This is a genomic window from Pantoea sp. USMM079, from assembly GCF_037153115.1.
GTDB classification, from domain to species: Bacteria; Pseudomonadota; Gammaproteobacteria; order Enterobacterales; family Enterobacteriaceae; genus Pantoea; species Pantoea communis.
In genome coordinates this window covers 1-57,315 of the sequence record NZ_JBBCKX010000012.1, presented here as the reverse complement: position 1 = coordinate 57,315, position 57,315 = coordinate 1, and the positions used below count along the sequence as shown (strand labels likewise).

General features: G+C 52.6%; 56 protein-coding genes and 2 rRNA genes (1 of these 58 only partly in view). 35 read left to right on the top strand and 23 right to left on the bottom strand.

Features of this window, described 5'->3' with window-relative positions; translation table 11 throughout:
* The 9 genes from WFP70_RS16385 to coaD form a co-directional block, all read left to right on the top strand.
* On the top strand, nt 1-13 hold the final stretch of the coding sequence (locus WFP70_RS16385; protein WP_337023856.1) for a glycosyltransferase family 9 protein. 1,076 nt of this gene lie to the left of the window's left edge; only the last 13 of its 1,089 coding nucleotides appear in the window; its start codon lies off the left edge, out of view; it ends in the stop codon at nt 11-13.
* Nucleotides 10-1,002 (top strand): glycosyltransferase family 8 protein, encoded by a 993-nt coding sequence (locus WFP70_RS16380; RefSeq protein WP_337023855.1) that lies wholly within the window; start codon nt 10-12, stop codon nt 1,000-1,002. The genes WFP70_RS16385 and WFP70_RS16380 overlap by 4 nt, the downstream gene beginning before the upstream one ends.
* A 7-nt stretch (nt 1,003-1,009) precedes the next feature.
* A complete protein-coding gene (locus tag WFP70_RS16375; RefSeq protein WP_337023854.1) occupies nt 1,010-2,299 on the top strand; it encodes an O-antigen ligase family protein in 1,290 nt (429 codons plus the stop codon).
* A gap of 3 nt (nt 2,300-2,302) precedes the next feature.
* Nucleotides 2,303-3,295: a glycosyltransferase gene (locus WFP70_RS16370; RefSeq protein WP_337023853.1), complete on the top strand. Its 993-nt coding sequence runs from the start codon at nt 2,303-2,305 to the stop codon at nt 3,293-3,295.
* Nucleotides 3,296-3,368: 73 nt separating this feature from the next.
* Nucleotides 3,369-4,445, top strand: coding sequence for a putative lipopolysaccharide heptosyltransferase III (rfaQ, locus tag WFP70_RS16365; RefSeq protein ID WP_337023852.1), 1,077 nt, complete (start codon nt 3,369-3,371; stop codon nt 4,443-4,445).
* The gene (locus WFP70_RS16360; RefSeq protein WP_337023851.1) at nt 4,438-5,571 is read left to right on the top strand and encodes a glycosyltransferase family 4 protein; all 1,134 of its coding nucleotides are present in this window, start codon (nt 4,438-4,440) and stop codon (nt 5,569-5,571) included. The genes rfaQ and WFP70_RS16360 overlap by 8 nt, the downstream gene beginning before the upstream one ends.
* Before the next feature lie 85 nt (nt 5,572-5,656).
* Nucleotides 5,657-6,931, top strand: a complete 1,275-nt coding sequence (gene waaA / locus WFP70_RS16355; RefSeq protein WP_337023850.1) for a lipid IV(A) 3-deoxy-D-manno-octulosonic acid transferase — start codon at nt 5,657-5,659, stop codon at nt 6,929-6,931.
* Between the two features lie 3 nt (nt 6,932-6,934).
* A complete protein-coding gene (locus tag WFP70_RS16350; RefSeq protein ID WP_097119656.1) occupies nt 6,935-7,711 on the top strand; it encodes a glycosyltransferase family 2 protein in 777 nt (258 codons plus the stop codon).
* A complete protein-coding gene (gene coaD, locus WFP70_RS16345) occupies nt 7,708-8,193 on the top strand; it encodes a pantetheine-phosphate adenylyltransferase (RefSeq protein ID WP_097119655.1) in 486 nt (161 codons plus the stop codon). The genes WFP70_RS16350 and coaD overlap by 4 nt, the downstream gene beginning before the upstream one ends.
* On the opposite strand, the gene mutM is transcribed toward coaD, so the two are convergent.
* From mutM to radC, 4 genes are all read right to left on the bottom strand, one after another.
* Nucleotides 8,194-9,003 (bottom strand): bifunctional DNA-formamidopyrimidine glycosylase/DNA-(apurinic or apyrimidinic site) lyase, encoded by an 810-nt coding sequence (mutM, locus tag WFP70_RS16340; RefSeq protein ID WP_034823825.1) that lies wholly within the window; start codon nt 9,001-9,003, stop codon nt 8,194-8,196.
* A 70-nt stretch (nt 9,004-9,073) separates the two neighbouring features.
* Nucleotides 9,074-9,241: a 50S ribosomal protein L33 gene (gene rpmG / locus WFP70_RS16335; protein WP_001051798.1), complete on the bottom strand. Its 168-nt coding sequence runs from the start codon at nt 9,239-9,241 to the stop codon at nt 9,074-9,076.
* 18 nt (nt 9,242-9,259) lie between these two features.
* Entirely contained in the window at nt 9,260-9,496 is a 237-nt protein-coding gene (gene rpmB / locus WFP70_RS16330) for a 50S ribosomal protein L28 (RefSeq protein WP_007885297.1), read from the bottom strand.
* Nucleotides 9,497-9,739: 243 nt separating this feature from the next.
* Entirely contained in the window at nt 9,740-10,396 is a 657-nt protein-coding gene (gene radC, locus WFP70_RS16325) for a RadC family protein (protein ID WP_337023849.1), read from the bottom strand.
* 189 nt (nt 10,397-10,585) lie between these two features.
* Here radC and coaBC point away from each other — a divergent pair, with 189 nt between their 5' ends.
* The 3 genes from coaBC to slmA all read left to right on the top strand — a co-directional run bounded on the left by coaBC (nt 10,586) and on the right by slmA (nt 12,954).
* A complete protein-coding gene (coaBC, locus tag WFP70_RS16320) occupies nt 10,586-11,806 on the top strand; it encodes a bifunctional phosphopantothenoylcysteine decarboxylase/phosphopantothenate--cysteine ligase CoaBC (RefSeq protein ID WP_337023848.1) in 1,221 nt (406 codons plus the stop codon).
* Nucleotides 11,784-12,242: a dUTP diphosphatase gene (dut, locus tag WFP70_RS16315; protein ID WP_337023847.1), complete on the top strand. Its 459-nt coding sequence runs from the start codon at nt 11,784-11,786 to the stop codon at nt 12,240-12,242. The genes coaBC and dut overlap by 23 nt, the downstream gene beginning before the upstream one ends.
* 115 nt (nt 12,243-12,357) lie before the next feature.
* A complete protein-coding gene (slmA, locus tag WFP70_RS16310) occupies nt 12,358-12,954 on the top strand; it encodes a nucleoid occlusion factor SlmA (RefSeq protein WP_097119650.1) in 597 nt (198 codons plus the stop codon).
* A gap of 95 nt (nt 12,955-13,049) precedes the next feature.
* On the opposite strand, the gene pyrE is transcribed toward slmA, so the two are convergent.
* Together pyrE and rph are read right to left on the bottom strand one after the other, a co-directional pair.
* The gene (gene pyrE / locus WFP70_RS16305) at nt 13,050-13,691 is read right to left on the bottom strand and encodes an orotate phosphoribosyltransferase (RefSeq protein ID WP_034823839.1); all 642 of its coding nucleotides are present in this window, start codon (nt 13,689-13,691) and stop codon (nt 13,050-13,052) included.
* A gap of 49 nt (nt 13,692-13,740) precedes the next feature.
* Nucleotides 13,741-14,457: a ribonuclease PH gene (rph, locus tag WFP70_RS16300; RefSeq protein WP_034823841.1), complete on the bottom strand. Its 717-nt coding sequence runs from the start codon at nt 14,455-14,457 to the stop codon at nt 13,741-13,743.
* A gap of 146 nt (nt 14,458-14,603) precedes the next feature.
* Here rph and WFP70_RS16295 point away from each other — a divergent pair, with 146 nt between their 5' ends.
* On the top strand, nt 14,604-15,788 hold the full coding sequence (locus WFP70_RS16295) for a NupC/NupG family nucleoside CNT transporter (RefSeq protein ID WP_337023846.1): 1,185 nt from the start codon (nt 14,604-14,606) through the stop codon (nt 15,786-15,788).
* A gap of 67 nt (nt 15,789-15,855) precedes the next feature.
* Here WFP70_RS16295 and WFP70_RS16290 read toward each other — a convergent pair whose 3' ends face one another.
* Nucleotides 15,856-16,299 (bottom strand): DUF3574 domain-containing protein, encoded by a 444-nt coding sequence (locus WFP70_RS16290; protein WP_337023872.1) that lies wholly within the window; start codon nt 16,297-16,299, stop codon nt 15,856-15,858.
* Between the two features lie 174 nt (nt 16,300-16,473).
* Here WFP70_RS16290 and WFP70_RS16285 point away from each other — a divergent pair, with 174 nt between their 5' ends.
* The 8 genes from WFP70_RS16285 (at nt 16,474) to WFP70_RS16250 (ending at nt 24,457) form a co-directional block, all read left to right on the top strand.
* Nucleotides 16,474-17,337 (top strand): YicC/YloC family endoribonuclease, encoded by an 864-nt coding sequence (locus tag WFP70_RS16285; protein ID WP_337023845.1) that lies wholly within the window; start codon nt 16,474-16,476, stop codon nt 17,335-17,337.
* Nucleotides 17,338-17,761: 424 nt separating this feature from the next.
* On the top strand, nt 17,762-18,685 hold the full coding sequence (lpxP, locus tag WFP70_RS16280; protein ID WP_034823845.1) for a kdo(2)-lipid IV(A) palmitoleoyltransferase: 924 nt from the start codon (nt 17,762-17,764) through the stop codon (nt 18,683-18,685).
* A gap of 139 nt (nt 18,686-18,824) precedes the next feature.
* Complete coding sequence (locus WFP70_RS16275) at nt 18,825-20,279, top strand: efflux transporter outer membrane subunit (RefSeq protein ID WP_337023844.1); 1,455 nt, start codon at nt 18,825-18,827, stop codon at nt 20,277-20,279.
* Between the two features lie 72 nt (nt 20,280-20,351).
* On the top strand, nt 20,352-21,494 hold the full coding sequence (locus tag WFP70_RS16270; RefSeq protein WP_442956353.1) for an alanine racemase: 1,143 nt from the start codon (nt 20,352-20,354) through the stop codon (nt 21,492-21,494).
* Nucleotides 21,495-21,712: 218 nt separating this feature from the next.
* Nucleotides 21,713-22,108: a polyketide cyclase gene (locus WFP70_RS16265; protein ID WP_097119647.1), complete on the top strand. Its 396-nt coding sequence runs from the start codon at nt 21,713-21,715 to the stop codon at nt 22,106-22,108.
* A 436-nt stretch (nt 22,109-22,544) separates the two neighbouring features.
* On the top strand, nt 22,545-22,811 hold the full coding sequence (locus WFP70_RS16260) for a hypothetical protein (RefSeq protein WP_034823852.1): 267 nt from the start codon (nt 22,545-22,547) through the stop codon (nt 22,809-22,811).
* Nucleotides 22,812-22,885: 74 nt separating this feature from the next.
* Nucleotides 22,886-23,530: an oligosaccharide flippase family protein gene (locus WFP70_RS16255; RefSeq protein WP_337023842.1), complete on the top strand. Its 645-nt coding sequence runs from the start codon at nt 22,886-22,888 to the stop codon at nt 23,528-23,530.
* Nucleotides 23,531-23,839: 309 nt separating this feature from the next.
* Nucleotides 23,840-24,457 carry a trimeric intracellular cation channel family protein gene (locus tag WFP70_RS16250; RefSeq protein ID WP_038644022.1) on the top strand — a complete coding sequence of 206 codons (618 nt, stop codon included), beginning with the start codon at nt 23,840-23,842 and terminating at the stop codon, nt 24,455-24,457.
* On the opposite strand, the gene ligB is transcribed toward WFP70_RS16250, so the two are convergent.
* Nucleotides 24,398-26,140, bottom strand: coding sequence for an NAD-dependent DNA ligase LigB (ligB, locus tag WFP70_RS16245; RefSeq protein ID WP_337023841.1), 1,743 nt, complete (start codon nt 26,138-26,140; stop codon nt 24,398-24,400). The two genes, WFP70_RS16250 and ligB, sit on opposite strands and share 60 nt — an antisense overlap.
* A 239-nt stretch (nt 26,141-26,379) precedes the next feature.
* Here ligB and gmk point away from each other — a divergent pair, with 239 nt between their 5' ends.
* The 5 genes from gmk to recG are packed head-to-tail and all read left to right on the top strand — an operon-like array spanning nt 26,380 to nt 32,239.
* Nucleotides 26,380-27,003 carry a guanylate kinase gene (gmk, locus tag WFP70_RS16240; RefSeq protein ID WP_034823854.1) on the top strand — a complete coding sequence of 208 codons (624 nt, stop codon included), beginning with the start codon at nt 26,380-26,382 and terminating at the stop codon, nt 27,001-27,003.
* A 57-nt stretch (nt 27,004-27,060) separates the two neighbouring features.
* Nucleotides 27,061-27,336: a DNA-directed RNA polymerase subunit omega gene (gene rpoZ, locus WFP70_RS16235; protein ID WP_034823855.1), complete on the top strand. Its 276-nt coding sequence runs from the start codon at nt 27,061-27,063 to the stop codon at nt 27,334-27,336.
* Nucleotides 27,337-27,356: 20 nt separating this feature from the next.
* Entirely contained in the window at nt 27,357-29,465 is a 2,109-nt protein-coding gene (spoT, locus tag WFP70_RS16230) for a bifunctional GTP diphosphokinase/guanosine-3',5'-bis pyrophosphate 3'-pyrophosphohydrolase (RefSeq protein WP_337023840.1), read from the top strand.
* A 3-nt stretch (nt 29,466-29,468) separates the two neighbouring features.
* Nucleotides 29,469-30,164: a tRNA (guanosine(18)-2'-O)-methyltransferase TrmH gene (trmH, locus tag WFP70_RS16225; RefSeq protein WP_034823857.1), complete on the top strand. Its 696-nt coding sequence runs from the start codon at nt 29,469-29,471 to the stop codon at nt 30,162-30,164.
* A complete protein-coding gene (gene recG, locus WFP70_RS16220) occupies nt 30,161-32,239 on the top strand; it encodes an ATP-dependent DNA helicase RecG (protein ID WP_097119644.1) in 2,079 nt (692 codons plus the stop codon). The genes trmH and recG overlap by 4 nt, the downstream gene beginning before the upstream one ends.
* A gap of 47 nt (nt 32,240-32,286) precedes the next feature.
* On the opposite strand, the gene WFP70_RS16215 is transcribed toward recG, so the two are convergent.
* A complete protein-coding gene (locus WFP70_RS16215; protein WP_097119643.1) occupies nt 32,287-32,763 on the bottom strand; it encodes a MarR family winged helix-turn-helix transcriptional regulator in 477 nt (158 codons plus the stop codon).
* Nucleotides 32,764-32,833: 70 nt separating this feature from the next.
* Here WFP70_RS16215 and WFP70_RS16210 point away from each other — a divergent pair, with 70 nt between their 5' ends.
* The 3 genes from WFP70_RS16210 (at nt 32,834) to WFP70_RS16200 (ending at nt 37,040) form a co-directional block, all read left to right on the top strand.
* On the top strand, nt 32,834-33,769 hold the full coding sequence (locus tag WFP70_RS16210) for a quinone oxidoreductase family protein (protein ID WP_337023839.1): 936 nt from the start codon (nt 32,834-32,836) through the stop codon (nt 33,767-33,769).
* A gap of 92 nt (nt 33,770-33,861) precedes the next feature.
* Nucleotides 33,862-35,238: a nucleobase:cation symporter-2 family protein gene (locus WFP70_RS16205; protein ID WP_337023838.1), complete on the top strand. Its 1,377-nt coding sequence runs from the start codon at nt 33,862-33,864 to the stop codon at nt 35,236-35,238.
* Nucleotides 35,239-35,360: 122 nt separating this feature from the next.
* Nucleotides 35,361-37,040 (top strand): AsmA family protein, encoded by a 1,680-nt coding sequence (locus WFP70_RS16200; RefSeq protein WP_337023837.1) that lies wholly within the window; start codon nt 35,361-35,363, stop codon nt 37,038-37,040.
* A gap of 130 nt (nt 37,041-37,170) precedes the next feature.
* Here WFP70_RS16200 and fabY read toward each other — a convergent pair whose 3' ends face one another.
* The 5 genes from fabY to typA form a co-directional block, all read right to left on the bottom strand.
* Nucleotides 37,171-38,118, bottom strand: coding sequence for a fatty acid biosynthesis protein FabY (gene fabY, locus WFP70_RS16195; protein WP_034823865.1), 948 nt, complete (start codon nt 38,116-38,118; stop codon nt 37,171-37,173).
* 59 nt (nt 38,119-38,177) lie between these two features.
* Nucleotides 38,178-38,615 (bottom strand): D-aminoacyl-tRNA deacylase, encoded by a 438-nt coding sequence (gene dtd, locus WFP70_RS16190; protein ID WP_160869025.1) that lies wholly within the window; start codon nt 38,613-38,615, stop codon nt 38,178-38,180.
* Nucleotides 38,612-39,484, bottom strand: coding sequence for a virulence factor BrkB family protein (locus WFP70_RS16185; RefSeq protein ID WP_038644010.1), 873 nt, complete (start codon nt 39,482-39,484; stop codon nt 38,612-38,614). Before WFP70_RS16185 ends, dtd begins: the two co-directional genes overlap by 4 nt.
* Entirely contained in the window at nt 39,485-40,081 is a 597-nt protein-coding gene (yihX, locus tag WFP70_RS16180; RefSeq protein ID WP_038644008.1) for a glucose-1-phosphatase, read from the bottom strand.
* A 183-nt stretch (nt 40,082-40,264) separates the two neighbouring features.
* Nucleotides 40,265-42,085, bottom strand: coding sequence for a ribosome-dependent GTPase TypA (gene typA / locus WFP70_RS16175; RefSeq protein WP_034823899.1), 1,821 nt, complete (start codon nt 42,083-42,085; stop codon nt 40,265-40,267).
* Nucleotides 42,086-42,525: 440 nt separating this feature from the next.
* Here typA and glnA point away from each other — a divergent pair, with 440 nt between their 5' ends.
* The 3 genes from glnA (at nt 42,526) to glnG (ending at nt 46,588) form a co-directional block, all read left to right on the top strand.
* A complete protein-coding gene (glnA, locus tag WFP70_RS16170) occupies nt 42,526-43,935 on the top strand; it encodes a glutamate--ammonia ligase (RefSeq protein WP_097119640.1) in 1,410 nt (469 codons plus the stop codon).
* 186 nt (nt 43,936-44,121) lie between these two features.
* Complete coding sequence (glnL, locus tag WFP70_RS16165; protein ID WP_034823903.1) at nt 44,122-45,171, top strand: nitrogen regulation protein NR(II); 1,050 nt, start codon at nt 44,122-44,124, stop codon at nt 45,169-45,171.
* 7 nt (nt 45,172-45,178) lie between these two features.
* Nucleotides 45,179-46,588: a nitrogen regulation protein NR(I) gene (gene glnG, locus WFP70_RS16160; RefSeq protein ID WP_034823905.1), complete on the top strand. Its 1,410-nt coding sequence runs from the start codon at nt 45,179-45,181 to the stop codon at nt 46,586-46,588.
* Between the two features lie 36 nt (nt 46,589-46,624).
* Here glnG and hemN read toward each other — a convergent pair whose 3' ends face one another.
* Both hemN and yihI read right to left on the bottom strand, forming a co-directional pair.
* Nucleotides 46,625-47,998, bottom strand: coding sequence for an oxygen-independent coproporphyrinogen III oxidase (hemN, locus tag WFP70_RS16155; RefSeq protein WP_337023836.1), 1,374 nt, complete (start codon nt 47,996-47,998; stop codon nt 46,625-46,627).
* 235 nt (nt 47,999-48,233) lie between these two features.
* Nucleotides 48,234-48,755, bottom strand: coding sequence for a Der GTPase-activating protein YihI (gene yihI, locus WFP70_RS16150; RefSeq protein WP_034823909.1), 522 nt, complete (start codon nt 48,753-48,755; stop codon nt 48,234-48,236).
* 550 nt (nt 48,756-49,305) lie between these two features.
* On the opposite strand from yihI, the gene yihA reads away from it, so the two are divergent.
* Nucleotides 49,306-49,944, top strand: coding sequence for a ribosome biogenesis GTP-binding protein YihA/YsxC (gene yihA / locus WFP70_RS16145; RefSeq protein WP_337023835.1), 639 nt, complete (start codon nt 49,306-49,308; stop codon nt 49,942-49,944).
* 85 nt (nt 49,945-50,029) lie between these two features.
* On the opposite strand, the gene WFP70_RS26805 is transcribed toward yihA, so the two are convergent.
* The 5 genes from WFP70_RS26805 to WFP70_RS16125 all read right to left on the bottom strand — a co-directional run bounded on the left by WFP70_RS26805 (nt 50,030) and on the right by WFP70_RS16125 (nt 55,473).
* The gene (locus WFP70_RS26805) at nt 50,030-50,077 is read right to left on the bottom strand and encodes a spot 42 RNA, inhibition of DNA synthesis (protein ID WP_071892919.1); all 48 of its coding nucleotides are present in this window, start codon (nt 50,075-50,077) and stop codon (nt 50,030-50,032) included.
* Between the two features lie 274 nt (nt 50,078-50,351).
* Nucleotides 50,352-53,141, bottom strand: coding sequence for a DNA polymerase I (gene polA, locus WFP70_RS16140; protein ID WP_337023834.1), 2,790 nt, complete (start codon nt 53,139-53,141; stop codon nt 50,352-50,354).
* Nucleotides 53,142-53,508: 367 nt separating this feature from the next.
* Complete coding sequence (gene dsbA / locus WFP70_RS16135) at nt 53,509-54,138, bottom strand: thiol:disulfide interchange protein DsbA (RefSeq protein WP_034823914.1); 630 nt, start codon at nt 54,136-54,138, stop codon at nt 53,509-53,511.
* A gap of 26 nt (nt 54,139-54,164) precedes the next feature.
* The gene (locus tag WFP70_RS16130; protein ID WP_038643999.1) at nt 54,165-55,151 is read right to left on the bottom strand and encodes a serine/threonine protein kinase; all 987 of its coding nucleotides are present in this window, start codon (nt 55,149-55,151) and stop codon (nt 54,165-54,167) included.
* Between the two features lie 46 nt (nt 55,152-55,197).
* Nucleotides 55,198-55,473, bottom strand: a complete 276-nt coding sequence (locus WFP70_RS16125) for a YihD family protein (protein WP_038643998.1) — start codon at nt 55,471-55,473, stop codon at nt 55,198-55,200.
* Nucleotides 55,474-55,543: 70 nt separating this feature from the next.
* Here WFP70_RS16125 and mobA point away from each other — a divergent pair, with 70 nt between their 5' ends.
* A complete protein-coding gene (gene mobA, locus WFP70_RS16120; RefSeq protein WP_337023833.1) occupies nt 55,544-56,116 on the top strand; it encodes a molybdenum cofactor guanylyltransferase MobA in 573 nt (190 codons plus the stop codon).
* Nucleotides 56,116-56,622 carry a molybdopterin-guanine dinucleotide biosynthesis protein MobB gene (gene mobB, locus WFP70_RS16115; RefSeq protein WP_337023832.1) on the top strand — a complete coding sequence of 169 codons (507 nt, stop codon included), beginning with the start codon at nt 56,116-56,118 and terminating at the stop codon, nt 56,620-56,622. Before mobA ends, mobB begins: the two co-directional genes overlap by 1 nt.
* A 130-nt stretch (nt 56,623-56,752) precedes the next feature.
* Here the strand turns inward: mobB and rrf are convergent.
* Both rrf and WFP70_RS16105 read right to left on the bottom strand, forming a co-directional pair.
* Nucleotides 56,753-56,868: ribosomal RNA gene (rrf, locus tag WFP70_RS16110) — 5S ribosomal RNA — on the bottom strand.
* A gap of 229 nt (nt 56,869-57,097) precedes the next feature.
* Nucleotides 57,098-57,315: ribosomal RNA gene (locus WFP70_RS16105) — 23S ribosomal RNA — on the bottom strand; the annotation flags it as partial.

Below are 57,315 nucleotides of genomic sequence, written 5' to 3'. Positions count from 1 at the left end.
AAAAATAAAATGACTCCTTCCTACCTGGCTAATCCAATTAATAAAAGTGAACTGATAGACTGTACATTCATTGAAAAAAATGGCACTCCCTATCATGTCGCCTTTGCTATCAATCAGGCTTACACCCGAGGGATGGGGATTTCCCTTTTTTCACTGCTTAAACATCATCCAGAGCAGTCATTTCACGTCCATATTTTTACCACAAGCATATCCGAGCAGGACAAAAATCGACTAAAAGTTTTGGCCGAACGCTATCCAGTCGCTATTTCTGTGCACCTTTTCGATGAAACCTGGATGGACGATTTACCCACCATAGGCCGTTATTCTAAGAGTATTTATTTCCGACTCATCATTCCAGCCGTGGTGAAAAATCACTGTGACAGAGTACTTTACATTGACGCAGATACACTGGTCACTGGCGATCTTACAGACCTTTTCACGCTGGATTTTTTAGGCAAGACTGTTGGTGTATGTAACGACACGAAACGGGCAAGACAGATACAATGTGCGGCATTGAAGTTGACGAGTGGTAATTATTTCAACTCTGGATTATTAATGATTAATATTCCGCAATGGAATTCTCACCATATTACCGAGCGTGTTTGCGACCTATTGACCAGCGAAGGTTCCTCTTTTCGATTCCCTGATCAGGATGCGCTCAATGTCCTGTTGGAAAATGAGACATATCTTCTACCAAAAAAGTACAACTATATTTATGATATTATATCTCATAAAGTATGGCATGAAACCAAATTACCTGAAGATACTGTAATGGTTCATTTCACCGGAAAATGTAAGCCTTGGCATAACTGGGCTGGAGGGGATATATCAGAATTATATGATTGTTATAACGCTCAATCCCCTTGGTCATCACAAGCCTATGAACAGCCGGGAAATTATAAAGATATTAAACGCCTGTCTCGTATACATTGGTATAAAGGAAATTATCTTCAATTCCTGGAATGCTCTGCAAAGTATATCAAGATGAAGTTTTTCAAGTGAGGATGTTATGCGATTACTATTAAGTTTTGAAAGTATGAAAAATAAAAAAAACCTTGGAAATGTTATTTTCTTCCTCATGCTTATTTCAATGTCTTTTTTCCTCGCTTCTGGAGAAATATCACGCAACGCATTCTACATACTGACTTACATTGCAGTGATTACCTTTATATGGTTAGTTGTAAAACAAGACAAAAAGGTATATTTCTATTTAGTGCCCACTCTCTTTCTGGCCTTAGGGCTTTCAAAGTGGATTTGGGCATTTGTAACAGTGAACCATCATTTACCCCTAATAGCAGAACATTATGAGATTAGCGGTAAAAGAATGATTTTAGGTTCTTTTTTACTTTATATTATCCACCGAATGAGCGCAGATTGGGAAATATCTCCCTTACTGGTTAAGTATGGAACCCTCTTACTCTGCGTAATGCTGATAGTCGTTACCATAATTAATGTTAACATTGCTTTAGCAACCCATGATCGCCCGAAAATCAATTCTGACGCAGCCACATCGGGCGCTTATATGTTTACACTTTTAGCATTGGTTACGCTATGGTCAATTCGCCATGTATTTAAGCGCCATTATATTTTACCGATAACGATTATCTCAGCCATCTCATTTATTCTTTTGGCCGCATCGGGAACTCGCTCCGCCATTATCCTCTTTACGATCTTTTGCGCCGCCGGCGTTATTTATTATGTCTCCCATTCGAGTTGGAAAATGAGAATTTCGGCCCTTACTTTACTCTTTCTGATAATATTTACTGGGATTTTCTTTGCCGGGAAGTATTCCAGTGAACTACTATCACGCGTAGATTCAGTTAAAACTGAAGTCACGGAATATCAGAATGGTAATCCTAGCACGTCGATTGGGGGGCGAATTGGGATGTGGCAATCGGGTATCTGGGCTTTTGCTCAGCATCCATGGGGACAATCAGCAGATAGCCGCAATGATGAGGCAAAAATCTGGATAGAAAAAAACCAACCTAGCAATAAGATTGCTCTTTGGCATATTCAGTTCCACACCCACAATGATTTGGTTGAAAGCTTTTCACTCCAGGGAATTATAGGTGGAGCTATCATGTTTGCCTTGTTTACAAGTCTGCTTTTTGCCCCCTTTACTGGAAGTGAAAAGCGTTATGAATTGCTGTTGTTAGCCATACCCGTCGTCTATTTCAGCATGGGTGATTCACAGTTTTATAATCGGGAATCACCTTATTTCATTATGCTTCTATGGGGATATTTTTTCATAATGAGACATGCTAAAACTACATTTATTCTTAACAAAAAAAGCCGTTAGTTTATGACAAAGAATATTGCACCTTTGCTATCCGTAATCACACCTATGTATAACGCGGGTGAGATGTTTCATAACTTTATGGAATCTCTTCTAGCGCAAACACTAAAATCATTGGAAATCATCATCGTTGATGATGGCTCGACCGATGGGTCCGGTCAATCTGCTGACGCTTATGAGCAACAGTATCCTCATGTACATGTCATTCATCAAACAAACGGCGGCGTATCTTTAGCACGTAATGCTGGATTGGATGTTGCTCGTGGTAAATATGTCACGTTCCCGGATTCAGATGACACAATGTCTCCGGAAATGTATCAAATACTTGTTGAAATGGCCGAACAGGAAAATCTGGATGCTGTCCAATGCAATGCTGAGTGGTTTTTTAAAACTAGTAAGACAGTTAAGCCTCTTATCCCATTAAATCGTTTAAGAAGCACTAAAATATTAAACGGTCCCCAATGGCTAAATAAAGCGCTGCAGACGCATCGATACATGCATGTGGTATGGCTGGGTATTTATCGCCGTGAACTGATTGAACAAAACAATCTCACTTTCGAACCGGGGTTACATCATCAGGATATTCCCTGGACTACTGAGTTCATGTTCAACGCCAAACGCGTACGCTACACCGATCAAATGCTCTACCGCTATTATCTGCACGATGCCTCCATCAGTAACCGCAAACGCATCGGTCAACGGAATGTGGAGTATCAACGCCATTACCTGAAAATCGCGCAGATGCTTGAAGAGATCAATGCACGTTACCGCGATAAAGTTAAAATCTATCCCGCATTCCATTATCAAATCACGCATGAAGCCCTCAGCGTCTGCCATTCCATTCGCCGTGAACCGGAAGAGAGCGCACGGCAGGCGATGATTGCGGATCTGTTTGCCACGCAAACCCACAAAAGGATGCTGCGTAATGCACGCGGCGCTCGGCAGTGGTATCAACTACTGTTATGGCTGAGTCGGATTTATCGCTGGCGTAACAAATAAGCGTCGCGGCTGGCTTTCGCCCTATAGGGGTTTGCCCTACAATCAGCTCACTGAAATTTGAGATCATTTGAGTATGGCAAGCCCGATTCCAGCCCCATTTGCACCGAAAAACATTCTGCTGATCAAGCTGCGCCATCACGGCGATATGCTGCTGACCACGCCCGTTATCAATGCGCTGCGCCAGCGCTATCCGCAGGCCAACATTGACGTCCTATTGTACAAAGAGACGCGGCCGATGCTGGAAGCGCACCCCGCTATTCGCCAGTTGCACATCATTGACCGCAACTGGAAAAAAGAGGGCGGCTGGCAGAAGTTCCGCCACGAGATGGCGCTGCTTTCAGCTGTACGTGCCTGCCATTATGACGTGGTCATTAACCTCGCCGATCAATGGCGTAGCGCCATTATCACGCGTTTTTCTGCGGCTCCGGTGCGTATTGGTTTTGCCTACGCCAAGCGTGATCACGCCCTGTGGCGTTGGTGCCATAACTATCTGGTTTCGACAAAAAAACATAATCAATTGCACACCGTCGAGCAGAATATGGCGGCGCTTGAACCGCTAGGTATCAGCGCAGAAGGTGCAAAAGCCTCAATGCACTTTAGTGCGGCAGATAAACAGAAAGTGCAGGATGCATTGGATCAGCAAAAAGTCAGCGGGCCGTTTATCGTGCTGCAGCCAACATCACGTTGGGTGTTCAAATGCTGGGACGATGAGAAAGTCGCGCAGTTGATTGACACGCTCGCCGCCGATGGCCATACCATCGTGCTGACTGCCGCACCTGACAAGCATGAGCAAGCGATGATCGCTCACATTCAGTCGCTGTGTCATAGCCAGAATGTGGTTTCACTCGCCGGGCAGTTCTCTTTACCACAATTGGCAGCCTTGATTGATGCCGCACAACTGTTTATTGGGGTGGATTCTGCCCCCATGCACATGGCCGCCGCACTCAACACGCCCTGTCTCGCGCTGTTTGGCCCCACCAAACTGCAACACTGGCGTCCGTGGGGTGAAAACAATCGCGTGATCTGGGCCGGTGATTATGCACCGCTGCCTTCGCCAGACGACATCGATACCAAAACAGAACAGCGCTATCTCTCAGCCATTCCGGTGGATGATGTGGTGGCCGCCGCGAGGAGTTTTTTGCATGACTAAGTTACGCCTGGCGATTGTCCGGCAGAAATATCGTCCGGATGGCGGTGCCGAACGTTTCATCTCGCGGGCGCTGGAAGCACTGGACAGCGAGCAGCTCGATCTGAATATCATCACACGCAGCTGGCAGGGCACACCCAATCCAGCCTGGCATCTGCACATCTGCAATCCCGCCAAATTTGGACGCGTATCGCGCGAACGCGGTTTTGCCCACGCGGCACGTGCATGTTGGGAACGTGAGAATTTCGATATCGTGCAGAGCCACGAACGCATTGCGGGCTGCGATATCTTCCGCGCCGGTGATGGCGTCCATCGCGTGTGGCTGGAACAACGTGCGCGTATCGTCTCACCCTGGCAGCGCTTGAGCGCCAGCCTGAGTCCTTATCATCGCTATGTTTTGCAGGCTGAAGCAGAGATGTTCAATGCAGCATCTTTAAAAGCAGTGATCTGTAATTCTGAGATGGTTAAGCAAAATATTTTGCGTCATTTCACGCTAGATGCCAGCAAGATTCACGTGATTCATAACGCCATCGACAGCCAACGTTTCCAGCCAGCAACTGAAGCTCAGCGCCATGACATGCGCGAACAATTAAAACTGCCGCAAGACGCCACGGTGATGATTTATGTGGGTTCCGGTTTTGAGCGCAAAGGTTTGAAAGCCGCCATTGAAGCGCTCGCCGACAGCGACCGTTATCTGGTTGTGGTTGGCCAGGACAAACAACTTTCACGCTATCAGCAGCTGGCTAACCAGCTTAATTGCCTTGATCGCTTGCGCTTTGTTGGCGTGCAGCAGGATGTGCAGCCCTATTATCACGCCGCTGACGCCTTACTGTTGCCCACGCTTTATGATCCTTTTCCGAATGTGGTGCTTGAAGCGATGGCCTGCGGTTTGGCCGTGATTACCAGCACCGGCTGTGGCGGCGCAGAATTTATTCAAGCCGGCCAGGAAGGCTTCGTTTGTGATGCATTGGATATCAAGGCATTAAATGACGCCATTGTCGCCACACCTGCACTTTCGCAGAATTCTGCCATGGGAGAAGCCGCACGCCGCAGAATCGAACCTTTTGGTCCACAGCGGCTGGCGCAGTCCCTGACTTCACTCTATCAGCAGGTGCTGAAGTCCAGCTGACGAAGTGGTATGAGCAGGCGGTCAGTTTCTGATAACATGCCGCCTTTCATGTGTTTTTTGACGCGAATCTGTCGTAACGATAACTATGACAACTCTATACACAGCCCTGCTCTATTTAATACAGCCACTGATCTGGCTGCGCCTGTGGCTGCGCGGTCGAAAAGCACCTGCCTATCGTAAACGCTGGGCGGAACGCTACGGCTACTGTGTGGGCAAAGTTGAACCGCACGGCATTGTGCTGCATTCGGTTTCTGTGGGTGAAACACTGGCCGCCGTGCCGCTGGTACGCGCATTGCGCCATCGCTATCCTACTCTGCCGATCACCGTGACTACCATGACGCCAACCGGTTCCGAACGCGCTCAGTCCGCGTTTGGTAAAGATGTGCATCATGTCTATCTGCCCTATGATTTGCCCGGTTCGATTAACCGTTTCCTTGATACCGTTGAACCTCGTCTGGTGATCATCATGGAGACCGAGTTGTGGCCGAACATCATCCGTATTCTGCACCAGCGCCAAATTCCGCTGGTCATTGCCAATGCCCGTCTGTCAGAGCGCTCGGCCAAAGGCTATAAAAAGCTCGGTGGCTTTATGCGCGATTTGCTGCAGCGTATTACGCTGATTGCGGCGCAGAACAACGAGGATGCTGAGCGTTTCCTGAGCCTGGGCCTCAAGCGTACGCATCTCGCCGTCACTGGTAGCCTGAAGTTTGATATCTCCGTGACGCCAGAGTTGGCGGCCCGTGCGGTCACGTTGCGCCGTCAATGGGCATCGCGCCGCCCGGTGTGGATCGCGACCAGCACGCACGAAGGCGAAGAGACCATCATCCTCGATGCGCATCGTCGTCTGCTGCAACAGTTCCCCGATCTGATGCTGATTCTGGTGCCACGCCATCCTGAACGTTTCAAAGATGCCTGCGAGCTGACGCAAAAGCGCGGTTTCAGTTTCACTCTGCGCAGCAGCGGTGAAATTCCGTCTGGTGCAACGCAGGTGGTGATTGGCGACACCATGGGTGAATTGATGCTGCTTTACGGCATTGCGGATATCGCCTTTGTCGGCGGCAGTCTGGTAGAACGCGGTGGTCATAATCCGCTGGAACCCGCTGCGCATGCCATTCCGGTGCTGATGGGTCCGCATATATGGAACTTCAAAGATATCTGCGCCAAATTGCAGCAGGCTGAAGGCCTGATCACCGTCACGGACGTGGTTTCGCTGGAGAAACAGGTGGCCAACCTGCTGCAGGATGATGATTACCGCCGCTATTACGGCCGCCACGCAGTCGAAGTGCTGCATCAAAATCAGGGCGCATTGCAGCGTCTGCTACAGTTACTCGAACCACATTTGCCGCCACGAGCTCATTAACGCATGCCACAACGCCAACGTCTTTCCGTGGTGATGATCGCCAAAAACGAAGCTGAATTGCTGCCGGAGGCGCTGGCCTCAGTGAGCTGGGCAGATGAGATTGTGCTGCTGGATTCAGGCAGCCAGGATAACACCGTAGCAGTGGCCCGCGCGCACGGCGCGCAGGTGCATCAGGCTGAAGGCTGGGCGGGCTTCGGCAAGCAGCGCCAGCGTGCACAAGCCCATGCAAGCGGCGATATGATTCTGATGCTGGATGCCGATGAGCGTGTCACGCCCGAGTTACGCCGCGCGATTGAAAACGTACTGGAGCAACCACCCTCTGATACTGTTTATTGCCTGGGACGCAGCAATTTGTTCCTTGGCCGCTTTATGCGCCACAGCGGCTGGTATCCGGATCGCGTGATGCGCCTCTATCCTCGCGTACTCAATTACAATGACAATCTGGTGCACGAATCGCTGGAAACTCAGGGCGCACCGGTGGTGACGTTACCAGGCGATCTCCAGCATCTCACCTGCCGCGATTTGATTGCTTTCCAACGTAAACAGATGAATTATGCCGAAGCCTGGGCGCAAGAACGTTTTCAGCGAGGCAAGCGTTGTGGCATCTTCTCGATTTTCAGCCACACGTTAGGCGCATTCCTTAAGACGTTGCTGCTGCGCGCCGGATTCCTCGACGGCAAGCAGGGCTGGATTCTGGCCGTCGTCAACGCGCAATACACCTTTAACAAATACTCAGCGCTCTGGGCGCTGCATCACACCTCAACACAAGGTCGCGTATGAGCACCAAAGCGATTTATCCCGGCACGTTCGATCCCATCACGTTGGGCCATGTGGATATTGTGACGCGCGCGGCGCAGATGTTTGATCGCATCGTGGTTGCTATTGCCGCCAGCCCCAGCAAAAAGCCGCTGTTTACACTCGATGAGCGCGTGGATTTGGCACGGCAGGCAACTCAGCACTTAGCCAATGTTGAGGTACTGGGTTTTAGCGATTTGATGGCGAACTTCGCCAAAGCGCAAAATGCCAATGTGCTGGTGCGAGGACTGCGTGCGGTGTCAGATTTCGAATATGAACTGCAGCTGGCACAGATGAACCGTCATTTGCTACCTACACTGGAGAGCGTGTTTCTGATGCCGTCCGAAGGGTTCTCGTTTGTATCATCATCGCTGGTGAAGGAAGTGGCGCGTCATAAAGGTGATGTGCAGGCATTTCTGCCTGCCGTGGTGCATCAGGCATTGCTGACAAAACTGGCGCAGCCCTGATTAATGCTGGCAGCGAGGGCACCAGAAGGTGCTGCGCTGGCCATGTTTGCCGCTGACGATTGGCGTACCGCAGGCTCGGCAGGGTTCGCCCGCCCGACCGTACACCTGCAATTCCTGGGCAAAGTAGCCAGGCTTTCCATCGGTTTGCAGGAAATCACGTAGCGTGGTACCGCCCTGCTCAATCGAACGCAGCAAGACGGCCTTGATTGTCGCCACCATCAACTCCGCTTCATCACGACTCAAACTCATCGCCGAACGATCGGGTAAGATCCCGGCGGTAAACAGTGATTCACTGGCATAAATGTTGCCCACGCCAACCACCACTTTGTTATCCATCAGCCACTGTTTAATGACCGTGCGCTTTCCACGTGACTTCTCAAACAGATAAGCACCATCGAATTCGCTGCTGAGCGGTTCAGGACCGAGATGTGCCAGTACGCTGCTGCCTTCAAGCTCAGAGGCCCACAGCCATGCACCAAAGCGACGTGGGTCGGTGTAACGCAGTACCTTGCCGTTACTCATCACCAAATCGACGTGGTCGTGCTTAGCCGCGGGTTGCTCACCCGGTAACATGCGTAAACTGCCAGACATGCCGAGGTGAATGATGATCCAGCCGTGGGGTAATTCCAGCAGCAGGTATTTTGCGCGCCGTTGCACGCTCAACACTGGTTGGTCGCTCAGCGCATGAATTTCGTGCGAGACCGGCCAGCGCAGGCGTGAATTACGCACAATCGCATGCAAAATCGTTGCGCCCACCATATGTGGTTCAATACCACGTCGGCTGGTTTCTACCTCTGGTAATTCAGGCATGTCATCTCCTCAACAAATCGCAGAAACAAAAAACCCGGCCGAAGCCGGGTTTTTCGCAAGAACACCAAAATTACTTAATTTTGGCTTCTTTGTAGATCACGTGCTGACGTACAACCGGATCGAACTTTTTCAGTTCCAGTTTCTCTGGTTTAGTACGTTTGTTCTTCGTGGTGGTATAGAAGTGACCTGTACCAGCAGAGGAAACCAGCTTGATCTTCTCACGAATACCTTTAGCCATGATTCAATTCCTTAGTACTTAGTACTTCTCACCACGGGCGCGGATTTCGGTCAGAACCGTATCAATGCCCTTTTTATCAATAACACGCATACCTTTAGCAGATACACGCAGAGTAACGAAGCGCTTTTCGCTCTCAACCCAGAAACGGTGAGAGTGCAGGTTCGGCAGGAAACGGCGTTTCGTCGCGTTCATTGCGTGGGAACGGTTGTTACCCGTTACCGGACGCTTTCCAGTTACCTGGCAGACTCGTGACATTTCTATTCTCCAAAAATCAAATCAGCTCGAGCTTTAAAAACTAGGTTTTGGCCGCCTCGTCAGGCCTTAGCCCGCCCAAGCGAGTTCCATGTGAACCCGCTAAGCTGGCCCAAACGCCAAACCCGAGATTCTCAAAGGTGGCGTAGTATACGCCGCTCAGCCCAAGTGCTCAAGTCCCGAACAAATAAAGATCCCGATGGATCGCGCGAAAATGCATCATTTCTGCGCAATCGGATGGTTATTTTACAGCCAACCGCGCTCAGCGAAGGAGGTATACTCGCCGTGACCGATCACCAAATGATCAAGTAAGCGAATATTCAGCAGCGAGCAAGCCTGTCCGACTTTACCGGTAATATCACGATCGGCGCGACTGGGCTCGGCTATGCCGGAAGGATGATTATGCGCCAAAATCACGGCGGCCGCGTTGAGTTTTAACGCTTCGCGCACAATTTCACGTGGATGCACTTCGACACTGGCAATACTGCCGGTAAACATCTTTTGCGCCTGCAAAACCCGATGCTGATTATCCAGGAATAGCGCCATAAAAACCTCTCGCTCCTGATGCGCCAGCACGCTTTGCAGGTAATGCCGTGTCACCTGCGGATTCTCCATCACATTTTCTCGTGCCAGTTGGCTGGCGAAAAAACGTCTCCCCAGTTCAGCAATCGCATGCAACTGGGTAATCTTGGCCGTACCTACACCTTTAATCACACTCAGTTCTGTTTCATTAGCGGTCATGATGCGATACAGCGAGCCAAACTCATTAAGCATTTGTCGCGCCAGCGCCATTACCGGAATACCGTGGCTGCCAGTGCGCAAAAAAATCGCTAACAGTTCTGCATCGCTCAATGATTCTGCGCCTGTGATGGCCAGTTTTTCTCGTGGGGCCAGTTCCGTCATGACATTCTCCTTCCTGGGTCAGGGCGATTGTGCGTATTTGCCAGGAGGCATACCAGCAAGCCGGTCGCGATTTCAGAGCCATCTCGCAAAGGGCGCAGGCCGTGAAAAGGCGGTCGCTGGATTTTGTGATAAAGTTGCCTGAATCTGCCGCATCACAGCGGCAATCCGTTTTGAGTTGAGGCAAAGAACATGACGGGATTAGCCGGAAAAAAAATTCTGCTCGGCGTCAGCGGCGGTATTGCTGCTTATAAAACACCCGAGTTGGTTCGTCGTCTGCGTGATCGTGGCGCAGAGGTGCGTGTCATGATGACTGATGCAGCGAAAGCCTTTATCACTCCGCTCAGCTTACAAGCCGTTTCCGGATATCCGGTGCTGGATGATTTACTCGACCCTGCCGCTGAAGCCGCTATGGGCCATATCGAGCTGGCGAAATGGGCTGATCTGATTGTACTGGCCCCCGCGACCGCCGATTTGATTGCACGCATCACGGCAGGGATGGCTAACGATTTGGTGACCACCGCCTGCCTCGCCAGCGCAGCACCTCTGGCGATCGTGCCGGCCATGAATCAGCAGATGTACCGTGCGTCTATCACCCAGGAGAATCTTCAGCGTCTGGATCAGCGAGGCGTTCTGATTTGGGGGCCGGACAGCGGCAGCCAGGCCTGCGGCGATGTAGGTCCCGGCCGCATGCTTGATCCGCTGGCAATTGTCGCTCATGCGCTGGAGTGGGCCGCGCCCGTCAACGATCTGCAACATCTCAACATTATGATCACCGCCGGCCCAACCCGTGAGGCGCTGGACCCGGTTCGTTACATTAGCAATCACAGCTCCGGTAAAATGGGATTCGCCATTGCCGCCGCCGCCGCAAAACGTGGCGCAACGGTGACACTGGTGGCGGGCCCGGTCACACTGCCTACGCCCGCTGGCGTCACGCGCGTTGATGTGGGGAGTGCACTGGAAATGGAAGCGACGGTGATGGCGCAAATCAGCCAACAACATATTTTCATTGCCAGCGCTGCCGTGGCAGACTACCGGGCGGCAAACATTGCCGCAGAGAAAATCAAAAAACAGGGTGGCGATGATAACGTCACGCTGCAGTTGGTGAAGAACCCGGATATTGTCGCAGGCGTAGCGGCATTACAGAAACATCGCCCTTATGTGGTGGGATTTGCTGCCGAAACCCAGAATGTGGAAGAATACGCGCGGCAAAAACGGGTGCGAAAAAATCTGGACCTAATCTGCGCGAACGATGTGGCGCAGGCAGGACAGGGATTCAATAGCGACACCAATGCTCTTCACCTTTTTTGGCAGGAAGGAGAGAAAGTCTTACCGCTCAGTGATAAGACGCTCCTTGGCCAACAATTAATAGACGAGATTGTCAGCCGTTATGATGAAAAAAATCGACGTTAAAATTCTGGATGCGCGCGTGGGTAACGAATTCCCACTGCCAACTTATGCCACCTCGGGTTCTGCGGGTCTCGATCTGCGTGCTTGCCTTGATGGTGCACTGGAGATCTCCCCAGGCATGACCACGCTGGTGCCAACTGGTCTGGCGATTCACATTGCTGACCCTACGCTGGCCGCTGTGATTTTGCCCCGCTCAGGTCTGGGCCATAAGCATGGAATCGTGCTGGGCAACCTGGTGGGCTTAATCGACTCCGATTATCAGGGCCAACTGATGGTCTCCGTCTGGAACCGTGGTCAGGATAGCTTTACGCTGCAGCCTGGCGACCGTTTGGCACAACTGGTCTTTGTTCCGGTGGTACAAGCCGAATTCAACCTGGTGGAAGATTTTGACACCAGCGATCGCGGCGCCGGCGGTTTTGGCCACTCTGGTCGTCAGTAACACGCGACACTTTTCGCAAGCCATCTTTTTATCTCTCGTCGCTACGGGCCAAACTGCTTGTGGCTGACGAGGCAGTATTGCCTGTTTTTGGTGAATTTCAGGGGTCTTGAAGGTCATGGCAGAAAAAAAAGCCGCGAAACGGAATCGTCGCGAAGAGATTTTGCAGGCGCTAGCGCAAATGCTGGAGTCGGGCGATGGCAGTCAGCGAATCACCACCGCCAAGCTGGCAGCCAATGTAGGCGTTTCGGAAGCGGCACTCTACCGCCACTTCCCGAGCAAAACGCGTATGTTCGACAGCCTGATCGAGTTTATTGAAGACAGTCTGATTACCCGCATCAATCTAATCCTGAAAGATGAGAAAGAAACACTCGCACGACTGCGTTTAATCGTGCAGCTGATTCTGGGATTTGGTGAGCGTAATCCGGGGCTGACACGCATTTTGACTGGCCACGCGCTTATGTTTGAACAGGATCGCCTGCAAGGGCGTATCAATCAGTTGTTCGAACGCATTGAGGTGCAGCTGCGTCAGGTGATGCGAGAAAAGAAAATGCGTGATGGGGAAGGCTTCCAGACTGATGAAACGCTGCTGGCGAGCCAGTTGCTGGCGTTCTGCGAAGGGTTGCTTTCCCGCTATGTGCGATCTGAATTCCGCTATCGTCCAACCACTGATTTTGACAGCCGCTGGCCACTGATTGCGGCACAGTTAGTGTAGCGATTCATCAGGCGCGCCCATGATTGGGCGCGCGATAAAATACCTTGGTCCATCATCCGGTCGCCAGCGATGGCGGCCGTGATAAAGCCGCGGTGTTAAATACCGTACTCTTTACGATACGCCCGCACTTTCGCCAGATGGTCTGCCATTTCAGGCTTCTCTTCCAGATAATCAATCAGTTCCGCGAGCGTAATGATCGCCGTGACCTTGCACTGATAGTCACGTTCCACTTCCTGAATGGCGGAGATATCACCACGGCCGCGCTCCTGGCGATCCAGCGAAATCATGACGCCCGCCAATGTGGCATTGTGCGCGCTGATGATGTCCATCGATTCACGAATAGCGGTACCCGCGGTGATCACATCATCCACCAGCATCACTTTACCCTGCAGCGGGCTACCGACCAGCAAGCCGCCTTCACCGTGATCTTTGGCTTCTTTACGATTGAAGCAGTAAGGCACATCGCGATCATGATGATCGGCCAGTGCGACGGCCGTGGTGGTGGCAATCGGAATCCCTTTGTAGGCCGGGCCAAACAGCAGATCAAAATCAACGCCGCCATCCACCAGCGCCTGCGCATAGAAACGTCCCAGCAGCGCTAAGTCACGGCCGGTATTGAATAAACCGGCATTAAAGAAGTATGGGCTTTTACGACCCGATTTCAGGGTGAACTCACCAAACTTCAGCACCCCTTTGTTCAGGGCGAATTCAATAAACTGACGCTGCCAGGCTTTCATTTCTCACTCCTCAAATAAAGAAAAGGCGACTCTATGGTCGCCTGTTATATCAATTTGTTAGCGCTGCTTTTTGCGCCTGAATCAACTGCTCAATGCCGCCTCGCGCCAGCGCCAGCAGTTGCAGTAATTCCTCATGGCTGAACGGCTCGCCTTCGGCGGTGCCCTGCACTTCAATCATGCGGCCATCTTCAGTCATGACGACGTTCATATCGGTTTCAGCCGCAGAATCTTCCACGTACTCCAGATCGCACAGCGCTTCACCGCCAACGATACCGACCGAAATCGCCGCCACCATGCCTTTTAACGGGCTGGCTTTTAACTTGCCCGCCGCAACCAGTGCATTCAACGCATCGGCTAACGCGACGCATGCACCGGTAATCGATGCAGTACGCGTGCCACCGTCGGCCTGAATCACATCGCAGTCCAGTGTGATGGTGAACTCGCCCAACGCATCCAAATCCACTGCGGCACGCAGCGAGCGAGCAATCAGACGTTGAATCTCCAGCGTACGGCCACCTTGCTTACCTTTGGCCGCTTCGCGCGCCATACGGCTGTGGGTGGAACGCGGCAACATGCCGTATTCCGCAGTGACCCAGCCCTGACCTTTGCCTTTGAGGAAACGTGGCACACCCTCTTCAACGGTGGCGGTGCACAGCACTTTGGTTTCACCGAACTCAACCAGCACGGATCCTTCTGCATGTTTGGTGTAGTGACGAGTGAGGGTGACGGGACGCACTTCAGATGCGTTACGGCCTGCTGGACGCATGGTTTCTCTCCGGCTTACTTAGGTTTGGCTGCGCATTATACGGACTTCGTGCGCGGCTGTCCTGCCTACATGCGGCACTTTTCCCGGATGAAATTTCGCCTCAGCTGTGGCTAAATGCGCCCTTTCCTCTCATAAAAAGACAAATGATGACAGCAATACTCCATTTCCTGCTGGCGCTGGTGGTGATCTTCGCCCTTGCGCTATTGGTCAGTCATGACCGCAAACTGATTCGCCCACGTTTTATTATTCAATTGCTGGTGGTTGAAGCGGCACTGGGTTGGTTCTTCCTGCATTCTGCGGGCGGCCAGTCTGTGGTGACCGCTGTCGGCGGCTTCTTCGAAACCTTATTGACCTTTGCTGCGCAAGGTACCGATTTTGTGTTCGGCAATATGGCGAAACAGGGACTGGCGTTTATTTTCCTCGGCGTGCTCTGTCCGATTGTGTTCATTTCCGCCCTGATCGGCATCTTGCAGCACTGGCGTATTCTGCCGTTGTTGATTCGTCTGGTCGGTACCCTGCTGTCGAAGGTGAACGGGATGGGAAAACTTGAATCATTCAATGCCGTGAGTACGCTGATTCTGGGTCAATCGGAGAACTTCATCGCCTATAAAGGTATCCTCGGCGATATCTCCGCACCGCGCATGTACACCATGGCCGCAACTGCGATGTCGACGGTGTCGCTATCGATTGTCGGTGCTTACATGTCGATGATTGATGCAAAATATGTGGTTGCCGCACTGCTGCTGAATATGTTCAGTACCTTCATTATCCTGTCGATCATCAATCCGACACGCCCGGAAAATGAAGAACGCATTGCACTGGATAAGCTGCACGAAGACCAGAGCTTCTTTGAGATGCTGGGCGAATACATCCTGGCAGGTTTTAAAGTAGCGATGATTATTCTGGCGATGCTGATTGGATTTATCGCCCTGATCGCCGCCATTAACGCTCTGTTTGCCGCGGTATTTGGCTACAGCTTCCAGCAACTGCTTGGCTATGTCTTCTATCCGTTTGCGTGGTTGATTGGCATTCCTTCTGCCGATGCCCTGCAAGCGGCAAGCATCATGGCGACCAAACTGGTGGCCAATGAATTCGTGGCCATGATTGAGCTGAAGAAAGTCGCTGCGGAAATGTCACCGCGCGGTCTCGGCATTCTGTCCGTGTTTTTAGTGTCGTTTGCTAACTTTGCCTCAATTGGCATCGTGGCGGGAGCGATTAAAGGATTGAATGAGCGCCAGGGCAATGTGGTATCGCGCTTTGGCTGGAAGCTGGTTTATGGTTCCACGTTAGTGAGCCTGCTGTCAGCCGCGTTTGCAGGATTGTTCATTTAATCACAGCGGAGCGGCCAGCTAGCCGCTCTATACAGGGCCGCGCCCATCAAAGCGGCCCTGTTCTGCTTTAGAACGCGACACACACCAGCGAATCGACACGCATCACCGACTCCTGATCGAAGCGCTTTTTATAAATGTCGCGCAGCGCATTGATGCTGTCAGAACTTGCACGGTCCGGCTGATGTATCAGCATTAACGCTTTGCTGTTTTCACGCGCCAGCTTTCCACCCTCTCCCAGCCACTGACCTTTACCGTCATACACTGAAAGCCCATCTTTGAATCGTGGCGTGACATCATTATCAACAAATTGCTGCCATTCGCTGCTGCTGATGACGCCGCCTTTCGGCTTGTTCATCCCGAACCAAAGAGTGGTTTGCATCATGATGTCCCCTGAGCCGCACACAGCAACAGGAGCGGTATTCGGTGGGATCTGTTCAGTAGGTGCAGCGGTTGTCTGGCATCCGGCCAGAAAGAAGACGAACGCCAACGGCATCGCCAATTTATTCAGCATCATAGCCTCAGACTGTTTAGGTATCACACAGGACATCATAGGGTGTGAAAGGTGGATACGTCATCCTTTTCACCGAAAGTTGCGCGCGGCGTGAGCTCATTGCGCTTATGCCTATCATGGTTTGGCTGCCATCACTATAATGCGATGAACATTCCTGAAAATGAGTACAAGCTTATGATCCGCAGCATGACCGCTTACGCCCGCCGCGAAGCAAAAGGCCACTGGGGCAGCGCAGCCTGGGAAATCCGTTCGGTAAACCAACGCTATCTGGAAACCTACATCCGTCTACCGGAACAATTTCGTAGCCTGGAGCCGGTGATTCGCGAGCGTATCCGTAATCGTCTGACGCGCGGTAAAATCGAGTGCAACCTGCGCTTTGATGCCGACCCCAGTGCACAAGGTGAGCTGCAACTGAATGAAGCCTTAGCGAAACAGCTGGTGCGCTCCGCCAACTGGGTGAAGATGCAAACCGACGAAGGCGCAATTAATCCACTGGATATTCTGCGCTGGCCTGGCGTGATGTCAGCTCAGGAACAGGATCTGGATGCTATCAATACCGAACTGCTGACCGCACTCGGCGGCGCACTGGATGACTTTATCATTGCTCGTGAAAGCGAAGGCACTGCGCTCAAGACCCTGATTGAGCAGCGTTTAGAAGGCGTGTCGCTGGAAGTCAGCAAAGTGCGTGCGCAGATGCCGGAAGTGGTGAAGTGGCAGCGTGAACGTCTGATCAGCAAACTGGAAGAAGCGGAAGTACAGCTGGAAAATACGCGCCTTGAGCAAGAACTCGTCATGATGGCGCAGCGCATTGATGTGGCGGAAGAGCTGGATCGTCTGGATGCGCACGTCAAAGAGACCTACAACATCCTGAAGAAGAAAGAAGCGGTTGGCCGCCGTCTCGACTTTATGATGCAAGAGTTCAATCGTGAGTCGAACACACTGGCCTCAAAGTCGATCAATGCCGATATCACGGCGTCAGCTATTGAGCTGAAGGTATTGATTGAGCAGATGCGCGAGCAGATTCAGAACATCGAATAACACCTCATTCGGCTGGTGTTAAAAAAAGCCCGGTGATCCGGGCTTTTTTGCCCGCTCAGCATGCCCAGCACGTTTCGTTTATCTTCTAGACCACTTTGCAGACTTTGCAATGTAAAGATTGTGAAAGCTTTGATGATGATGCATGTCAATGGCTGACCAAACATGACTGTGAATCAACCTTATGGACTATCACAGTCAGAAATTATGTTGTTGTTTATCTTCAATTATTTATTTTCATTCCATGAATCTTCCGTTGAAAATACGCTTCCTCAATGAAACCTCTCAATCCTAAAGATTGCAGAGATTACGTTTCTTTGAGGGCACTATTTGCTAATCTACTGGTCGTAATTAACACAGCCGTACCGCCAGGAATTCATGGACACCCTTCTTTGTGCGATACACCCACTCTTTCCCTGAAGGCGTTATGAAGAAAAACGGGCAGTTCAATTCTAAACTTTTACATCCCCGCTACTGGTTTACCTGGTTTGGACTGGGTGTGCTGTGGCTGCTGGTGCAGCTTCCCTATCCTATTTTAATTCGGCTTGGCGCCTCTGCCGGCAAGCTGTCGCGTCACTTTCTGAAGCGTCGTGAGCGCATTACCCGCCGCAATATTGAACTCTGCTTCCCGCATATCAATGAGGAAGATAAAGAGGTATTGATCGCCGGTAACTTTGAATCCCTTGGTATGGCGCTGGCAGAAACCGGTATTGCCTGGTTCTGGTCGGATGCGCGCGTCCGCCGTTATTTCCAGGTTGAAGGCCTGCACAACCTGCAAAATGCGCAGCAAAACCATCGCGGCGTGATGGCGATTGGTGTGCATTTCATGTCGCTTGAGCTGGGTGGCCGCATTACCGGACTGTGCCAGCCAATGATGGCGATGTATCGCCCTCACAATAATCAGGCAATGGAGTGGGCGCAGACAAAAGGTCGTATGCGATCGAATAAGGCGATGATTGATCGTCGCGATCTGCGCGGTATGGTGCAGGCATTGAAACAGGGCGAAGCCGTCTGGTTCGCGCCAGATCAGGATTACGGCCCGAAAGGCAGCGTGTTCGCTCCGCTGTTTGCTGTCGAAAAAGCGGCTACCACCAATGGCACCTTCGTATTATCGCGTCTGGCTAAACCGGCCATGCTAACGATAGTGCTGATCCGCAACAGCGATAAGAGCGGTTATCAGCTCATCATTCAACCGGAGTTGCAAAACTATCCGTATGAAGATGAAGCGGCTGCCGCGGCTTACATGAATAAAGTGATCGAGAAAGAGATCCTGCGCGCACCTGAGCAGTACTTATGGCTGCACCGCCGCTTTAAAACTCGCCCACCGGGTGAAGCGTCACTTTACGTCTAATCTGTTGATGCAGCAGGCCTTCGCCTGCTGCCCCTTCTGCACTGCTCACATTTACCAACCATTCTTAACGAAAAACAGGTTTGTCAAAAATTGCACAGACTCATGTAATGGTCTGCTCTCTTCTATTCTGACCAAAAACATGAACCTGCAATTTACCACTAAACCACGCGCGCTGCTGGCGCTTGCCGTGGCCAGCGCTCTGCTGACCGGTTGTGCCAATCCGCACGGCTTACATCCTCATAACTCACTGCTTGATGCCAACTCACTGCAAGCCAAAGCATCCCTTAGCGGCGCGCATTTCAGCGCAGCAAACTGGCCAAAAACCGAATGGTGGCAGGGATTTAACGATCCACAACTGAATCGGCTCATTTCCGATGCTATGACTTCAAGCCCGGATTTGCAGGTGGTGAACGCGCAGGCAGACAAAGCCAATGCTCAGGTCATTGCCGCCGAGGCTGAGCGCTATCCCGATGTGGATCTTAATGCCGGGATCACGCGTTCCCGTGTGGCAAAAGTCGACGACCCGCTTCTGCAAGGTAAAAGCTACAGCACGCTGCGCACGGCCAATATCGGCATGAGCTACACCTTTGACCTGTGGGGCGGTAAGAAAGATGCAGCAGAAGCCGCGCTAGGTCAGGCGCGCGCCAGTGAGTTGGATCGCCAGGCCAGCCAGTTGACGCTCGCCGTCAACGTGACGCGCGCCTGGAATAACCTCAACCTGGCCTGGTCGAACGCTGAACTGGCAAAACAGAATGCCGACCGTTCCAGTGGCATCGCCAAAATTCAGCAGCAGTATGTCAGCGCCGGTTTGACGTCCGACTATCAATACAAGCAGGCGTTATCGCAGCAAAAAACCGCTGAAGCCACCCTGACCGAAGCCAAACAGAATGTCACCGATGCTGGCATTCAACTTTCCACGCTAATTGGTAAAGGGCCGGATTACTGGCACCAACTGAAAGCGACGAAAATGGATGTCCCCATTGCCGCCACGCTGCCGGGTAATATTCCGGCGGAGCTACTGGGTCGTCGCCCGGATGTGGTGGCAGCACGCTGGCGCGTAGAAGCAGCATCAAAACAAATTGCCGCAACGAAAACCGAGTTCTATCCCAACATCAACCTGGTGGCGGAAGCCGGTACCCGTTCACTGCTCGGCGATGCATTTTTCGGTGCACCCAGCCGATTCTTTAACGTGGGTCCAAGTCTGTCTCTGCCGATCTTCGATGCCGGCAAGCGCCGCGCCGATTTAGCGGAAAGTGACGCTAACTATGATCTGGCTGTCGCGCAGTACAACAAGCTGCTGATTGGTTCCCTGGGGAATATCAGCGATACCATTACGCAACTGCAGTCGATTCAGGATCAGCTGGCGCAGCAGCAGAGCGCGAATCAACTCATTCATAGCGCATGGGATGATTTAAACCGTGAATACACCGCAGGATTGCGTCCGTACCTTGATGTGCTAACCATCCAGAACCAACTCATCGAGTCCGATCAGAAACTGGTGGCGTTGCAGGCGCAGCAGATCAATCTGGCAGTGGTATTAATTGAAGACCTGGGCGGCGGATTCCAGAACACTGACACTTCAGTGAAGGGATAAGCTGACGGCTGGCATTCTGCCGCACATTGATGAATGATAGTCCGCACCTGGAATACTCTGCGGACTATCATGATGGAACAGAATGCCAATGCCGGCTGGTTACGCCCGCTTATCGCTGACCGACTGACACCTTACCTCGAAATTGATGCGACGCGCCTGCAACGCAATCTGCAACACATGCAGCAAAAAGCCGATGCCGCAGGTGTCACGCTGCGTCCACATATCAAAACGCATAAAAGTGTCTGGATTGCCGAACAGCAACGCCAGTTAGGTGCGCGTGGTATTACCGTGTCAAAACCTAGTGAGGGTGTTGCCTTTATCCTCGGTGGGGAGCGCGATTTGCTGCTGGCTTATCCCGTTGTTCACGCCGATACACTCACTGAATTACTGGCTGTCGCCGTGCAATATCAGGCGCGTGTCACCTGTATTGCCGACTGTACTCTCGGCGTCACGGCAATCGCTCAAGCGCATCGCCAGCAGCCCACGTGTGAATTGTCTATCGCCATTAAAGTCGATGTGGGGTTGCATCGCGTGGGAGTGGATCCGCACAGCGGTGAGGCCGTGGCATTGGCGCAGCAGATTAAAGCAGCGGGATTGCCTTTTGCCGGACTGGTTTCGCACGCCGGCCATGCTTACGGCGCGGGTCATGCCGAGGCTATCGCTGAAGTTGCACAGCAAGAAATCATGTTAATGAACCAGGTTCAGCAGCAATTGATCGCTGCAGGCTTTGCGCGTTGCCGCATTTCTGTTGGCTCCACGCCTACAGCCCTGGCCGCGCCCGTGGCTGAAGGCAGCGACGAAATTCGTCCGGGAAATTATGCGCTGCTGGATCTTACCGCCTGGCGCCTGGGGCTGTGCACGCCCGATGCACTGGCACTCAGCGTGGTAACGCGTGTAGTGGCGGTTAATCCGCATTTCGCGATTATTGATGCCGGCTCCAAGATGCTCAGCTCTGATAAGGGTCCACACGGCACTAACGCCAGCGGTTTCGGTATCGCCGTTGATGAGCAGGGCAACCAATACGAAGTTCTGAAACTTTCGGAAGAGCATGGCTTTCTGCAATACGGAGATCATGCTCCGGCGCTTGGGGCTCTGCTATGCATCTTCCCCAATCACAGCTGCGCGGTAGTGGCTCAATCTGACCGCTTCGTTTTACGCCATCAGGACGGTACAGCAGAGATGAAGGATATTCAGGGACGCGGCAAGTTTATCTGATAGCAGGATTTTTACTGGAAACCTCTGTTGCAGCACACTTCCACTATCCTGCCATTTGCAGCGGAATCCCCTTCAGTTAAGGTACTCTTTGCTGTAGGCAGTCTCATCATTCTGTAGGGTACGGCCTTAAGACCGCCATTTTACTGTGGCGGCCATCATTCATCTCCAGAAGCCACCCTTACGGATTCCCTGCCTTTCATTCGCCTAACGGAGGTTCCATGCTGCCATCTCAGACAGTCACGCTGACCATTCCCCGCAACTGGTTAGATTTATATGAAACCATCTGGAAACCTGAATGCTTTGCCAAATGGGCCAGTGGGCTAAGTGCCAGTACGCTCACGCAAGAGGGTAACTACTGGAAAGCCAAAGGACCTGAAGGTTCAGTGAAAATTCGCTTCACGCCACACAACCCCTTTGGCGTCATGGATCATTGGATCGATACCGGCAGCGGTAAGGAGATTTATATGCCGATGCGCGTGATTGCTAACGAAAAGGGAGCCGAAGTGGTGATGGTGGTTTATCGCCAACCCCTTATGTCTGATGAAAAATTTGCTCAGGACGTTGACTGGGTAAAACGCGACCTGGATCAACTTCTCCACCTGTTAACTCATTAGAATCAATGCATTATAAAAATCGTACTGCTTTAACTTTCGCTGGAAGCAATCAATAAAAAAGTCATCTTTTTCTACGCAATAGCGTTTAACTGTTTAACGATAATACCTGTTGCTTTTCGTGCTAATCACCAGTCTGGCTAAAGTCTTCTCACCAGGAAAATTCCTGGTGAGAGCACGCCTCCTAAGTCTTAGCCCCTCTGATTTATCGGTGTTTTTTTTTACTTATTCAAATGGCTTGTTTAATCGCCGATCAAAATGTCTAACAGGACTTATTAATCGCTCATCCGTCCCCTTATCTATTCTGATGCAAAGTCTGAAACCATTTATTTCTGAAGTTCATTTATAGGAGTTTTCTTATGGTGTTAATTTAATTAAAACACGGTATAACTCATTCACACACAGCAATACCCGATAATAACAACAGCAGGGAAATAACATGGATCGCTCAACCTATCCTTTGTTGTCTGAAAAAGAATTTGTTGAGATTGCCAGTAGGATACTGGCCGGGGAATATAATAATTCAAAGGGATTTTATAATGATCTTGCGGATTTCCTCCGAACAGGAGGAGATACCGCTGAGACAATGAAATATTTACGCGCCAGGGGCATCTCTTTAAATTCAGAACATCATTTAATTGAATGCATCTTTACGTGGCAAACTCTGAAAGGCATTTCAGGGCTGCGTCAGGACACGCTGCATTGATGTGATCTGTACTCTGGGCAGGCGCCCGGGTGAACCCTTAATTGCATTGGTACATGTACCATAACGAGCAGAACATGGCGATAAGAGAAAAAAGTTTGGCCAGCGCCAAATGGTCAATTTTGTCATCCATAAAAATCGTCGGCATTGGTGTTTTACAACTTTCACTTCTGGCACAAATACTTCAGGCAAACGAGTTAGATTTACTCGCCATTGCCATTGTGATGTTATTGATTATTGATACGCTTGCCGACCGTGGATTTGGCAATTCAGTTATCAGAAATATAAATCTTAATAACAGCGAACTTTCCATTCTCTACTGGGGAAATGTATTAAGTGGCATGATGATATTCGCTGTGCTGTTTATTGGTAGTGATTTATATAGCCGAATCATGAACCAACCGGAAATGGCGATTATGCTGGAAATGATTTCGGTGATTTTCATCATTATTCCACAAGGGCAACATTATCGCGCCATATTACAGCGTGAGAAACAATTCTCGCGTATCGCCTTCACAGAAACCTCATCGGTGCTGGTTGGTCTGGGTGTCACACTGTTTACCGTATGGCTGACCCCTTCAGTGTTGTGCGCTATATGGGGCTACCTGGCCATGGTATCCATCAGAATGCTGGTCTACTGCTACTACGGTCGTTCCTGGTTCCAGCCAGATTACCGTTTTAGCCTGAAAAGTTTCGCTAACGTGCGAGCAAGAAACGGATAATAAAAACAAGTCTGTATGGTGGGCTCTGGGCATCTGAGAAGATGCGTTCGCGTGCTGGTCGCCAGCACGCTTTTTTCTTTTTTGATACGGTTAACATCTCTTCTTACCCCTCAGACCTGCACGATCACACAGATCACATCACATTTTTTAATGCGAAAGCGTAACGCACTCCTGATTTATCAAGCGGGTTAAGCCTGTTAGCATGAGCGGCATCAAAACAGCTAATCCGATGACGTCTGCTTTAGAAATACTCAGTGGTCGATAGCTGAGGAAATCTTTAGGCTGGCCGCCGATCTTATGGAGTGCTCTATGTTATTAACCGTTCTCTACATTATTGGCATCACCGCCGAAGCCATGACCGGTGCGCTGGCCGCTGGTCGCCGCAAAATGGATCTGTTTGGCGTCATCATCATTGCGTCCGTCACTGCAATCGGAGGCGGCTCGGTGCGTGACATCCTGCTCGGGCATTATCCGTTGAGTTGGGTTAAAAACCCGGAGTACATCATGATCGTGGCCGCCGCTGCGGTGGTGACCACTTTTGTTGCCCCTTTAATGAATCATCTGCGTAAAGTGTTTCTGGTACTGGATGCGCTTGGCCTGGTGGTGTTCTCCATTATTGGCGCGCAGGTCGCGCTGGATTCTGGTCATGCCTCGATCATTGCCGCTATTGCCGCCGTGATCACGGGGGTTTTTGGTGGCGTGCTGCGTGATATGTTCTGCAATCGCATCCCGCTGGTGTTCCAAAAAGAGCTCTATGCCGGTATCGCATTTGCCGCAGGTTGGCTCTACATTCTGCTGCTCAAAACGCCGCTTCCCCATGAAGCCGTGGTGATCATTACGCTGCTGGCCGGCTTCATTGGCCGTTTATTAGCGCTGCGCTTCCGCCTTGGTCTGCCGATCTTCAACTATCCCCACCCCGAACATTAAAGGTGCAGCAGGAATTTCCTGCTGCTGTAAAAAGCGGATCAGTTGCTGTAATTCCTCATCCTGCAGCATGCTAACAATCCGCTCTGCCAGTGTGCGCCCGATGCCGGGTAGCTGCTGCCACTCATCTGCCGAGCGAGCCAGCAACGCTGTCCAGTCGTTATCCGCTAAGGCCTGCAACGCGGTTCGGGGAAGCGGTAGACCTAATGCGCTCACCCAGCGCCGAAAGGGTTGCTGACGTGTCTGTTGGAAACGTTGCCAAATCTCTTGTGCCCGCGCAGAGGACATCCCGCTGTCCTGCGCGATCTCTTCTGGCGTTAACGTCAGCCAGGAGAAAAGATGGGTGATGGCGCCACTGTTCAGTAACCGCTGCCAGCTACTACGTTGCACGCCAGGGATGTTCAGCACCGATTTCTGACTGAGCCAGGTGAGGCGTGATAAGAACTGCAGCCGACAATCATGGTTGAAGTGCAAACAAGACAGCGGATTAAATTCGCCCTGCTGTGGTGTTAAAGGATAATCTCGCCCTCTCACCCGCCAAATGACTCGCTCTAAGCGAGGAATACCCTGACCGGCTAACGTGACTATCACTTGATCACCTGCGATGACATCCAGCTCCCGCCATCGCCGCAGCGATCCAAGATTCACTCTGCGCACGGTTTTATCATCCAGCTGAACGGGAGTGAGGTTCAGCACCACGGCAATTTTCCCCGTGCGCCCAACGTTGAAATCCACGGACAGCACTTCACTGCTGACTTCAACCGGCTGATATTTCCACGCGGCGGACCAATGCCCCTGACCAGGCTGCCAGTCCCGCCCGGCACCGACGGGTGATTGATGGATCACGACGCCATCGGTGACGAACGGCAAAGATGCACGGAACCAGCGATCGCGCCACACCTCCGCCTCCTCTTCGTTCTCGATTGGGTGGCTCCAGTCCTGCGCCAGACCGAATCCCCAGCGTGATAACTGCGCCTGTCGAGCGGGCATCTGGATTGGACCATCGGGCCATGCCCAGATAAAAATGCCAAAATCTGCCAGCAGCGGAGAAGCTTCATGACGCATCATCGCACCCGCCACCTGCGCTCTGGCATTTCGCCCTCCGTCACGTGCTTGCTGATGATCGGTCATAAGCAGAAACAGCTCGCCTTGCAGCACCACCTCTTCACGATCGGTTTCAATGTGAGTAGGAATCGCCGGAATATGGCGGGCTTTGGTTATCCACTCTTCGCCACGCAAGCCATCGCCGCGACTCACCAGAGAAACCAATTGCCCGCGTCGATACACCAGCGTTACCGCCACGCCATCGACTTTCGGCTGTATCCACAGTGGCGATTTATCCTGCATCCAGTAAGCCACCGCCAACTTGTCACGCAGTTTCCGTACCCCTGTGTGTGCCACCGGGTGTCGGGTACTACCGTCCGTTGTGGGCTGCGCTTGATAAGCCCGTTGATCCGGCGCGAAGCAGCGCTGCCAATGCAGTAAGCGTTGCTGCAGGCTGTCATAGTCCCCATCGCTAACCAGACTCGTGCCCTTGCGATAGTAGGCATCATCCCAGTGCCGTAGCTGGCTATGTAATTGAACCATCTCTTGTTCGGCGCGCACCGGTGACCAGTTAGGGCACAGCGCTTCAGCCCCGCAAGCCGCGGTGAAAAACCAGCAACACAACCACCACCATCCTTTCATCGTTGCTCTCCTTTTTGTCTATTGGAGAGTGCGATGAGGGCAATGACCAGTGCTGAAGGTGGTAGAGAGCAAACGTATTCCCGGTTTTTTAAGCCGTTTGCAGCGGCTTACCGCGTTATCTGGCGCGGGTTCACAGAAAAAGAATTACCTTAGCCCAACGGCAAACGCTGCGTGGCACCGTTAAGCCGTGTATACTGTGCAGGAAATCGACTCCGCTCTTTACTCAATTCAAGATAACCATGGCTCAAGGCACGCTTTATATTGTTTCCGCCCCCAGTGGCGCGGGTAAATCCAGTCTGATTCAGGCTTTATTGAAGACACAGCCGCTGTACGATACGCAGGTGTCTGTTTCCCATACCACTCGCGGCGTGCGTCCCGGTGAAGTTCATGGTGAACACTATTTCTTTGTCTCCAAGCCTGAATTTGAGACCATGATTGCCGCTGAAGACTTCCTCGAACATGCGGAAGTGTTTGGCAATTATTACGGTACCTCGCGCGCCGCGATTGAGCGCGTGCTGGCGACCGGTGTCGATGTATTTCTGGATATCGACTGGCAAGGTGCTCAGCAAATTCGCCAGAAAATGCCTGCCGCACGCAGCATTTTTGTGCTGCCGCCGTCGACTGAAGAGTTAGATCGTCGCCTGCGTGGCCGTGGTCAGGATAGCGAAGAGGTTATCGCCCGCCGTATGGCTCAGGCCGTGGCGGAAATGAGTCACTACGCTGAATACGATTATCTGATCGTGAATGATGATTTCGACCTGGCACTGACCGACCTGAAACACATTATTCGCGCAGAACGTCTGCGTATGAGTCGCCAAAAATCGCGACATGATGCTTTAATCAGCAAACTATTGGCAGTCTGAAGTCACTTTCAGTATTATGCCCAGTCATTTCTTCATCATCTGTGGAGTAGCACACCTATGGCACGCGTAACCGTTCAGGACGCAGTAGAGAAAATTGGTAACCGTTTTGACCTGGTGTTGGTCGCTGCACGTCGAGCACGTCAGATGCAGGTAGGCGGTAAAGATCCGCTGGTTCCGGAAGAGAACGATAAAGCCACCGTTATCGCCCTGCGCGAAATCGAAGAAGGCCTGATCACTACCCAGATTCTGGATGTGCGTGATCGTCAGGAGCAGCAAGAGCAGGAAGCCGCTGAGTTACAAGCCGTTACCGCTATCGCTGAAGGTCGTCGTTAACAGCACTTCGCAGGTCAACCTTGTATCTGTTTGAAAGCCTCAATCAACTGATTGAAAAATACTTGCCTGAGGAGCAAATCAAGCGCCTCAAGCAAGCTTATCTCGTCGCGCGTGATGCCCACGAGGGTCAGACACGCTCCAGCGGTGAACCTTACATCACCCATCCTGTTGCCGTTGCCTGCATTCTGGCCGAGATGAAACTCGACCATGAAACGCTGATGGCAGCGCTGCTGCATGACGTGATCGAAGATACACCCGCCACTTACCAGGATATGGAACAGCTGTTTGGCAAAAGCGTGGCCGAACTGGTGGAAGGCGTGTCGAAACTCGACAAGCTGAAGTTCCGCGACAAGAAAGAAGCGCAGGCTGAAAACTTCCGCAAAATGATTATGGCGATGGTGCAGGATATCCGCGTCATTCTGATCAAGCTGGCTGACCGCACGCACAACATGCGCACGCTCGGTGCGTTGCGACCGGATAAGAAACGTCGTATCGCACTGGAAACGCTGGAGATTTACAGTCCTCTGGCGCACCGACTTGGTATTCATCACCTGAAAACAGAGTTGGAAGAACTCGGCTTTGAAGCCCTCTATCCAAATCGTTTCCGCGTGATAAAAGAGGTGGTGAAAGCGGCACGCGGTAATCGTAAAGAGATGATTCAGAAGATCCTTTCTGAAATCGACGGGCGCTTACAGGAAGCGGGTATTCCCTGCCGTGTCAGTGGCCGCGAGAAGCATCTTTATTCGATCTACCGCAAAATGCACCTGAAAGAGCAGCGATTCCACTCGATCATGGATATTTATGCCTTTCGCGTTATCGTGAAAGACCTGGATACCTGTTATCGCGTGCTCGGTCAGATGCACAGCCTGTACAAACCGCGTCCTGGACGCGTCAAAGATTACATCGCTATTCCCAAGGCCAACGGCTATCAATCACTGCATACATCAATGATTGGCCCGCACGGCGTGCCCGTTGAAGTGCAAATCCGTACCGAAGATATGGATCAGATGGCGGAGATGGGGGTAGCGGCACACTGGGCTTATAAAGAGGCCGGTGAAAGCGGCACGACCGCACAGATTCGCGCCCAGCGCTGGCTGCAAAGCCTGCTGGAGCTGCAACAAAGCGCCGGTAGCTCGTTTGAATTTATCGAGAGCGTGAAATCCGATCTCTTCCCGGATGAGATCTACGTCTTCACGCCGGAAGGCCGTATCGTCGAACTGCCTGCTGGCGCCACACCGGTAGACTTCGCTTACGCCGTGCACACCGATATTGGCCATGCCTGTGTGGGCGCCCGCGTCGATCGCCAGCCTTATCCGCTGTCGCAATCGCTAACCAGCGGCCAAACTATTGAAATTATCACCGCGCCTGGCGCACGTCCGAATGCGGCGTGGCTTAACTTTGTGGTGAGTTCAAAAGCGCGCGCCAAGATTCGTCAGCTGCTGAAAAACCTCAAACGCGAAGACTCCGTCAACCTTGGCCGTCGTCTGTTGAGCCATGCGCTCGGCGGCAGCAAGAAGCTGGCAGAGATCCCGCCGGAAAATATTCAGCACGAGCTGGAGCGTATGAAGCTGACCAGCATTGACGATTTGCTGGCGGAGATCGGCCTCGGCAACGCCATGAGCGTGGTCGTGGCGAAAAACCTGCTGCAGTCGGGTGCTGAGCAGCCGCAAAGCAATAGCAAACGCAAAAAGCTGCCGATCAAAGGTGCTGATGGCGTATTGATTACCTTTGCCAAGTGCTGTCGTCCGATTCCTGGCGATCCGATTGTCGCGCACGTCAGCCCGGGTAAAGGTCTGGTGGTGCATCACGAATCCTGTCGTAACATCCGTGGCTATCAGAAAGAGCCCGAGAAGTTCATGCCGGTTGAGTGGGACAAGGTTATCGACCAGGAGTTTGTCGCGGAAATTAAGGTGGATATGTTCAACCATCAGGGCGCACTGGCGAACCTGACGGCGGCTATCAACACAGCGGGATCCAACATCCAAAGTATTAACACGGAAGAGCGCGACGGCCGTGTTTACAGCGCCTTTATCCGTCTCACCGCGAACGACCGCGTCCATCTGGCCAATATTATGCGTAAAATCCGCGTGATGCCAGATGTGATTAAAGTTCACCGTAACCGTAATTAATGCATGAACGCTCAACGTTTTGCTCGTATCCAGGAAATGCTGGCCATGCGCCAGCACGACCTCACCGTGTGCATGGAGCAGGTCCATAAGCCGCATAATGTCTCGGCGGTGATTCGTACTGCTGACGCGGTCGGCATCCATGAAGTGCACGCCGTCTGGCCTAGCGTGCGCATGCGCACCATGGTATCTGCTTCAGCGGGCAGCAACAGTTGGGTGAAAGTGCAGACGCATCGTCATATCGCAGAAGCCGTGCGTCACTTGAAAGATCAGGGGATGCAGGTGCTGGCGACCAATCTGTCGGCCAATGCAGTGGATTTTCGCGAGATCGATTACACCAAACCGACCTGCATTCTGATGGGGCAGGAAAAAACCGGCATCACCGCTGAAGCGCTGGCGCTCGCCGATCAAGACATCATTGTGCCGATGGTGGGCATGGTGCAGTCACTCAACGTTTCCGTCGCCTCCGCGCTGATTCTGTATGAAGCGCAGCGTCAACGGCAGAACGCCGGCATGTACAAACGTCAGCACAGCTTGCTTGATGCCGATGAACAGCAGCGTTTGCTGTTTGAAGGCGGTTATCCGGTGCTTGCACGCGTGGCGAAGCAAAAAGGTCTGCCTTATCCGCATATCAACGCCCAGGGCGAGGTGGAAGCCGATGCCGACTGGTGGGCCACCATGCAATCCACAGGTAAAAAATGAAAGGCCGTCTGCTGGATGCCATACCGCTCAGTACCCTGACCGGCGTCGGCGCCAGTCAGGCGGGAAAACTGGCTAAACTCAGCCTGTTCACTATTCAGGATTTGCTGCTGCATCTGCCGCTGCGCTACGAAGATCGCACCCAACTCTATAAGATTAATGACCTGCTGCCGGGCGTCTGGTCCACGGTGGAAGGTGAAGTGCTACACAGTGAGATTACCTTTGGCCGCCGCCGCATGCTGGTGTGCCAGATCAGTGATGGCAGCGGCGTGCTGACCATGCGCTTCTTCAATTTCAATGCCGGGATGAAAAACAGTCTGGCGCCAGGCCGCCGCGTCACCGCTTATGGCGAAATCAAACGTGGTCAGCGCGGTGCTGAAATTATTCATCCCGAGTATCGCGTGCAGGGCGAACAGGGCGGCGTCGAGCTACAGGAAACCCTGACACCGGTCTATCCCACCACTGAAGGCATTCGTCAGGCCACGCTGCGCAATCTCACCGATCAAGCGCTGACGTTGCTGGAAAGCTGCCCGATTGCCGAGTTGCTGCCGTCAGAACTGAGCGGTGGCTTGATGAGTTTGCCGGATGCCCTGCGCACGCTGCATCGTCCGCCACCCGATTTACGTCTGAGCGAGCTGGAAACCGGTCGCCATCCCGCACAAAAGCGCTTAATCCTTGAAGAGCTGCTGGCGCACAACCTCAGCATGCTGGCGGTTCGTGCCGGTGCTCAACGTCATCATGCGTTGCCGATGCCTGCTAAGCATAATCTGGTGAATCAATTGCTGGCCGCGCTGCCCTTCTCACCCACCGGCGCGCAAAAACGCGTGGTTGAGGAGATCGAGCGCGATTTAGCCAACGACTTCCCAATGATGCGTCTGGTGCAGGGCGATGTGGGATCGGGCAAAACGCTGGTCGCGGCGCTGGCGGCGCTGAATGTCATTGCGCATGGCAAACAGGTGGCGCTGATGGCGCCGACCGAGCTGCTGGCCGAGCAGCATGCCAACAATTTCCGCCAGTGGTTTGCGCCGCTGGGCATTGAAGTGGGTTGGCTGGCTGGCAAGCAAAAAGGCAAAGCACGTGAAGCCCAGCAGGAAGCGATTGCCAGCGGACAGGTAGCGATGGTGGTCGGCACGCATGCGCTGTTCCAGGAGCAGGTCAAATTCAACGGCATGGCGCTGGTGATCATTGATGAGCAACATCGCTTCGGCGTGCATCAACGTCTTGCGCTATGGGAAAAAGGTGAAGAGCAGGGTTTCCATCCGCATCAGCTGATCATGACCGCCACGCCGATTCCGCGTACCCTGGCGATGACCGCCTATGCCGACCTCGACACCTCCACCATCGACGAATTACCGCCTGGCCGCACACCGGTCACCACAGTGGCCATTCCTGACAGTCGCCGCGGCGATATTATTGAGCGGGTGAAAAACGCCTGCCATGAAGGTCGCCAGGCTTACTGGGTCTGTACGCTGATTGAAGAGTCAGATGTACTGGAAGCACAAGCGGCGGAAGCCACCTGGGAAGAGTTGAAACTCGCGCTGCCTGGCTTGCAGGTTGGGCTGGTGCACGGCCGCATGAAACCGGCAGAAAAACAGGCGGTCATGGCGGCCTTCAAAGCCAACGAGATTCAGTTACTGGTCGCGACGACGGTGATTGAAGTCGGAGTAGACGTGCCCAACGCCAGCCTGATGATCATCGAAAACCCGGAACGTTTGGGCCTGGCTCAGCTGCATCAGCTGCGCGGTCGCGTGGGCCGTGGCGCAGTCGCCTCGCATTGCGTGCTGCTGTATAAAGCGCCGCTCAGCAAAACCGCGCAGAAGCGTTTGCAGGTACTGCGCGACAGCAACGATGGCTTCGTCATCGCTCAGCACGACCTGGAAATTCGCGGTCCCGGTGAATTACTTGGTACGCGCCAGACCGGTAATGCGGAGTTTAAGGTTGCAGACTTACTGCGCGATCAGGGCATGATCCCAGAAGTGCAACGCGTGGCACGCCATATCCACCAGCACTATCCAGAACAGGCGCAGGCGTTGATTGAACGCTGGCTGCCAGAGACCGAGCGCTACAGCAACGCTTAAAAATGGGCAAAAGACGGCGTGTTAAAGAGCCAACACGATGCCCGCCCTTACTCACTACGATCGATCGCCATAAAATCCCCGACAAATTTCTGCAACAGACGCGCCAGCTCGGTGCGCTCGCTATCCTGCCAGTTCTCAAACAGATGCTGATAAATCTGCGCCCGTGCGGCATCGATTTTATCCGTCATCGCTTTGCCAGTGGCGGTAATGACCGCTTCGTTTACGCGTTTGTCTTTGGCATTTTTCTGTCGTTGCGCTAACCCCAGCTCTTCCAGTTTCGCCACCTGACGGCTCACGGTGGTGTAATCGCGTCCGGCGCGCTCTGCCAGTTCCACCACGCCAATCGGTCCAAAGCGGCCAATCTGAATCAGCAGCGGAAATAGCGCACGATCGAGTTGAATATTGGACTCTTTTATTAGTAATTCATCACGTTGCGGGCGATTAAAAGTACCCACAATCATCAGCAGCGCATTATGCAGATCGTCGAACTCTGCACTATTATGTGTATTTTGCACACTTTTCATTGACGTTATCCCGAGGCAGAACTAATGTGTGCATATTACACATAGTTCCCGATTATCTGAAGGAGAAAGCATGAAAGCAGCTATCGTTTCTGCAGCGGGCGAACAGCCGGTTTACGCTGATTTCCCTGAACCGCAAGCCGATGAACAACATGTTATTGTCAGCGTTAAAGCGGCTGCCGTCAGTCAGCTGGCGAAAGCACGCGCTTCTGGCAAACACTACAGCGCCACCACGCATTACCCTTTTATCACCGGCATTGACGGCACCGGTACACTCAGCAACGGCGATCCGGTCTATTTTCTCGCCTTTGATGCGCCCTGGGGCAGCATGGCGGAAAGAACCCTGGTTCCAGCCACTGCCATTGTGCCTCTGCCCGCCTCACTCGATCCGGTGCTGGCTGCCGCCATCGCCAATCCGGGCATGTCCTCCTGGGCAGCATTGACACGTCGGGCGCAGTTGCAGCCAGGTGAAACGGTGCTGATCAATGGCGCCACCGGCACCTCAGGTGGACTAGCGGTACGCATTGCCCGCCATCTCGGCGCGGGCAAAATCATCGCCACTGGTCGCAATCGTGAAGTACTGGATCAACTGCGTGCCCAGGGCGCGGACATCACCCTGACGCTGGATGAGCTGCCCGGCGCACTGCCTGCACTGATGAAAGAAGGCATCGGTATCGTGCTGGATTACCTGTGGGGCCAGAGTGCACTTGATATCATGCAGGCGGCTGTCGCGGGTGGAGAGAAAGCGGTGCGCTTCGTGCAAATCGGCTCGCTGAGTGGCCAGGAAATCACCCTGCACAGCAAGCTGTTGCGCTCATCGGGTCTGACATTAATGGGCAGCGGTCTGGGCAGCGTATCCGAAGCGGATCTGATCGCCTGCATCAACGAAATGTTGAACGCCGCGGCGGAGAGTGATTTTTCGGTCGCTTTCCAGATGCGCCCGTTGAGTGAAGTGACTCAGGCATGGCAGGAAGATGATAGCCGCAGCCGTACCGTGTTTACTCTTTAAATCAATGCAAGTGAAAAGGGGCATTGCAAACGATTGCTTTCACAACGCAACCGTTTAAAATCGCCCCTTTGTTGTCATTGAGAACGCGCACCATGTCCGTCAATACCGCTGAATCTCATCAGTCAGCCCGTACAAAGAGTGAACTGATTTACCGCCTCGAAGATCGTCCACCGTTGCCACAAACGCTGTTTGCTGCCTGTCAGCATCTGCTGGCGATGTTCGTTGCTGTGATTACCCCTGCACTGTTGATCTGCCAGGCGCTGGGCTTACCGGCTCAGGATACGCAGCACATTATCAGCATGTCGCTATTTGCATCGGGTGTGGCTTCGATCCTGCAAATCAAAACCTGGGGGCCAGTAGGTTCTGGTTTACTGTCGATTCAGGGCACCAGCTTTAACTTTGTGACACCGCTGATTATGGGTGGCATGGCGCTGAAAAATGGCGGTGCCGATGTCCCGACCATGATGGCCGCGCTGTTCGGTACGTTGATGGTGGCGTCCTGTACCGAAATGGTGCTGTCACGCGTTCTGCATCTGGCGCGTCGTATTATTACCCCGCTGGTTTCCGGCATTGTGGTGATGATTATTGGCCTGTCACTGATTCAGGTCGGCCTGACCTCGATTGGCGGTGGCTTCGCGGCGATGAGCGATCACACTTTCGGCGCACCAAAGAACCTGCTGCTGGCTGGCGCGGTATTGGTGGTGATTATCCTGCTCAACCGTCAGCGCAATCCCTACCTGCGTGTGGCTTCACTGGTGATCGCGATGGCGGTCGGTTATGCGTTGGCATGGGCGCTGGATATGCTGCCTGCCACTAGCGCGCCCACCGATCAACCGCTGGTGGCGGTGCCGACACCGCTTTATTACGGTCTCGGTTTTGACTGGAACCTGCTGATCCCGTTGATGCTGGTGTTTATGGTGACCTCGCTGGAAACCATCGGCGATATCACTGCCACCTCGGATGTGTCAGAGCAACCGGTGAGCGGCCCACTGTATATGAAGCGCTTAAAAGGCGGCGTGCTGGCTAATGGCCTCAACTCATTTGTATCCGCATTGTTCAATACGTTTCCGAACTCCTGCTTTGGGCAGAACAACGGCGTGATCCAATTGACCGGCGTTGCCAGCCGTTATGTGGGCTTTGTCGTGGCGCTGATGCTGATTGTGCTCGGCCTGTTCCCGGCGGTGAGTGGTTTCGTGCAGCACATTCCTGAGCCAGTACTGGGTGGTGCCACCATCGTGATGTTTGGCACGATTGCGGCATCGGGTGTACGCATCGTTTCGCGCGAGCCGCTGAACCGTCGCGCCATTATGATCATCGCACTGTCGCTGGCCGTTGGCCTGGGTGTTTCACAGCAACCGCTGATTCTGCAATTCGCCCCGGAATGGCTGAAAACCCTGCTCTCCTCAGGCATTGCTGCCGGTGGTATCACCGCAATCGTGCTTAACCTCGTCTTTCCACAGGAAAAGTAACCCTTAAGGCAGGCTACGGCCTGCCTGTTATTTATCCGCTTTTACATCCAGGCTGTTGAGCTGTAACGGTAATTCAGGCATAACAACCTCTTACCGGATAAATATCGGGATGGATGGATGCGATGAAATTTTTAGGCAAGTTTTTCCTTACCTTACTGCTGCTGATTCTGCTGGGGCTGGTTGTCCTGTATGTCTTGCTGCAGACACAGTGGGGCGCAGGTTGGTTTAGCCGTTGGGTAAGTGATAAGACCGCCTGGCATCTTTCCCTCAGCAAGATAGAGCACAACTTCTCTTCTCCCTCGCACATCATGCTGGATGATTTCAGCTTTGGGCACGATGGTCAGCCAGCGGTGTTGGTGGCCAAGCGCGTCGATCTTGGACTGGCGCTGGTGCAATTCAGTGACTGGCTGCATTTTGATAGCATCGACGTGCGTGATGGCGAGATTAACCTCGCGAATCAGACGCCCGATACCACGCTGCCTATCCAGGCCAATCGCCTGCAACTGAACAACGTGCGCATTGATAGCCCGCACAGCATGCTGCCGATGAACGCTGAACGGGTTAATGGCGGAATTATCCCGTGGAAACCGACCCCGACGGATATGCTGGGCAGCGATGCACAGTTCCAGATGAGCGCAGGCAAGCTGACGCTGAATGGTGTTCCGGGCAACAATGTGCTGCTGCAGGGAAGTGTGAAGCAGCACCGCATGATATTCAGCAATATTGGGGCCGATCTCGCGCGTGGTTCGATAACCGGCAACGCCGAGCGCGACGCGCAGGGTAACTGGAAGATTGATCAGCTACGTCTTAACGATATCCGCCTGCAGACCCATCAAAATCTGAGTGATTTCCTCAATCCTCTGCGCGACGTGCCGTCAGTGAGCATCAATCGCCTGGATATGACCGATGCCCGACTGCAAGGGCCCGATTGGGCTGTCACCGACCTCGATTTAACCCTGAAGAACATCACGCTGCGTGGAGATGACTGGCAAAGCGATGATGGCTCACTGTCGATGAATGCCGGTAACTTCATTAATGGTGGCTTTGAGCTGAACGATCCGATTGTTAATGCCAACTTCTCGGCGCAGGGCATTGAATTGGCCCAGTTCAGTTCACGTTGGGCCAATGGCGTGATCCGTGCCAGCGGCAACTGGACGCGCAGCGATAAACGCCTGACGCTGAATGATTTAGCCATTGCCGGGCTGGAATATACCTTACCGCAGAACTGGCGCGACCGCTGGCAGCAAGCATTGCCATCATGGCTGGATAGCGTGCTGGTGACACACGCTACGGCCAATCGTAATCTGGTGATCGACATCAACCCTGCTTTCCCATTCCAGATGACCGCGCTGGATGGTAACGCCGATAACCTGCTACTGGCACGCCAGCATCAGTGGGGAATCTGGGGCGGTAAAGCGAGCTTTAACGCGGCGGAAGCAACGTTTAATCGCACCGATCTGCGCCATCCCTCCATTGCCTTTAATGCTAACGATCAGCAGATTCAGGTGACGGAAATGAGCGCCTTCAACGGTAACGGTTTGCTGGAAGGGACGGCGAGTGTTGGCCAGGATGCACAGCGTCCATTGACGCTGAATCTCAAAGGTCAGGCGGTGCCCGCCAATGTGTTGCAGAACTGGGGCTGGCCTGCGTTGCCTCTTAGCGGCAACAGTAATCTTTTGCTACAGGTGAAAGGTTCATTGAGTGCTGCCGCGCCATTGCGCCAAAGTGTTGAGGGTAATGTATCCGTGACCACCGATACACAATCGGTGCAGCAGACGATGCATGCGGGTCAGGTTCAATAGATTTTCAGCAAACGGTAGCGATGCGAGGAATGCCGCGTATCAGTAGCGACACCCTGTCGCTCACCGATGCGCCATTCTTCGCGCTGCTACCGATTAAGGTTGAAGATGGCTACAACGTAATCTGCACGCATTAATTAATGCGTGCACCCGAGCCACCCTCTTCTAATGCACCCTCTGCATCGGCTGGCAGTACGATATATACCCCTTCAAACACCGCACCCAGCTCATCGTCACCAAACAGTTCCACTTCCATCTGCACGCGTGCTTTACGACCACGCGCCAAACGGTCAAGGTCGCCACTCAGTGATCCCAGATCGGCAATCGCACCCGGACGCCCACTAATGGGCTTACTGTAACGAATATGAGCATCGGCAAGGATGATAGTGCCGCCGAGATGCCGCTCGCGCAGTAATAGCCAAATCAGCCCCCAGCCTGTGAGCGTAGCCAGTGAGAACAAACTGCCAGCGAATAACGTGTGGTGCGGGTTCTGGTTACCGGTTTCTGGCATGGTAGTAACGAACTTCTGCCCGGTATATTGCAGAATGCGCACGCCCATTTTTTCACTCAGCGGAATATGCTCGTACCAGGCCTGCTGCAACTGACCACACCAGTCAGCGCGATGCAGAATGTCATCCAGTGTCACCACCGGTTTGATCATCAGGAAATGGCGCACCGGCGTGGTTTGTGGCGCGGTGATTTCTCCCTGATTGACATAGCCCAGCTTGGCGAAGAACTCCACGGCGTCTTCACGCGCGCTACAGGTCACGCGCTTCGCCCCCTCCTGACGCGCAACGGATTCCAGCGTCATCGCCACCAGCGTCCCTAATCCTTTGCCCTGCACCGAAGGGTGTACGGCCAGGAAGCGGATGGCCGCTTCGTTTTCCGCATTGATATAGAGACGGCCAACCGCAACAGGATCGCCCTGCTCATCGACCACCATCTGATGATGCGCCAGCGCATCCCAGGCATCACGTTCAGAGCCCTGCGGCTGACGCAGCGGCTTACGTAACATTTCCCAGCGGAACTGATAATAAGTATCCAGTTCTTCCGCCGTTTGCGGCACACGAAGATGATACATAAAGTGATTCTCTCGTTCGGAGCTTGCGTGGCTGATCCCTGGCCGCTCGGCTGAAAACCTCACACCTGCAACCAGAAGGTCACTGGACCATCATTCACCAGTGAAACCTGCATGTTGGCAGCAAAACGACCGTTTGCCGTGGTCACACCCTGTGCCCGGCAACAATCGCTGAAATGGTAATAGAGACGTTCGGCTTCCGCCGGTTCGGCACCACCTGAGAATGAGGGACGCATGCCTTTGTTGGTGTCGGCGGCAAGAGTGAATTGCGAAACCACCAGCACGCTGCCACCGGCCTGCTGTACGTTCAGGTTCATTTTGTCGTTCTCATCACCGAAGATGCGATAACCCAGCACACGTTCAGACAACCGCTGGGCCTTTTGTTCGTCATCGCCCTTTTCCACCCCTAACAACACCAGCAAACCGGCGTCAATCTCACCCACCGTCGCGTCATCCACCACGACGCTGGCGCGACTGACGCGCTGAATCAAAGCAATCATGTTTCCTCTCGTTCTTTTTCGCGTTCCTGCTGTTTTAGCTGGCGATAGTCATCCAGGGTGACGGTGATTTCCGCGCCTAACAACACAATACACCAGGTCCAGTAAACCCATAAAAACAGAATCGGGATGACTGCCAGTACGCCGTAAATTAATTGATACGAAGGGAACATCGTAACATAGAGCGCAAACCCTTTTTTGCCCAGCTCAAACAACAGCCCGGCGACAATCGCACCGATCAGCGCATCACGCGTTGGCACACGGCGCGTCGGGACGATGCTATAGAGCAACCAGAACGCGAGGATGGCGAGCACCAGAGGGAAGATGCGTAACACCTGATCGATAAGGCTGGTGACGCCGGTGACGTTGACCCAGCGTAGCGATAATAAGTAAGAGCTGATGGCCAGACTGGCACCGGCCAGTATCGGGCCCAGCGTCAGGATCATCCAGTAGACGGCAAAGGAGTAAACCATTGGTCGTGGTTTAGTACTGCGCCAGATCGCGTTGAGTGCGCTGTCTACCGAGTGCATTAGCAACAGCGCAGTCACGATCAATCCGACAATCCCCACCGCTGTCATTTTATTGACGTTGGCCACAAACTGGTCGAGATAGCGCTGGATAACGTCACCGGCTGCCGGCATAAAGTTGCTGAAGATGAAATGCTTAAGCTGGACGCTGATCTCCGAAAACATCGGGAAAGCAGCAAAAAGCGCAAACACCACGGCGATCAGCGGCACCAAAGCCAGCAATGAGACGTAGGCCAGATTCCCGGCCTGCGTCGTCATGTTGTCTTCATCAACACGGCGCCAGAGCAGTTTAACCCACAGGAAAAACGCGTGTGCCGAGTGACGCAAATGGTTACGTGTTACCACTCAGCGACGGCTCGCGAACCAGTCCGGCACGGTTTTCGCGTCTTCCACCAGCACGCTCTCTATACCTAGCGCGCGCGCGGCATCAATGTTGGCGCGATTATCATCAAAGAACACCGCTTGATCGGCGGTATAGCCTTCGTGCTCAAGCACATATTGATAGATACGCGCTTCTGGCTTACGCATGCCTATGTCTTGCGACATATAGACGTGATCGGCGGCCTGTTGCACTTCCGGATACTGCGTTGGCCAGAACTCAAAGTGCAACTGATTGGTGTTGGACAGGATTACCACGCGCTCACCGTTGGCGCGCAGTGTGTTCATGATCGCCAGCGTTTCCGGACGCACCCCGACAAACACCGCCTGCCAGCCCGCGGTGAATTGCGGATAGCTTAAGGCGATATCCAGTTGATCACAGATACGCGCCGCAAACTCGGGATCGCTGATCTCACCACGTTCGTGTTTCTCGAACGCCTCATCCATCTGGAAGCGACTTTGTAAGGTCGCCAGCGGCACACGTCCCAGGTCACTCCAGACGCCGAGCACGCGATTAAAATCGATATCAACAATCACATTGCCTAAATCAAAGATGTACAGCATGACGCCTCTCCTTCTATTCCCTGGATCATTCACTTTAGCGGCAAAAAGCATGACTGAACAGGTACGATGAGGGGGAAATAAGCGTTCTGGAATCGGGGACAACTTTCACAAAGCGAGCGTTGCAGCGGGTTGCAGGCACAAAAAAGCCCCGCGATGCGGGGCTTAAATATCAGACTGTTTCGCTTACTCTTTACCGCCGCGAGACGCACGCTTACGGTCGTTCTCGGTCAGGTGACGTTTACGAATACGGACTGACTGCGGAGTCACTTCTACCAGTTCGTCATCATCGATGAACTCGATAGCCTGCTCCAGCGTCATTTTCTGCGGTGGAACCAGAGTGGTCGCTTCGTCAGTACCTGACGCACGCATGTTGGTCAGTTTCTTACCGGTCAGGCAGTTAACTGTCAGGTCGTTAGAACGGCTGTGAATACCGATGATCTGGCCTTCATAAACCTCAGCACCGTGACCCAGGAACAGCTTACCGCGATCCTGCAGGCTGAACAGTGCGAATGCGACTGCTTTACCCTGGCCGTTAGAGATCAGTACACCGTTCTGACGCTGGCCCACTTCGCCTGGACGCACATCGTCGTAGTGGCTGAAGGTGGAGTACAGCAGGCCAGTACCTGAAGTCATGGTCATGAATTCGTTACGGAAGCCGATCAGGCCGCGGCTTGGGATCATGTAGTCGAGACGTACACGGCCTTTGCCATCTGGATCCATATTTTTCAGATCGCCTTTACGCTCACCCATCGCCTGCATCACAGAACCCTGGTGGGTTTCTTCGATGTCGAGGGTCACGTTTTCGAATGGCTCTTGTTTACGGCCTTCGAATTCGCGGAAGATAACTTTCGGACGGGATACCGCCAGTTCGAAACCTTCACGACGCATGTTCTCGATCAGAACAGACAAGTGCAGCTCACCACGACCAGACACACGGAATGCGTCTGAATCTTCGGTTTCTTCAACACGCAGTGCCACGTTGTGCACCAGCTCTTTGTTCAGACGCTCCAGGATCTGGCGCGAAGTCACATACTTACCTTCTTTACCGCAGAAAGGTGAAGTGTTGACGTTAAAGAACATGGTTACGGTTGGCTCATCAACGCTCAGGGCTGGCAGCGCTTCAACCTTCTGCGTGTCGCAGATGGTGTCAGAGATGTTCAGCTCGCCCAGACCGGTCACAGCGATGATATCGCCTGCTTCAGCCTCGGCACTCTCGATACGTTCCAGACCCAGGTGGCCCAGTACTTTACCGACTTTACCGTTACGGGTTTTGCCTTCGCTATCAATGATAGTGACTTGCTGGTTCGGCTTGATTTTACCGCGCTTGATGCGGCCAATGCCGATAACGCCCAGGTAGTTGTTGTAGTCCAGCTGCGAGATCTGCATCTGCAGTGGGGCTTCAACTTCAACCTGTGGTGGAGAAACACGATCCACAATCGCCTGATACAGCGGGGTCATGTCGTCTGCCATGTCGTTGTGATCCAGACCGGCGATACCATTCAGCGCTGACGCATAAATGATAGGGAAGTCCAGCTGCTCGTCAGTCGCGTCGAGGTTAACGAACAGGTCAAACACCTGATCAACAACCCAATCAGGACGCGCGCCCGGACGGTCAACTTTGTTGATGACTACAATCGGCTTCAAACCATGAGCAAAGGCTTTTTTGGTTACGAAGCGGGTTTGCGGCATAGGGCCATCCATCGCATCTACAACCAGCAGCACCGAATCCACCATGGACATAACACGTTCCACTTCACCACCGAAGTCGGCGTGTCCTGGGGTATCAACGATGTTGATACGGTAGTCGTTCCATTTGATGGCGGTGTTTTTTGCGAGGATGGTAATCCCACGCTCTTTCTCCAAATCGTTGGAGTCCATTACGCGCTCAGTCGCTTCGGTACGAGCATCAAAAGTACCGGACTGTTGTAACAGCTTGTCAACCAGGGTGGTCTTACCATGGTCAACGTGCGCGATGATGGCGATGTTACGCAAATTTTCGATCACAGCTTTGCCTCAGGCATTATAGAAATAACGCGGTATTGTACACGGATTAAGCGAAAGACTGAACATGATCACAGTATTCCCTTAAAGTTTATCTTAGTGCTGTTTTTTAGCACCAATAACGGTGCATTAATCTGCACTGCGATGGGGTTTTGCACCTTTTTGGGGCGAAAATTAATCTATGAAGCACCAAATTAGTGCGCATCATCCATACTGGTGCAGTGACCGACTCACGAAAGAGCGCGTCACAGCGCCATTTTTACCATTGTAATAAAGTTGGCACAGAATTCGCTTTATATCTTTCAAGCGAAAACGACAGTTATACAACGGTTGAAAAGAGCTTGCCGAGATCTTGGTTAGGGGTGGTCAGTAAGCGTGACACATTCCAGGCAACGAAGTTCTCTCACCATGACGATTATGACCATTTCCAGGAGAGTTTAAGTATGTCCGCTGAACACGTCCTCTCGATGATGAACGAGCACGAAGTTAAGTTTGTTGACCTGCGTTTTACCGATACCAAAGGTAAAGAACAGCACGTTACTATCCCTGCTCACCAGGTTAACGCTGACTTCTTCGAAGAAGGCAAAATGTTCGATGGCTCATCCATCGGTGGCTGGAAAGGCATTAACGAATCAGACATGGTGCTGATGCCGGATGCGACCACTGCAGTTATGGATCCTTTCTTCGAAGATCCAACGCTGATCATCCGTTGTGACATCCTCGAGCCAGGCACGCTGCAGGGCTACGACCGTGACCCACGCTCCATTGCTAAACGTGCAGAAGAGTTCCTGCGTTCTTCAGGCATCGCGGATACCGTGCTGTTTGGACCAGAGCCAGAGTTCTTCCTGTTCGATGACATTCGTTTCGGTTCTTCTACTTCAGGTTCACACGTGGCTATCGATGATATCGAAGCGGCATGGAACACCGGTAAAGAATACGAAGGCGGTAACAAAGGTCACCGTCCAGGTCTGAAAGGCGGTTACTTCCCGGTTCCACCAGTCGATTCATCTCAGGACATCCGTTCTGCTATGTGTCTGACCATGGAGCAGATGGGCCTGGTGGTTGAAGCTCACCACCACGAAGTTGCTACTGCTGGTCAGAACGAAGTGGCTACCCGCTTCAACACCATGACCAAAAAAGCTGACGAAATTCAGATCTACAAATACGTGGTGCACAACGTTGCTCACGCGTACGGCAAAACTGCAACCTTCATGCCTAAGCCAATGTTCGGCGATAACGGTTCTGGTATGCACTGCCACATGTCCCTGTCAAAAGGCGGCGTGAACCTGTTCTCTGGCGACAAGTACGGCGGCCTGTCTGAAACTGCTCTGTTCTACATCGGCGGTATCATCAAGCACGCTAAAGCGATCAACGCCCTGGCTAACCCAACCACCAACTCTTACAAGCGTCTGGTCCCGGGTTACGAAGCACCTGTTATGCTGGCTTACTCAGCACGTAACCGTTCAGCTTCAATCCGTATCCCAGTGGTTGCGAGCCCGAAAGCACGTCGTATCGAAGCACGCTTCCCGGATCCAGCGGCTAACCCGTACCTGGCCTTCACCGCGCTGCTGATGGCGGGTCTTGATGGTGTTATCAACAAGATCCACCCTGGCGATGCGATGGACAAAAACCTGTATGACCTGCCACCGGAAGAAGAAGCTGAGATTCCAAAAGTTGCAGGTTCTCTGGAAGAAGCACTGAACGCACTGAACGAAGACCGCGAGTTCCTGACCCGTGGCGGCGTGTTCACTGATGACGCTATCGACGCGTATATCGAACTGCGTAAGCCAGAAGTTGACCGCGTGCGCATGACTCCGCACCCAGTTGAGTTCGAACTGTACTACAGCGTTTAATTTAAAAAATTTCAGCACATTTCACGCCGCTGATTGGCGGCGTAAATAACCTGAACGTTTTTTTGTTGCCGTGGAAACTTTAGCCCATCTCCGGATGGGCTTTTTTCACCGCGAATTCATCGTTCGAATGATAGTTTTCAGTCCCAAAAGGCTATAATGCACTAAATTAGTGCAGAGGAACGCTGTATGGCAACTGGCACATTGCCCGACGCGGGGCAGATTCTTAACTCTCTAATCAACAGTATTTTGCTGGTCGATAACGATCTGGTTATCCATTATGCCAACCCGGCAGCGCAGCAATTACTGGCACAAAGCTCACGCAAATTGTTCGGCACGCCATTACCGGAATTAACCGGCTATTTTTCGCTGAATATTGAGGTGATGAGCGAGAGTCTTGGAGCAGGCCAGGGCTTTACGGACAGCGAAGTGACGTTAGTGGTCGATGGCCGCGCGCACATTATGTCGCTGACCGCACAGCGTCTACCCGATGGTCTTATCTTGCTGGAAATGGCGCCGATGGATAATCAACGCCGTCTCAGCCAGGAACAACTGCAACATGCTCAGCAGGTCGCTGCACGTGATTTAGTGCGCGGACTAGCGCATGAAATTAAAAACCCGCTCGGAGGTTTACGCGGCGCTGCGCAGTTATTAACGCGTGCTCTGCCCGATCCTTCGCTGCATGAATATACCCGGATTATTATCGAACAGGCGGACCGCCTGCGTAATCTGGTTGATCGTTTACTGGGGCCCCAACAGCCCGGTATGCACGTCACACAAAGCATTCATCAGGTGGCGGAGCGCGTGGTGAATCTGGTCTCGATGGAGCTGCCGGACAATGTCTCGCTGGTGCGTGATTACGACCCGAGCCTGCCCGAGCTGCCACACGATCCCGATCAGATTGAGCAGGTGCTACTCAACGTAGTGCGTAATGCGTTGCAGGCGCTGGGTGACGAAGGTGGCACTATCGTGATCCGCACCCGTACCGCGTTTCAGCTGACGCTGCACGGCACCCGTTATCGCCTGGTGGCACGTATTGATATCGAAGATGATGGCCCTGGGATTCCTGCTCAGCTACAGGACACGCTGTTCTATCCGATGGTGAGTGGTCGTGAAGGAGGCACCGGTTTAGGTCTCTCCATCGCCCGCAGCCTGATCGATCAGCATTCAGGAAAAATAGAATTTAACAGTTGGCCAGGACACACCGAATTCTCGGTTTACCTGCCTATTCGCCAGTGAGGTTTCTATGCAACGAGGGATAGTCTGGATCGTCGATGACGATAGCTCCATCCGCTGGGTGCTTGAACGTGCGCTCACTGGAGCCGGTTTGAGCTGCGCGACATTTGACAGCGGCAATGAGGTGCTGGATGCACTCTCAAGTAAAACCCCAGATGTATTGTTATCGGATATTCGCATGCCGGGCATGGATGGACTGGCGCTGCTGAAACAGATTAAACAGCGTCACCCAATGCTACCGGTCATCATAATGACCGCGCATTCGGATCTTGATGCCGCCGTCAGCGCATATCAACAAGGCGCGTTCGATTATCTGCCCAAGCCGTTTGATATTGATGAAGCGGTCGCGCTGGTTGAACGTGCGATCAGTCACTATCAGGAACAGCAGCAGCCGCGTAATCAACCGGTGAGCGGCCCGACAACCGACATCATTGGCGAAGCGCCGGCGATGCAGGATGTGTTTCGCATCATCGGCCGTTTGTCGCGATCTTCCATCAGCGTGCTGATTAATGGTGAATCGGGTACCGGTAAAGAGTTAGTGGCGCATGCTCTGCATCGTCACAGCCCGCGTGCCAAATCACCGTTTATCGCGCTGAATATGGCGGCAATCCCGAAAGACCTGATCGAATCCGAATTGTTCGGGCATGAGAAAGGGGCCTTTACCGGGGCGAATCAGATCCGTCAGGGCCGTTTTGAACAGGCCGATGGCGGCACGCTGTTTCTTGATGAAATAGGTGATATGCCGCTCGACGTGCAAACCCGCTTGCTGCGCGTGTTGGCCGATGGCCAGTTCTATCGCGTGGGCGGCTACGCACCGGTGAAAGTGGATGTGCGTATTATCGCGGCAACCCACCAAAACCTTGAGTTGCGCGTGCAGGAAGGCAAGTTCCGTGAGGATCTGTTCCATCGCCTGAACGTGATTCGCGTGCACTTACCGCCGCTGCGTGAGCGTCGTGAAGATATCCCACGTCTGGCGCGCTACTTCCTGCAAGTCGCCGCGCGTGAGTTGGGCGTCGAAGCGAAGATTCTGCATCCGGAAACCGAAACCGCGCTGACGCGCCTGCATTGGTCCGGTAACGTACGCCAGCTGGAAAATACCTGCCGCTGGTTAACCGTGATGGCTGCAGGCCAGGAAGTACTGATTCAGGATCTGCCGCCGGAGCTGTTTGAGTCGAGCACGCCGGACAATCCAGTGCAGTCTCTGCCGGATAGCTGGGCCACCTTGCTGGCACAATGGGCGGACCGCGCGCTGCGTTCCGGTCATCAAAACCTGCTCTCTGAAGCGCAGCCGGAGATGGAGCGCACGCTGCTCACCACCGCCCTGCGTCACACTCAGGGACACAAGCAGGAAGCCGCACGTTTGTTGGGTTGGGGTCGTAATACCCTGACGCGTAAACTGAAAGAGCTCGGAATGGAATAAGTGAGAATCAGGGGAGCGCGATGCTCCCCTGAATTTTTATATCACCCGCGAGAATTGCTGCATGCGAGCCTTTTGGCGCAGATAACGATCGAAGCACATGCAGATGTTACGAATCAGTAAACGCCCAATTCCTGTGACATGCAGACTACGCCCACGCCGTTCCAGCAAACCATCCGCCATCAAAGGCGCCAGTAACGCTAAATCTTCCGCAAAATAGGTTTCGAAGGTGCTCGGCCACTGCGCTTCAATCGCCGCGAAATCTAATGAGAAATGACAAATCAGCGTTTTGATGACATCACGGCGCAGACAGTCATCGTCGCTTAGTGTCAAACCACGCCATAGCGCGTTCCCGCTCTGCTCCACGCTTGCATAGTATTCTTTCAATTCTTTTTGGTTCTGAGCATAACTGTCTCCCAGCATACTGATCGCTGAGACGCCGAATCCGACTAGCTCGGTTTCGCCTTGCGTGGTGTACCCCTGAAAGTTGCGGTGCAGTTCACCCGCACGCTGCGCAATGGCCAACTCATCATCCGGTTTGGCAAAGTGATCCATCCCGATGAACTGATAGCCTGCATCGGTTAAGGTGCCAATGGTTTGCTGCAGGATTTGCAGCTTCTGTTCCGCACCAGGTAGCTCTTCATCTTTGATTTTGCGTTGTGCAGCAAACAGCGTCGGCATGTGCGCGTAATTGAATACGCTGAGACGATCGGGATTAAGCGCGATGACTCGCTGTAAGGTGAAGGCAAAACTTTCGGGCGTTTGCAGCGGCAAACCGTAAATCAGATCCAGGCTGACTGAGCGGAATCCTCGCGCACGCGCACGCTCAACCAGCCCGAAGATAGTCTCTTCATCCTGCACGCGATTGACGCGCTCCTGCACCGCCTTATTGAAGTCCTGCACACCCATACTCAGGCGATTAAAACCTTCAGCACGCAGATGATCGATCATCGCCAGCTCAATTTCGCGTGGATCGACTTCGATCGACATCTCAACGTCATCAGCAATCTCAAAATGGCCGCGCAGCAGCGCCACCAGCCGGCTGACCTGAGCTTGATTGAGAAAGGTTGGCGTACCACCGCCCCAGTGCAACTGCGTGACGCGGCGTCCGGCAAACAGCGGCGCACGCTGGCGGATTTCCTGCTCCAGCACATCCAGATAGCGATCGGCCTTGTGCAGCTGGCGCGTCACAATCTTATTACAGCCGCAGAAGTAGCAAAGGCGATGGCAGAACGGAATATGGACATACAGCGACAGGGAACGTTGAGGATAGCGTTCAACCGCAAACTGGAAGCTTGCCTCGCCAAAGTTCTCATTGAACTCCAGCGCAGTGGGGTATGAGGTGTAACGCGGACCCGCGTAATTGTATTTTTCAATCAGCCGCTGGTCCCATTCAATCTGCTGCGATGACATGCTCACTCCTTACGGTGACGTCGTTTGAGGGAGGGTCGCGTTGCAGAAGAGGAGAGATAGCGGTGAGCCGTACGCCGGCGTAAACGCGACTTCAGACGCGACAGGCGACGAAGTTTAAACAATAACCACAGGAGATAACATGTCAGCAGCAGCGCTAAAATTGATCCAGGCCAAAGCATCAGCGAATACCTGTTTAGCGCGGCATGCGCAAATGCGCATGCCGATCAAAAATGACTTAGTTGCCTTTTAACAAGCGCATCATATCGACTTCGGCTTGTTCATCTTCAGCACCGTCATCCAACGCGATACCGAGGGTTTCCATCAGTTCGTCAATGCGATCCAGCGTCTGATCGAGCCATGCCTGATCTTCAGCGCTGAGTGTCTCACCACTTTCCAGACGGTCCAGTAAGGTGTCGAGGCGTTCATCATTTTCCAGCTTCGCCAGCTCTTCTTCCGGTGTCAGACGAACCTTCTCCGCTTTCGGTCTGGCTTTCGCTACCGGCTTTTTCTCCGGTACGGTTTTACCATCGGCCACCAGCGCAACCGGTTTTTTACTGCCAGTACGTGGATCGGCATTTTTCTGACCCTGGCCTTTGCCAGCGCCTTTGGTTTCCGGGTTAGCACGGCTGCCCGCTTTATGGCCGCTGTGCTTTTTATCGCGTTTACGATCGCGTGCTTCCTGGTTCAGTTCTTCACGCGATTTGCGTTTGGCTTTAGCAGCAGGTTTGCCACGCTGGGCTGGTGCAGGTTGCTTCATGGTGTCCGGTCTCGGCGATTTTTCTTCAGTATAGAATTGCGGCGAAATCTAGCAGAAAGATGACAAAGAAAAAAGGCGATAGCCTATGCTATCGCCTTATTTCGCACCTTCTACTGAAGGAATAACGGTATAAATCCTTTACAGCTCTCAACGTCCCGGTTGCTCCTTCGCCTCATCGCTCCTGCGAGTAATCCTTTTCCTTGTCCGACTCATACCTGAATCACATCCTGCCATGCTCCTGGTCATCCCCGACACTCCTGAGCGCATCATCCTGATGGGTGCTGCCGTGCACTGACTCCAAATGTAGACCAATCAGTAAAATGAACAAGTGAGACATGTCTTTAATTTAGAGCGGTAATTTTCAATATCTATTTATCTTATTGAAAATATTACGATATCCAACATATGAACATTCTATTAATCGGTAATGACTGGCAGTAATTATCGTCGATCTCTTACAAAGTGGCGCGTTAAGACGCTATCGGGCACTTTTGCGCCATAACAGGTATAATCAGCCCAATTGAACGAATCACTTTGCTGGAGCTTTACTTTGTCTGCTTTGAATTATCACATGACCCACTTCGTGCTCAGCGCCCCGGATATTCGCCATTTACCGGCAGATGTGGGCATTGAGGTCGCGTTTGCCGGACGCTCTAACGCAGGCAAATCCAGCGCGCTGAATACCATCACCAACCAGAAAAGCCTGGCGCGTACCAGTAAAACGCCAGGTCGTACTCAGCTCATCAACCTGTTCCAGGTCGTCGAGGGGAAAACCCTGGTCGACTTACCGGGTTATGGCTACGCCGAAGTCCCGGAAGAGATGAAACGTAAATGGCAGCGTGCGCTGTCTGAATATTTGCAGAAGCGCCAGGCACTGAAAGGCCTGGTGGTGCTGATGGATATTCGCCATCCGCTAAAAGACCTCGATCAGAATATGATTGAATGGGCAGTCCAGAGCGGCATCCCTGTACTGGTGCTGTTAACCAAAGCAGATAAGCTGGCATCTGGTGCACGTAAAGCGCAGCTCAAACTGGTGCGTGAAGCTGCATTGGGCTTTATGGGTGATGTGCAGGTTGAGATATTCTCATCACTCAAGAAGATCGGCGTTGATATCGTTCGCCAGAAACTGGATAGCTGGTTCAGTGAGCTGGAACCGGCGCAGGAAGATGAAGAAGCCCCTTCTGCGTAATGTGAAGTGCGGGTTTACGACCCGCTTTTCAGAAAAAGCCCAATAAAAAACGCCCCAGTCATAAATGACTGGGGCGGCTAAATATTCAGCCAAATCCGATTACGTGAAGTAAAAGGTCTGAAAGATAGAACATCTTACCTCTGTACCCTACGCGATGAACTTTACCTGATTTTTCCTGACCAACAAAGGGTTTTTTGTTGTTAAGTTTCAGGATTCCACATCTTTTTTACCGGGTTCGTCACACTTTGGCTTAAGGCGTGTAGTTTAATTACTAAAAAAATGCTTAGCCGATAGGCAGTTACAAAATGCGCATTTAACAAGTGGCTTTACATCGTTGCTGAACCGATTAAGTAAACTTTTTTCTTATGACGATGTCAGCGGCGTAGATATACCGCCGACAACGTTCCTTAGTGCGCCTGGTCCCAGTTATCGCCCGTTCCCACTTCAACCTGCAGCGGTACATCAAGTTTCATGCTGCTCTCCATCAGCTGGCGGATCTTCGCACTCGCACTCTCAACCGCGTCTTTATGGATCTCAAACACCAGTTCATCGTGTACCTGCATGATCATCTTCACAGCGTCATCCTGCTGTTGCAGTAACCAGCCATCTACAGCGATCATCGCGCGTTTGATAATGTCCGCTGCGGTGCCCTGCATCGGGGCGTTAATCGCCGCGCGCTCTGCCGCCTTACGACGAATGGCGTTGCTGGAGCTGATGTCCGGAAGCCACAGGCGGCGACCATCCAGTGTCTCCACGTAGCCCTTATCTGCCGCCTGAGTGCGAGTCTCTTCCATGTAACGCAGTACGCCCGGATAACGCTCAAAGTAGAGATCCATATACTTTTTCGCTTCGCCAGCACCGATATTCAACTGGCGCGACAGACCGAAGGCGCTCATGCCATAAATCAGGCCAAAGTTAATTGCCTTGGCACTGCGGCGTTGCTCACCTGAAACCTTGCTCAGCGCGACACCAAAGACTTCTGACGCTGTCGCGCGGTGAATGTCTTCACCCTGCGCAAACGCATCCAGCAGGCCTTTATCCTGCGACAGATGCGCCATGATGCGCAGTTCAATTTGAGAGTAGTCAGCCGCGACGATGCGATTATCTTTACCTGCGATAAAAGCCTGACGAATACGACGGCCTTCATCGTTGCGCACCGGGATATTTTGCAGGTTGGGATCGGTAGATGAGAGACGTCCGGTGGCCGTGACCGCCTGATGATAAGAAGTATGCACGCGGCCGGTAATCGGATTGATCATCAAAGGCAATTTGTCGGTATAAGTCGACTTCAGCTTAGACAGGCCACGATGCTCCAGAATCACTTTGGGCAGCGGATAGTCCAGCGCCAGTTCAGCCAGCACTTCTTCGCTGGTTGACGGTGCGCCACCCGGCGTTTTCTTAGTGGGCTTGATGCCCTGCTTTTCAAACAGAATGGTTTGCAGCTGTTTGGTGGAGGAGAGATTAAACGGCTCGCCTGCCAGCTCGTGCGCTTTCAACTCCAGTTCCGCCAGACGTGCGGTCAGCTCCTGCGAATGTTTGGCCAGGATGTTTTGATCGATCAATACGCCGTTGCGTTCAATGCGTGAAATCACGGTCACCAGCGGCATCTCGATATCGGTGAAGACCTGCTTCGGACCCGCTTCCTGCTCCAGCTTCGGCCACATCTGCAGATGCAACTGCAGCGTGACATCTGCGTCTTCTGCAGCGTAATGAGCGGCCTGCTCGATAGCAATCTGGTTGAAGGTCAGCTGATTTTTTCCTTTACCGGCAATCTCTTCGAAGGTGACGGTTTTATGGTTCAGCCAGCGCGAAGCCAGGCTATCCATATCATGTTTGCCGCCGACGCTGCTCAGGCAATAAGATTCCAGCATGGTGTCGAATTTAATGCCGTTCAGCTCAATATCGTAGTTCTTCAGCACGCCACGATCGTATTTGAGGTTCTGACCGACTTTTGCAGATTTAGCGTCTTCCAGTAGCGGTTTTAGCTTTTTCAACACGTCGCTGCGGTCGAGTTGTTCTGGCGCATCAAGATAGTCATGGGCCACCGGAAGATAAGCGGCTTCACCGGGCGCAACCGCAAAGGAGAGGCCGACAATGTTGGCACTCCAGCTATCCAGAGAATCGGTTTCCAGATCGAAGGCAAAGAGTTCTGCTTTTTTCAGTTTTTGCAGCCACTCGTCGAAGGTTGTCTCATCCAAAATGGTGACGTAGCCGTCAGATGACAACACGCTAGCGGTTTCCGCCACTGCAGCCACAGGTTCAGTCGCCAGCGATTTCTGCGCCTGCACATTGCTCTTTTTGCCCTGCAACCAGGTGCCGTCCTGTAAATCGCTGATCCAGCGTTTAAATTCATAGCGGCCGAACAGATTCTGCAGTTTTTCAACGTCCGGCTCGTTGACGGTGAGTTGCTCACAACCCAGTTCCAGTTCTACGTCAGTCTTAATGGTCGCCAGCTGATAGGACAGGAATGCGACTTCGCGGTTCTGCTCCAGCTTCGCTGCCATAGTCTTCGCGCCACGGAACGAGAGATCCGCCACTTTATCCAGGTTGTCGTAAATCGACTGCATACCGCCCAGGCCCTGCAGCAGCGCCTGTGCCGTTTTCTCACCCACGCCAGGCACACCCGGAATGTTATCCGAGCTGTCACCCATCATGGCAAGGAAATCGATAATCAATGAAGGCGGCACACCGTATTTTTGCTCAACCTCTTCCGGGCCCAACACGGTGTTGGTCATGGTATTGATCAACGTAATGCCCGGCGTGACCAGCTGCGCCATATCCTTATCACCGGTACTGATCAGCACTGCACGGCCCTGCTTTTCTGCTTCCAGTGCCAGAGTACCAATCACGTCATCAGCCTCAACGCCGGTCACTGCCAGCAGCGGTAATCCCATCGCTTTGACCATCTCGTGCAGCGGCTCGATCTGTGCACGCAGATCGTCGGGCATTGGCGGACGATGCGATTTGTAGTGCTCGAATAATTCATCGCGGAAAGTTTTGCCTTTCGCATCGAAGACCACGGCCACATGGCTCGGCTGATACTGCATCAGCAAACTTTTCAGCATGTTGAGCACACCGTACATCGCGCCCGTGGGCTCGCCTGCACTGTTGGTCAGCGGCGGAAAGGCATGATACGCCCGGTAGAGATAAGAGGATCCGTCTACCAGAATCAGGGGATTTTCTGCAATTTGCGCCATAGGTTCGTATTTTCTTCGTTGCGATAATGAGGGCTATAAGGATGCCACAACCAGAGAGGAATGTTGAATCAGAGCAGGGATGTCAGGATCTTTTTCGTTGTTACGCGGAGTGGATCGCAAGGATCGGTCTGTGGATAACTTTGTGCGTAAAATTCATAACGTATTGTTATTTACGCTTATTGCAATCATTTTACAGATAAAAGTTATTGTTTTTCAATTTGTTATTAACTTACCGTGATGAAGCGCGCCTTTTTGAAAAGGTGATCGTCCATGTGGATATTAAGCGGAGGGTTAACGGGGATATCATGATTACGTCATGGGAAAGGAAGTAAAAACGCCGACATCGCCGGCGTTTATTCGAGCTTAATTACTTCTTCTCAACCAGGAATTTCACTACGTTGGCATAATCGGCAACGAAATTGTCCATAGAACTGGTGTCCAGGCCGCCGTTGTTCACCATGTATTTGCCGTTAACGAAGATGGCTGGCACGCCCTGCAGATTAAGATCGGCTGCCGCTTTCTGCTGCTGGGCGACCAACGCTTTTACCGCAAAGCTATTCCAGGCTGCATCATAATCTTCTGATGAGATGCCAGCAGCCTGGATGAAGGTGGCTTTCAGGCTCGCCGCATCGGTAATGGTTTGGGTTTTCTGAATACCGTCAAAGATCGGTGCAGTGACTTTGCTTTCCACGCCCAGCGCCATCGCGACCGCCCAGGCTTGAGTCACAACAGGACCGAAGTCTCCGCCGAGGAAATCAACGTGATATTTAGTCACTTTAGTGTCTGCTGGCAGGTTCTTTTTCACGGCATCACTCACGTGATAGACGCGTTCGAACTGGTAGCAGTGCGGGCAGAAGAAGGAGAAGAACTCCAATACCTGTGGCTCACCAGCAACCGGCTTTGGCAGCGTGACGAATTGTTTGCCGTCATTGAACTGTGCCGCTGAGGCGCCAAATGCCAGCATTAAACCTACCAGCGCAAACATAATCTTTTTCATCGTGAAAAAATCTCCTGAGTACTTCATTAAAATTGCGGGCTAAGCTGCAACGGGGGTTGATGTAACAGCCTCTCCTGCTCGATAAATAGTGCAATCTGTCGGCGCCAGAAATCCTCATCGGTCATCCAGGGAAAGGCGCGCGGAAAAGCCGGGTCCTGCCAGCGGCGTACCACCCAGGCCAAATAATAAACCATGCGCATAGCGCGTAAAGGCTCAATCAGTGACAATTCATGTAAATCAAAGTCACTGAATTCATTATAAGCTTCCAGCAGAATATCCCACTGAATCAGCTGTTCCTGACGATCGCCGTTTACCAGCATCCACAGATCCTGCACTGCAGGCCCGTTGCGTGCATCGTCAAGATCGACAAACATCGGGCCATCGCGCCACAGGATATTACCTGGATGGCAGTCGCCATGCAGCCTGAGCGGCTGCCATTTATCATGCCAGCGCTGCTGTAGGGTGCCGATAAGTTTATCAACGGCGTTCAGCAGCGCATCCTTCAGGGCAGCCGGTACCAGCGTGCTTTGCTCCAGCTCCTGGCGAGGTTGTAAGACATACTCTTCCAGGCCGAAGGTTGGACGCTGTTGAAACAAGCTCTGGCGACCTGTTTGATGGATGCGACCAAGAAAGCGGCCCACCCACTCCATCTGTTCTTCATTATCGGTTTCATACTGTCGCCCACCCAGGCTTGGGAAAACGGCAAACATAAAACCAGCATGGTGATTCAGCGTACTGCCCTGCAGTGCCAGTGGTGCTGCAACAGGCACTTCATCGGCCAGCAGATCATGCGTGAACTGGTGCTCTTCCAGAATTTGTTGCGCACTCCAGCGTTGTGGCCGATAGAACTTAGCCACATAGCGACGTTTGTCGTCATCACTAAACTGATAGACACGGTTTTCGTAGCTATTGAGGGCGGTTAAGCCGGATTCGACACGCAGACCCGCATCCCAAAGTGCATCCAGGATGACATCGGGGTCCAGCGTCTGGAAATTAAAGGCGGCTTCGCTCATCATTTTGCCTGTGTGTTACCGTTGCAAGGAATGCGCAAGGATAACACTACTCATCATCCTTAATCACACCGCGTGCACGTAATAGCGCGGTTTTGAAGTCCACTTCATAATCCTTTTTCAGTCCGGGAATTTCCGCATCGCAGCCAGCGTCACGCATTTTGAGATGGTAAATCAATATGTCATCGGTTAATTCACTTAATGGGCCACTGAAGCCTGATTCCTGCGCCAGTTTCTGTAAAAATGCCAGCAGGTTAAGGTCAGACTCCTTTTGCCAGGCCGGTTGCAGGAGTTCGAACAATTCATTAAGTCGGTGATATTTCATCATTGATTCCTCTATGCAGTGATAGGCTGCCGTTATGCAAGTATCGTCCAGTATGATCAAGGAGACGAAAATGACCGCATTTACCGGCGTGATCCTCGCAGGTGGGCAAGGCAGTCGTATGGGCGGCCTGGATAAAGGGCTGCTGGAATTGCAGGGCAAACCGCTTTATCAGCATGTTTTGCAGCGTTTGATGCCACAGGTCAATATTGTGTTGATAAGCGCCAACCGTAACATTGATCGTTATCAGGCTAGCGGTTGTCAGGTCGTTACTGATTCGATGCCAGATTACCCCGGTCCGTTGGCAGGCATGTTAAGTAGCTTGCAGCACAGTAAGACCGAGTGGGTCGCCTTTTGTGCCTGTGATACGCCCTGGTTACCGGAGGACTTCGTTGCGCGATTATGGCAGCAGCGCGGCGCGGCACCTGCGGTGTGGGTACGATCAACGCAGCGTGATCATCCTGCATTGGCACTGGTCAATCGATCACTGGCTGACGGTCTGGAAGCCTGGCTGCTTCGTGGTGAGCGGCGTTTAATGCAGTTTCTGCGTGAACATGGTGGGCATGCCGTGACGTTCACAGATTCTGAGGCAGCTTTCCGCAACATTAATACGCCCGACGATTTAGTTGATGGGGAAAAGCAGTGATGAGCGTGGCTTTACTGGCGATCGTTGCGTGGAGTGGCACCGGAAAAACCACTTTGCTTCAACAGGTGATCCCTCTGCTTAAGGCTCGCGGTATTCGTTCTGGGTTAATCAAACATACCCATCATCAAATGGACATTGATACGCCGGGAAAAGATAGCTATCTGCTGCGAAAAGCAGGTGCCGATCAGGTGATTGTTGCCAGTACTCAGCGCTGGGCATTGATGTGCGAGACTCCTGATCAGCCGTTGAATCTGGCTGAACTGGTCGCGCGGATGGACAGTTCCACACTGGATTTGGTGTTGGTTGAGGGCTTTAAAGATGAGCCAGTACCCAAAATCGCGCTGTGGCGGCGTGATGCCAGAGGTGAAGTGGCTGATTTACTGGATGAATACGTGGTTGCGCTGGCCAGCGATGAGAATTTAACGATCGACCGCCCACTTCTCGATATTAATCAGCCGGTTAAGATTGCTGATTTTATTGAAAACTGGCTGAGAAAAAGCCAGTAGCCAGGCGGTTTTATGATCGTCTGGCTAAACTTCACACGTCAGTTTCAGGCGTAAAACAATCCTGATTTCGCCGATCTGCAGACGTAAAAAAACCCTGAACTTTCGTTCAGGGTTTCTTCACTTATTTGATGCCTGGCAGTTCCCTACTCTCGCATGGGGAGACCCCACACTACCATCGGCGCTACGGCGTTTCACTTCTGAGTTCGGCATGGGGTCAGGTGGGACCACCGCGCTACAGCCGCCAGGCAAATTCTTGTGCTCTGTCCTGTGTCTTTTGTGCTGATGCTGCGTTGCTCTCCCTCGCGTAACTCAGTCACATACCTCAGTATGCTCCTTCGTTCCGTCCCGGTCGGCGCCTTGCCTCAGCGCAAAATCCTTCGGACTTAACTCCGCAGGACATCGCTAATTCTTTTATCCGGATGAACAAAGCTGAAAATCTACTTCTGCGTCTCTCAAAAAACGCCTCTGGCGTTGTAAGGTTAAGCCTCACGGGTCATTAGTACCGGTTAGCTCAATGCATCGCTGCACTTACACATCCGGCCTATCAACGTCGTCGTCTTCAACGTCCCTTCAGGACTCTCTGGGAGTCAGGGAGAACTCATCTCGGGGCAAGTTTCGTGCTTAGATGCTTTCAGCACTTATCTTTTCCGCACTTAGCTACCGGGCAATGCCATTGGCATGACAACCCGAACA

Coding starts and splice junctions, on each gene's coding strand:
- WFP70_RS16380 (WP_337023855.1), top strand. CDS start 10: ATGACTCCTTCCTACCTGGCTAATCCAATTAATAAAAGTGAACTGATA.
- WFP70_RS16375 (WP_337023854.1), top strand. CDS start 1,010: ATGCGATTACTATTAAGTTTTGAAAGTATGAAAAATAAAAAAAACCTT.
- WFP70_RS16370 (WP_337023853.1), top strand. CDS start 2,303: ATGACAAAGAATATTGCACCTTTGCTATCCGTAATCACACCTATGTAT.
- rfaQ (WP_337023852.1), top strand. CDS start 3,369: ATGGCAAGCCCGATTCCAGCCCCATTTGCACCGAAAAACATTCTGCTG.
- WFP70_RS16360 (WP_337023851.1), top strand. CDS start 4,438: ATGACTAAGTTACGCCTGGCGATTGTCCGGCAGAAATATCGTCCGGAT.
- waaA (WP_337023850.1), top strand. CDS start 5,657: ATGACAACTCTATACACAGCCCTGCTCTATTTAATACAGCCACTGATC.
- WFP70_RS16350 (WP_097119656.1), top strand. CDS start 6,935: ATGCCACAACGCCAACGTCTTTCCGTGGTGATGATCGCCAAAAACGAA.
- coaD (WP_097119655.1), top strand. CDS start 7,708: ATGAGCACCAAAGCGATTTATCCCGGCACGTTCGATCCCATCACGTTG.
- mutM (WP_034823825.1), bottom strand. CDS start 9,003: ATGCCTGAATTACCAGAGGTAGAAACCAGCCGACGTGGTATTGAACCA.
- rpmG (WP_001051798.1), bottom strand. CDS start 9,241: ATGGCTAAAGGTATTCGTGAGAAGATCAAGCTGGTTTCCTCTGCTGGT.
- rpmB (WP_007885297.1), bottom strand. CDS start 9,496: ATGTCACGAGTCTGCCAGGTAACTGGAAAGCGTCCGGTAACGGGTAAC.
- radC (WP_337023849.1), bottom strand. CDS start 10,396: ATGACGGAACTGGCCCCACGAGAAAAACTGGCCATCACAGGCGCAGAA.
- coaBC (WP_337023848.1), top strand. CDS start 10,586: ATGACGGGATTAGCCGGAAAAAAAATTCTGCTCGGCGTCAGCGGCGGT.
- dut (WP_337023847.1), top strand. CDS start 11,784: ATGATGAAAAAAATCGACGTTAAAATTCTGGATGCGCGCGTGGGTAAC.
- slmA (WP_097119650.1), top strand. CDS start 12,358: ATGGCAGAAAAAAAAGCCGCGAAACGGAATCGTCGCGAAGAGATTTTG.
- pyrE (WP_034823839.1), bottom strand. CDS start 13,691: ATGAAAGCCTGGCAGCGTCAGTTTATTGAATTCGCCCTGAACAAAGGG.
- rph (WP_034823841.1), bottom strand. CDS start 14,457: ATGCGTCCAGCAGGCCGTAACGCATCTGAAGTGCGTCCCGTCACCCTC.
- WFP70_RS16295 (WP_337023846.1), top strand. CDS start 14,604: ATGACAGCAATACTCCATTTCCTGCTGGCGCTGGTGGTGATCTTCGCC.
- WFP70_RS16290 (WP_337023872.1), bottom strand. CDS start 16,299: ATGCTGAATAAATTGGCGATGCCGTTGGCGTTCGTCTTCTTTCTGGCC.
- WFP70_RS16285 (WP_337023845.1), top strand. CDS start 16,474: ATGATCCGCAGCATGACCGCTTACGCCCGCCGCGAAGCAAAAGGCCAC.
- lpxP (WP_034823845.1), top strand. CDS start 17,762: ATGAAGAAAAACGGGCAGTTCAATTCTAAACTTTTACATCCCCGCTAC.
- WFP70_RS16275 (WP_337023844.1), top strand. CDS start 18,825: ATGAACCTGCAATTTACCACTAAACCACGCGCGCTGCTGGCGCTTGCC.
- WFP70_RS16270 (WP_442956353.1), top strand. CDS start 20,352: ATGGAACAGAATGCCAATGCCGGCTGGTTACGCCCGCTTATCGCTGAC.
- WFP70_RS16265 (WP_097119647.1), top strand. CDS start 21,713: ATGCTGCCATCTCAGACAGTCACGCTGACCATTCCCCGCAACTGGTTA.
- WFP70_RS16260 (WP_034823852.1), top strand. CDS start 22,545: ATGGATCGCTCAACCTATCCTTTGTTGTCTGAAAAAGAATTTGTTGAG.
- WFP70_RS16255 (WP_337023842.1), top strand. CDS start 22,886: ATGGCGATAAGAGAAAAAAGTTTGGCCAGCGCCAAATGGTCAATTTTG.
- WFP70_RS16250 (WP_038644022.1), top strand. CDS start 23,840: ATGTTATTAACCGTTCTCTACATTATTGGCATCACCGCCGAAGCCATG.
- ligB (WP_337023841.1), bottom strand. CDS start 26,140: ATGAAAGGATGGTGGTGGTTGTGTTGCTGGTTTTTCACCGCGGCTTGC.
- gmk (WP_034823854.1), top strand. CDS start 26,380: ATGGCTCAAGGCACGCTTTATATTGTTTCCGCCCCCAGTGGCGCGGGT.
- rpoZ (WP_034823855.1), top strand. CDS start 27,061: ATGGCACGCGTAACCGTTCAGGACGCAGTAGAGAAAATTGGTAACCGT.
- trmH (WP_034823857.1), top strand. CDS start 29,469: ATGAACGCTCAACGTTTTGCTCGTATCCAGGAAATGCTGGCCATGCGC.
- recG (WP_097119644.1), top strand. CDS start 30,161: ATGAAAGGCCGTCTGCTGGATGCCATACCGCTCAGTACCCTGACCGGC.
- WFP70_RS16215 (WP_097119643.1), bottom strand. CDS start 32,763: ATGAAAAGTGTGCAAAATACACATAATAGTGCAGAGTTCGACGATCTG.
- WFP70_RS16210 (WP_337023839.1), top strand. CDS start 32,834: ATGAAAGCAGCTATCGTTTCTGCAGCGGGCGAACAGCCGGTTTACGCT.
- WFP70_RS16205 (WP_337023838.1), top strand. CDS start 33,862: ATGTCCGTCAATACCGCTGAATCTCATCAGTCAGCCCGTACAAAGAGT.
- WFP70_RS16200 (WP_337023837.1), top strand. CDS start 35,361: ATGAAATTTTTAGGCAAGTTTTTCCTTACCTTACTGCTGCTGATTCTG.
- fabY (WP_034823865.1), bottom strand. CDS start 38,118: ATGTATCATCTTCGTGTGCCGCAAACGGCGGAAGAACTGGATACTTAT.
- dtd (WP_160869025.1), bottom strand. CDS start 38,615: ATGATTGCTTTGATTCAGCGCGTCAGTCGCGCCAGCGTCGTGGTGGAT.
- yihX (WP_038644008.1), bottom strand. CDS start 40,081: ATGCTGTACATCTTTGATTTAGGCAATGTGATTGTTGATATCGATTTT.
- glnA (WP_097119640.1), top strand. CDS start 42,526: ATGTCCGCTGAACACGTCCTCTCGATGATGAACGAGCACGAAGTTAAG.
- glnL (WP_034823903.1), top strand. CDS start 44,122: ATGGCAACTGGCACATTGCCCGACGCGGGGCAGATTCTTAACTCTCTA.
- glnG (WP_034823905.1), top strand. CDS start 45,179: ATGCAACGAGGGATAGTCTGGATCGTCGATGACGATAGCTCCATCCGC.
- hemN (WP_337023836.1), bottom strand. CDS start 47,998: ATGTCATCGCAGCAGATTGAATGGGACCAGCGGCTGATTGAAAAATAC.
- yihI (WP_034823909.1), bottom strand. CDS start 48,755: ATGAAGCAACCTGCACCAGCCCAGCGTGGCAAACCTGCTGCTAAAGCC.
- polA (WP_337023834.1), bottom strand. CDS start 53,141: ATGGCGCAAATTGCAGAAAATCCCCTGATTCTGGTAGACGGATCCTCT.
- dsbA (WP_034823914.1), bottom strand. CDS start 54,138: ATGAAAAAGATTATGTTTGCGCTGGTAGGTTTAATGCTGGCATTTGGC.
- WFP70_RS16130 (WP_038643999.1), bottom strand. CDS start 55,151: ATGAGCGAAGCCGCCTTTAATTTCCAGACGCTGGACCCCGATGTCATC.
- WFP70_RS16125 (WP_038643998.1), bottom strand. CDS start 55,473: ATGAAATATCACCGACTTAATGAATTGTTCGAACTCCTGCAACCGGCC.
- mobA (WP_337023833.1), top strand. CDS start 55,544: ATGACCGCATTTACCGGCGTGATCCTCGCAGGTGGGCAAGGCAGTCGT.
- mobB (WP_337023832.1), top strand. CDS start 56,116: ATGAGCGTGGCTTTACTGGCGATCGTTGCGTGGAGTGGCACCGGAAAA.